Below are 56,157 nucleotides of genomic sequence, written 5' to 3'. Positions count from 1 at the left end.
GCCAGGTTCACGCCCAACAGGTTGTCGGCGCGGCGGTTGGCTGCCAACACCCGGCCGTCCTCGTCGAACACCAGCAACCCGGCCCATTGGCTGTCAAGGTTGTTGGGGCCGGTGTTAAAGGTCAGCTGCCAGTGTTCGTCGTGGAACAGGTCGAGGATCAGGCGGTTTTCCACGCTCTGGCTCATCATCCGCACCATGCCCAGGGTGTGGGAGGGCGGCAGGTAGCTGTCGCTGGACACGTCCAATACGCCAATCACCTGGCGGGCGGCGTCGAAAATCGGCGCCGCCGAGCCGGTCATGAAGCGATTGGCCTTGAGAAAGTGTTCATCGTGCTCGATATGCACCGCTTGGCCGCAGGCCAGCGCGGTGCCAATGGCGTTGGTGCCGGTACTGCATTCGCGCCAACTGGCCCCGGCCTGGAAGCCTCGGGCCAGGGCCGGCTGGATAAAACGCTGGGTGCCCCATGCCGTGAGTACTTGGCCCTGGCGGTCGGCCAGCATCATCAGGCAGTTGGAGTTACTCAGGATGTTTTCGTAATAAGGCAGCACCTCCTGGCGGGTGATGTGGACCAGGGGTTGGTGGCTTTCCAATAGTTGGGCGAGGGCCGGCTCTGCTGGCGGCTCAAAGCACGGTGCGCTCTGATGGCTGAGGCCGAAGGCCCGGCAGCGCGACCAGGAATCGCGCACGATGGCGTCGTGGGGCAGGGGTGGAGCCGGTGCGGCCATGGGAACAGCCTCTGAGTGACGTTCTTATTGTTGTTAGGGCGCCAAGCGTGCAAAAGCGTCCATGGAGTGTTGTTCAGGATTGTTCATTGTCAAACCGCGCACTGTTCAAGTGTTCAGTGGCCACTGTTCATTTGTGTTCAGCCTCGAACAGCGGTGGTCCTTGGGTTGCGGGAAAAACTCGCAGGATCAATGGCTTGCGATTTCTGGCATGAATGTCGCTGTGTGGCTGCGGTCGCTTAACTGCAAGCATAAAAGGCCCAGCCATGTCACTGACCCTGGAGCACGTCTGCCGCACTGTCGAAGGCCAGGTATGGATCGACGATTGTTCGCTGCGGTTTGAACCCGGTTCCTTCAACGTGCTGCTGGGCCGTACCTTGTCCGGCAAGACCAGCCTGATGCGCTTGATGGCCGGCCTGGACCGGCCCGACAGCGGCCGGGTGCTGATGAACGACATCGACGTCACCGGCCAACCGGTGCGCCGGCGCAATGTGTCGATGGTTTACCAGCAGTTCATCAACTACCCGACCCTGACGGTGTTCGAGAACATCGCCTCGCCCCTGCGCCAGGCCGGCGTAGCGGTGGCGGTGATCGAGGAAAAAGTCCTGCAAGCGGCACGCATGCTGCGTATCGAGAAGTTCTTGCCGCGCTATCCACTGGAGCTTTCCGGTGGCCAGCAGCAGCGCACGGCGATGGCTCGGGCCCTGGTCAAGGACGCTGGGTTGATCCTGTTCGACGAACCCCTGGTCAACCTCGACTACAAGTTGCGCGAAGAACTGCGCCAGGAGATGCGCGAGTTGTTCCAGGCGCGCCATACCATTGCCATCTACGCCACCACCGAGCCCAACGAGGCCCTGGCCCTGGGCGGCACGACCACGATTTTGCACGAGGGCCGGGTGGTCCAGAGCGGCCCGACCGCCGAGGTCTATCACCAGCCACGCACGGTGCTGGCTGCCGAACTGTTTTCCGAGCCGCCGATCAACCTGATACCGGGGCGTATCGCGGGCAATGAGGTGAGTTTCGCCAACTTCGTGCATTTCCCCCTTAACCTCGACTTGCGCCCGGTGGGCGAGGGTGAGTTCCGCTTTGGCGTGCGCCCCAGCCATATCTCGCTGCTGCCTGGCAACGATGACGACCTGGAGCTGGCGGTCACCGTGGAAGTGGCGGAAATCAGCGGCTCGGAAACCTTCCTGCACGTGCGCAACGAGCATTTCCTGCTGGTGCTGCACCTGCCCGGCGTGCACGAGTACGACGTCGATGCGCCGATCCGCATCTACATCCCCACCCACAAGCTCTTCGTCTTCGATGCCCAGGGGCGCTTGCTCCAGGCGCCAGGGCGGCGTATCGCGAGGGTCGCCTGATGGCTCAGATCTGCTTGCAGCACCTGGCTCACAGCTACAGCCCTACGCCCAATGGGCCTGAGGACTACGCGATACGGGAAATGAACCATACCTGGGAGCAAGGCGGCGCCTACGCGCTGCTGGGGCCTTCGGGGTGCGGCAAGTCCACCTTGCTCAACATCATTTCCGGGTTGCTCAGCCCCTCCGAGGGCCAGGTGTTGTTCGACGGGCGCATCGTCAATGAGTTGACCCCCGAGCGGCGCAACATCGCCCAGGTTTTCCAGTTTCCGGTGGTGTACGACACCATGACCGTGTTCGACAACCTGGCCTTCCCCCTGCGCAACCAGGGCATGGCCGAGGCGCAGGTGCGCACTAAGGTGCAGGAGATCGCCGAGGTGCTTGACCTCACGCCGTTGCTGGGCAGGAAGGCACGCAACCTCAGCGCCGATGAAAAGCAGAAAGTCTCCATGGGCCGTGGCCTGGTGCGCGACGACGTGTCGGCGATCCTGTTCGACGAGCCACTGACGGTGATCGACCCGCACCTGAAATGGAAGCTGCGGCGCAAGCTCAAGCAGATCCACGAGCAGTTCAACATCACCATGGTCTACGTCACCCACGACCAGTTGGAAGCGTCCACCTTCGCCGACAAGATCGCCGTGATGTATGGCGGGCAGATCGTGCAGTTCGGTACGCCGCGGCAACTGTTCGAGCGCCCTAGCCATACCTTTGTCGGCTATTTCATCGGCAGCCCTGGGATGAATCTGATTGAGGTGCGGGCCGAGCCCGGTGGCGTGGGGTTCGCCGGCACCCATCTGGCGCTGCCCGAGGCATTACAGCGGCGTATTGGCGAAACCGCCTACAAAACCCTGAAAGTCGGCATCCGCCCGGAATTCATTCACCTGTGGGATGAGCCTTGCGACGACGCCTTGCAGGCCGGAGTCCTGCATGTCGAAGACCTGGGCACCTACAAAGTGCTCACCCTTGACCTGGACGGCGCGGTGCTCAAAGTACGCCTGGCCGAGGACAAGCCGTTGCCCGAGGGGCGGGCGTCCATCAGTTTTCCGGCGCAGTGGCTGATGGTCTATGCCGACGACTACCTGCTGCAGGTGCAGCCATGAGCAAGGTGCAGAACAACAAGGCCTGGTGGCTGGTGTTGCCGGTGTTCCTGCTGGTGGCGTTCAGTGCGGTGATCCCGATGATGACGGTGGTCAACTACTCGGTGCAGGACATTTTCGACCAGTCCAGCCGCTATTTTGTCGGCGCCGACTGGTATCGCCAGGTGCTGCTGGACCCGCGCCTGCACGACTCGCTGTTGCGTCAGTTCATCTATTCGGCCTGTGTGTTGCTGATCGAAATCCCCCTGGGCATCGGCATCGCCCTGACCATGCCGGCCAAGGGCCGTTGGTCGTCGCTGGTGCTGATCGTGTTGGCGATTCCGCTGCTGATTCCGTGGAACGTGGTGGGCACTATCTGGCAGATATTCGGCCGCGCCGACATCGGCCTGATGGGGTCGAGCCTCAATGCCCTGGGTATCGACTACAACTACGCGGCCAACACCCTGGACGCCTGGGTCACGGTGCTGGTGATGGACGTGTGGCACTGGACGTCCCTGGTGGCCCTGCTGTGTTATTCGGGGTTGCGGGCCATTCCGGACGTGTACTACCAGGCTGCGCGTATCGACCGGGCGTCGGCCTGGGCGGTGTTTCGCCACATCCAGTTGCCGAAGATGAAAAGCGTGCTGTTGATCGCGGTGATGCTGCGCTTCATGGACAGTTTCATGATCTACACCGAACCGTTCGTGCTGACCGGTGGCGGGCCGGGCAATGCCACCACCTTCCTCAGCCAGACCCTGACCCAGATGGCCGTCGGCCAGTTCGACCTGGGCCCGGCGGCGGCGTTTTCCCTGGTGTACTTCCTGATAATCCTGCTGGTGTCGTGGCTGTTCTACACCGCCATGACCCACGCTGACAGCCAGCGTTGAGGCCCCTGCCATGCCATTGAAAAAAGCCCTGCCGTTGCTGCTCTACATCCTGTTCCTGCTGGTGCCGATCTACTGGCTGCTGAACATGTCCTTCAAGAGCAACACCGAAATCCTCGGCGGCCTGACCCTGTTTCCCCAGGACTTCACCCTGGCCAACTACAAGGTCATCTTCACCGACCCCAGTTGGTACACCGGCTACCTCAACTCGCTGTACTACGTAAGCCTTAACACGGTGATCTCCCTGGGGGTGGCACTGCCGGCGGCCTACGCCTTCTCGCGCTATCGCTTTCTGGGGGACAAGCACTTGTTCTTCTGGCTGCTGACTAACCGCATGGCACCGCCGGCGGTGTTTTTGCTGCCGTTTTTCCAGCTGTACTCCTCCATTGGCCTATTCGATACCCATATTGCCGTGGCCCTGGCCCATTGCCTGTTCAACGTGCCGTTGGCGGTGTGGATCCTCGAAGGCTTCATGTCGGGGGTGCCCAAGGAAATCGACGAAACGGCCTACATCGACGGCTATAGCTTTCCCCGGTTCTTCGTGAAAATTTTCATCCCGCTGATTGGCTCCGGCATCGGCGTGACGGCGTTTTTTTGCTTCATGTTTTCTTGGGTCGAACTGCTGCTGGCGCGCACCCTGACCTCGGTCAACGCCAAGCCTATCGCGGCGGTTATGACCCGCACCGTGTCCGCCTCGGGCATCGACTGGGGCGTGCTGGCGGCGGCCGGGGTGCTGACGATTTTGCCGGGCATGCTGGTGATCTGGTTTGTCCGCAACCATGTGGCCAAGGGCTTTGCCCTGGGCCGGGTGTGAGGAAACGATGATGCAATGGATGGCCTGGACCACCCCCACCGCGCTGTTTTTCACCGCCATTGCCCTGGTGCTGGCGGCCATGACCACCTGGGAGTTGCGCTCGCCCAGCGTGCCCCGGCGTGGTTTTTTGCCGATCAGCACCACCCGTGGTGATCGCCTGTTTATCGGTCTTCTCGGCAGCGCCTACCTGCATTTGCTGGTCATTGGCGTCACCGACTGGAGCATCTGGGGCGCGTGTGCGCTGTCCCTGGTGTGGCTGTTGGCTGTGATGCGATGGGGCTAGTTCGGCGAGCACGCCCTGAAACCCAAACCGGAGGTCTCTATGTTCGACAAAAACAACAAGCTGCGACATAGCATTTCAGTGGCAGCCGCCCTGGCCCTGTGCACCTTGAGCGCGGCGGCCTGGGCCGACGCCTACGAAGAGGCGGCGAAAAAATGGATCGGCAGCGAGTTCAAGCCATCCACCCTCAGCCAGGAGCAGCAACTGCAGGAGTTGCAGTGGTTTATCAAGGCGGCCGAGCCGTTTCGCGGGATGAAGATCAACGTCGTCTCGGAAACCCTGACCACCCATGAATACGAGTCCAAGGTGCTGGCCAAGGCTTTCAGCGAAATCACCGGGATCAAGTTGACCCACGATCTGTTGCAAGAAGGCGACGTGGTGGAAAAGCTGCAAACCCAGATGCAATCGGACAAGAACATCTATGACGGCTGGGTCAATGATTCGGACTTGATCGGTACGCATTTTCGCTACGGCAAGACCCAATCCATCACCGACCTGATGGCCAATGAAGGCAAGGACTACACCTCTCCCACCCTTGATCTGAAGGACTTCATCGGTATTTCCTTCACCACCGCGCCGGACGGCAAGGTCTACCAGCTCCCCGACCAGCAGTTCGCCAACCTGTACTGGTTCCGCGCCGACTGGTTCGAGCGGGCGGACCTGAAGGCTAAGTTCAAGGAAAAGTACGGCTACGAGCTGGGCGTGCCGGTGAACTGGTCGGCCTATGAAGACATCGCCAAGTTCTTCACCGAAGACGTCAAGGAGATCGACGGTAAGCGGGTTTACGGGCACATGGACTACGGCAAGAAAGACCCGTCCCTGGGCTGGCGCTTCACCGATGCCTGGTTTTCCATGGCCGGTGGCGGCGACAAGGGCCTGCCCAACGGCTTGCCGGTCGACGAGTGGGGGATTCGCGTCGAGGACTGCCACCCGGTGGGGTCGAGCGTGACCCGCGGTGGCGATACCAACGGCCCGGCGGCGGTCTACGCCACGCAAAAATACGTGGACTGGATGAAGGCCTACGCGCCACCGGAAGCGGCGGGCATGACCTTCTCCGAATCGGGGCCGGTGCCGTCCCAGGGCAACATCGCCCAGCAGATCTTCTGGTACACGGCCTTCACTGCCGACATGACCAAGCCCGGCCTGGCGGTGATGAACGCCGACGGCACGCCGAAATGGCGCATGGCGCCGTCGCCGCGCGGGCCGTACTGGGAGGAGGGCATGAAGCTGGGGTATCAGGACGTGGGGGCCTGGACCTTCCTCAAATCCACCCCGGAAAAACAGAAGTTGGCGGCGTGGCTGTACGCGCAGTTCGTGACCTCGAAAACCGTGTCGCTGAAGAAAACTATCGTCGGCTTGACGCCGATCCGCGAGTCGGACATCAACTCCCAGGCCATGACCGACCTGGCACCGAAACTCGGCGGGCTGGTGGAGTTCTACCGCAGCCCGGCGCGGGTGCAATGGACGCCGACCGGCACCAACGTGCCGGACTATCCGCGCCTGGCGCAGCTGTGGTGGAGCCATATTTCGGAAGCGGCCAGCGGCGAGAAAACCCCGCAACAAGCCCTCGATGGCCTGGCCAAGGACCAGGACGCGATCATGACCCGGCTTGAGCGCTCCAAGGTGCAACCGACCTGCGGGCCGAAAATGAACCCCGAGCGGGACGCGCAATACTGGTTCGACCAACCCGGTGCGCCCAAGCCGAAACTGGCCAACGAAAAACCCAAGGGTGAAACCGTGGCCTATGGCGAACTGCTCAAATCCTGGGAGGCGGCGCGCAAGTAGCAAGCGAGCTTGCCCGCGCAGGAGGGCCAAGCCCTCCTCATGCGGTGTATCGGCGGGCTGAGTTTTTAGGGCTGCTGCGCACCCCAGCGCGGGCGCGCCTGCTTGCTACGGCAGCAATGGCGGCGGGGCGTCGAGGGCTTGGCGCACCGCCTGCAGCAGGTTGGGCGCCAGGGCGTTGTGCCCGGCGCGCAGCAGGCGTGCAGGCAAGGGGCCGTGCTGGCGCAACCAGCGCAGGCTGGCCATGCCGCAACGGTCGTGGATGCCCTGGATGGCCAGGGTGTCGGCGGACAGCCTGATGGGCTGGCCTTCGTCAAAGAAGTAGCCCTGCTGATGGAAATGCAGTTCCAGGGTCATGGCGTCGATGGCGTGATCGTCGACAAAAGCGTGCAGGGCTTTGGCAGCCAGGGTGCTGGCGTTCGCCTGTGCCCAGTGCAGCGCCGCTCGCCGCCGCACCTGTGGGTTGCCCTGGCGCAGGTCGGCCAGCACCGCTGCCATATCCCATCCTGCCTGCAACTGGCCCAGGCGTTGGTTCATCATCCGTTCGTGCTCGGCGACGTGCTCGGCACAGGGCACAAACAGCGACACCAGCACGCAACGCGCCACATGCTCGGCAAATTGCTGTTGGTATTGCACCGCCAGCCAACTGCCCCAGGACACCCCCAGCAGGTTGATGCGTGCCAGGCCCAGGTGCCGGCGCAGGGCGTCGATATCGGCAACCGAGTGAGCGGTGCTGTTGTTGCGGGTTTCGCCCCGGGGATGGGAGCGCCCGCAGCCGCGCTGATCGAACACAATTACCTGCCACTGTTCAAGGTCGAAAAACCTAAGGTGCTGCGGGCTGCAATAGCCCCCGGGCCCACCGTGGAGGAAAAAAACCGGCGCGGCGTGGCTGGGCCCGTGGCGTTCCCAGTACAGGCAGTGGCCGTCCTCCGTAGCGTAGTAACCCGTGTCTAGCGAGGGCCTCATGGGGCCAAGGCCTCCAGTAGGTAGAACTGGAACAGTTCGGTGCGCCCCGGGCGCGCCGCTACGCAGGAGACCAGGTTCAACCCCAATTGCCGGGCCATCAACGGAATGTCTGGCAGCACCGGGGTATGGCCGAAAACGATGATTCGCGCCCCCGGGTTAAGGCAACCGCACAAATGCACCAGCAGGCGTGTGGCGGTGGCGCGGGTCACCACCTCGGCATTGAGAAACCGCAGGATCAACACATCGCAGGTCAGCCCGGCGACAGCGCCCCGCGTCGCGTCCATCAGGTGGAACTCCAGGCCCGGCGCCCGATGGCGAGCACTGGCGTGCCTAATCATCGAGGCCGAACAGTCGGCCCCCACGCAACGCCGCCCGGGTAGGGCGGTGGCGAGGCTGGCGATGAAGGTGCCCGTGGAGCAGGCCGGGTCGTAAAGGGTGGCGCCGGGGCGGGTCAGGGTCTTGAGGATGCGGATGCAGTGCTGGCGAAAATGCTCTTCCTCCGCGTCCAGACGGCTGGCCAGTGATGGGTTGCATTGCCAGTAATCGGCGGGGCAGGTGAATTCCTGGCCGCTGGTTTCGAGCACCGGGAATGGAAAATACAGCTCGTTGCCCGCCCGGGTCAGGGCGCGGGCGAACACCCGGTGCTTTTCGGTGGCGCTAGCGGTCAGGAAGCTGCACTCCACGCCTTCGTTGCTCCAATGCAGATGTCCCAGCCGACCGAACAGCATGTCGGGTTCGATAATGCTGGAGGACTTCCAGAGCCCCTTGTCGTTTTTTTGCAGCACCTTGCGCCCGATCCAGTCTCGGCCCCCCACCTTGACGATAAAGAACTGATTGAGCCCCGGCCCCAGGGGCTCCATGAAATGGGCCCATTGCCCCGGCAGGGCCGGTGGCTGCAACGCCTGTTCAGCCATGGGCGGCGATTCCTTGTGCCGAGGTGGGGGCCAGGCGTCGGCCACGCTCCTGCGGCACCACCACGTTGCCGCTGGAAACGATATAGAACCGTTCCAGCCCGGGAATGACCACGTTTGCCAGGGTCGTGCCCAACGCGCTGTGGTACAGGGTTGAGACGCCGAGCGTGCGGTGGTGACGGTGTAGGTCTTCGGCCAATAGGTGAATCTGCCGGGCCAGGGTGGGCTGTGGCGCGGCGTTGGGCAGTTCGACCTCGCACTGGCGGGCACGTGCCAGCAGGCTCGGTGCGTCGAATTGCAGGCAGCGCTGCAAGCGCGAAAAGCGGCGCAGCGCCCCTTGGGCGGCGCGCAGTTGCTGCTGCATTTGGGCCTGCGCACTGTTGAGGTGGACCTGGGTCAATTCGCTCAACGCCCGCCAGGCGGCGTGTTGGCCGTCCAGGGACGTGCCCGAGCCGAACACCCGGGGCAGCGGGCTTGGGGCGAGGCTGAACGCCAGGTAAGTTTTGGCGAGGAATTCGCTGCTGATGTCCAGCAGCACCACTGGCGCACCGATCTCCGCTTCCACTTGGGCCCAGCGTTGGCCACAGGGTTCGGTCAGGGGCGGTCGCACCACCCGTTTTAGCGGCACAGGGTTCTGGTAATAGAAGTGGTCGAGCAAAAACAGCGAAACAGCGTCGCGTTCGATGCACTCGTTGATGGCGTGCAGCACGGCTTCATCAGGGGTGGCGCCAATGGCGGTGCCGCTGTTGCTGCCATAGCGGCGCAGGCTGCGGTAGTCCGTGGCGTCGCCCGGCACGGGGTTTTGTGCATAAAGGCTGGAACTAAGTACGAGCGGATAGGAAAAGCGGCGGTTGTCCAGAGGGCTTGTGTAAGTTCGGCAGGCGAAGCCTTGCGCATTGTTTTCGATCAGTGGATTTAGAACGCTGTCGTCATGGAAAAGTGCATTGTTGCGCAAGTAACTGGCATCTTTAAAGTGTATGGCCAGAGTGTCGTACTGTTCGCTTAGATAGTGTTCGAGGGCTTCATATAGTGCGCCGACCCGGGCGTGTTCGAGCAAACCCTTGCCGCCTCCGCGGGCCTGCGGTTGTTGCGGGCAGTGCCCGAGGGTGGCCTGCACCGAGACGATGTGGTTGCCCAGGGTGCGGATGTTGGCCTGCAGTTTCAGGGTGGCGAGCTCTAGGTGCAGGCGCTGATGGGCTTGCGCCAGGCTCAGTTCGCGTTCGGTTACGGTATTGGCGTCCATGGTGGGATCCCTGAAGGCAAGGGGGAAGCGGCGGGCACTTCCCCCCAGAGGGGTTACTCGGCTTCCAGTTCGGACTGTTCTGCTTCAGTCAGTTGCAGTTCGTCTTTTAGTTGCTCTTCGCTTTGCAGTTCTTGTTGTTCGATATCGGCGATGGTATTGGCGTTGAACTGAGACATATAACCCATGATGTAATCCTCTTGTTATTGGGTGGTGCGCTGTTGCAGCCACGAAAATAACTTAAAGGAGGAACTTGCCTTGGTCAAAAATGACAAAAAGTGTCTGGGTGCATTATTAATCCGTGCTCTAAAAAGTACTTTCAATTGCGCAGTTGAAGTGCCTCGGGGTTATGTGATGGGGCTTTTATGCAGGGGAAAAGGGCTGATTACAGGCCTGGACAGGGGGTTAGGGCGGGGGAGCACGCGCAGAAAACCGGCACCGCAGGTAAGCCTTCGTATGAAACTCGACTTTGAACGCAGGGCTTTGCGGGGCGGGCCAGGAGAAGATTCAGCACCGTGTGGTGGCAGTTACCGGGAGAATGCCGCCGCCGAGGTTTTTTACGCCTGGCACCCAGACTATTCCTGCAACATTGCCCAGACGCAAAAACGGCACCCGAAGGTGCCGTTTGTATTGGCGCGGTAGCGGTCAGCCAGCGAGACCGGCCTGCTGCACCAGTTCCAGCAGAGGTTGCGGGTACACGCCGAGGAAGAATGCCAGGGCGGCGATGGCCAGCAGCATCACGCCACCTGCCTTCTGTTCCCAATGCAACTGGGCATCGTGGCGACGCAGGCTCGGCTCGACCAGGAACAGCGTCACCATCACCCGCAGGTAGTAGAAGACGCCGATGGCGCTACCCATGACCAGGGCGCCCAGCAGCCACCATTGGTGGGCTTCGACGCCCGTGGCGATGATGTAGAACTTACCGATGAAACCTGCTGTGAGGGGAATACCGGCCAGGGACAGCATCATCACGGTCAATACGGCGGTCAGGTACGGACGGCGCCAGAACAGGCCGCGGTACTCGTACAGGGCGTCCGCGTCGCGGCCCTTGTATGGCGAGGACATCAGGGTAATCACGCCGAACGCGCCCAGGCTGGTGATGACGTAGGTGACCAGGTAGACGCCGATGGCTTCCAGCGCCAGGCCCTTGCTGGCCACCAGGGCGATCAGCAGGTAACCGAAGTGGGCGATGGAGGAGTAACCCAGCAGACGCTTGAGGTTGCTCTGGGTCAGCGCCAGCAGGTTACCGAACAGGATCGAGGCGATGGCAATGACCGTCAGCACGTTGCTCAGCACGGCGGTGTTGGCTGCCGGGGAAATCTGGAACAGACGCACCATCACCGCGAACACCGCGACTTTCGCCGCTGTGGCCAAGAACGCCGCCACCGGGGCCGGGGCGCCTTCGTAGACGTCCGGGGTCCAGAGGTGGAACGGTACCAGCGACAGCTTGAAGGCCAGGCCGATCAGCATCATCGCCAGGCCTAGCTGGGCGATCGGTGCCGGCACGCCCGTGGCTTCCAGCGCCAAACCGATGCCACTGAAGCTCAGGCTGCCCGCTTCGGCGTAGAGCAGGGCCATGCCGAACAACAGGAACGCGGAACCGGCCGCCGACAGCACCATGTACTTGATGCCGGCTTCCAGGGAGCGCTTGTTGAAGAAGGCGTAGGCCACCAAGCCATAAACCGGTACCGAGAGCAGTTCCAGGCCGATGAACAGGCCGGCCAGGTGTTGCGCGCTGACCAGCACCAGGCCGCCAGCGGCAGACATCAGGATGAGCAGATACAGCTCTTCGCGGTTGCCCGGGTAACCGGTGCCGCCTTCGCCGAGGTAGGCGTGGGCGAGGGTGACGCAGGCCAGGGTGGCGACCAGGATCAGCGCCATGTACAGGCAGGCGAAGTTGTCCACCAACAGCAGGGGCGTCACGGCCAGGGGCGCGACCTTCAATGCCGGGAGGATCGACAGCAACGCCAGGTTGAGACCAGCCACTGAAATCAGGAAGGTCTGTGAGTGGTTGCGACGCCAGGCGATCGCCAGCATCACCACGATGATGGTGAGGCTGGTAATCAGCAGCGGCGCCAGCGCGATAAAGTGTTGACTCGTGAATTCCATAGCGCTCTTACCGGGCCGAAGCGAGTTGAGTGAAGGCGGTACCGAACCATTGCTGCACACCTTGCATGGTGGCGGCGGAGGTATCGAGGAACGGTTGCGGGTAGACACCGATGTAGATCAGCAGTACCGCAAGGCCCAGCACCATAATCAGTTCGCGTGCGTCCAGGCCATGTAGCACCGCATCCGACTTGGACGGGCCGAAATAGGCACGGTGGATCATGATGAGCGAGTAGACCGAACCGAACACCAGGCCGCTGGTGGCAATCGCGGTGATCCACGGGGCGCTGACGAAGGTGCCGATCAGGATCAGGAACTCGCCGACGAAGTTGCCGGTGCCCGGCAGGCCCAGGGAGGCGGCCGCGAAGAACAGGCTGATAGCCGGCAGGTAGGCGATGCGTGACCACAGGCCACCCATCTCGCGCATGTCACGGGTGTGCAGGCGTTCGTACAGTTGGCCGCTGAGGATGAACAGCGCTGCCGCCGAGACACCGTGGGCCAGCATCTGGATCACCGCGCCTTGCAGGGCGATCTGGCTGCCGGAGTAGATGCCGATCAGCACGAAACCCATGTGGGAAACGCTGGAGAAGGCGATCAGGCGCTTGATGTCGGTCTGGGCGAAGGCCAGGAATGCACCGTAGAAGATCCCCACCAGACCCAGGGTCATGGCGATTGGCGCGAACTCGGCCGAGGCATTGGGGAACAGCGGCAGGGCGAAACGCAGCAGACCATAGGCAGCGGTCTTGAGCAGGATGCCGGCCAGGTCCACGGAACCGGCGGTCGGTGCCTGGGCATGAGCGTCAGGCAGCCAGGAGTGGAACGGCACCACCGGCAGCTTCACCGCGAAGGCGATGAAGAAACCGAGCATCAGGATGTATTCGGTGGTTGCCGACATCTGGGTCTTCAACAGGTCGGCGTAGTTGAAGGTAATCACGCCGGTGTTGTTGAAGTTGACCAGCACCAGGCCGAGGATCGCCACCAGCATGATGAGGCCCGAGGCCTGGGTGAAGATGAAGAACTTGGTCGCTGCGTAGATCCGCGTCTTCTTGCCGTCCGAGGAGCTGTGACCCCAGAGCGCGATGAGGAAATACATCGGCACCAGCATCATTTCCCAGAAGAAGAAGAACATGAACAGGTCCAGCGCCAGGAACACGCCGACCACACCGCCCAGGATCCACATCAGGTTCAGGTGGAAGAAGCCCACGTGACGCTGGATTTCCTTCCACGAGCACAGTACCGAGAGGATACCCAGCAGGCCGGTGAGCAGGATCATCAGCAGCGACAGGCCGTCGAGGGCCAGGTGCACGCTGATGCCGAAGCGCTCGATCCAGAGGTGCTTGAACTCAAGCGCCCAGGTCGGGTCGGCGCCAGGCGCCGGGGCCAGTGAATAGTCACCCTGGGTCCACAGCCAGAGGCCGAGAGCGAGTTCCAGGGTCATGGTCAGCAATGCAATCCAGCGTGGCAGGGTGGAGCTGAAACGCTCCGCCATCCAGCACAGGAAGCCGCCGATAAAGGGGATCAGGATTAGCCAAGGCAGAATCATGACGGGCTCAATTCCTTTCGCAATGTCGCAAGGTTCATATCAGACCGCTACCAAAACGATGGCGCCGATCACCAGCACAGCACCGGCCGCCATGGACGCGGCATACCAACGCAGTTGACCGGTTTCGGTGCGGCTCAGGGCGTTGTGGCCCCCTTTGGCGGCACGCGGGATCAGGCCAATGGTCTGGTCCAGTGGGTCTTTGCGCAGCAGGTGGCTGATAGCGAGGTACGGCTTGACGAACAGCTTGTCGTAGATCCAGTCGAAGCCCCAGGCCGCGAACCACCAGGCAGAGAGCACGCGGCCCAGGCTGCTGTTGGCGATGGCGCTGACGAAGCGGCGCTTGCCCAGGAACAGCAGGGCAGCCAGCAGGATACCGGCCAGGGCGATGGCGCCCGAGGCGATTTCCAGGCTGTGCTTGGCGTCGCCGCCGGCATGGCCGACGCTTTGTGGCAGCACACCGGCCAGCGGCGGGGTAATCATGGCGCCGATGAAGGTGGACAGCACGATCAGCACCGACAGCGGCAGCCAGTGGGCAATGCCATGGCCGGCGTGGGCTTGGGTTTTGGCTTCACCGTGGAACGCAATGAAGATCAGGCGGAAGGTGTACAGCGACGTCATGAACGCGCCCACCAGGCCAGCGTAGAGCAGGCCCTGGTTACCACTGGCGAACGCTTCCCAGAGGATTTCGTCCTTGGAGTAGAAGCCTGCGGTGACCAGTGGCAGGGCCGCCAGGGCCGCGCCGCCGACGATGAAGCTGGCGTAGGCCAGCGGCAGCTTCTTCCACAGGCCGCCCATCTTGAAGATGTTCTGCTCATGGTGGCAGGCCACGATCACCGCGCCGGAGGCGAGGAACAGCAGGGCCTTGAAGAACGCGTGAGTCATCAGGTGGAAGATCGCGCCTTCCCACGCGCCGACGCCCAGGGCCAGGAACATATAGCCGATCTGGCTCATGGTCGAGTAGGCGAGGATGCGCTTGATGTCGGTCTGTACCAGTGCAGCAAAACCGGCCAGCACCAGGGTCACGCCACCGACCACGCCCACCAGGTGCAGGATGTCCGGCGCGAGGGTGAACAGACCGTGGGTACGGGCGATCAAGTAGACACCGGCGGTCACCATGGTCGCCGCGTGGATCAGCGCCGACACCGGGGTCGGGCCGGCCATCGCATCCGCCAGCCAGGTTTGCAGTGGCAGTTGCGCCGATTTACCGACCGCACCGCCCAGCAGCATCAGGGTCGCCAGGGTGATCCAGAAGTCGCCGGCCTGGAATTTCTGCGGTGCCAGCACCAGCAGTTCCTGGATATTCAGGGTGCCCAGTTGCTGGAACAGAATGAACAGGCCGACGGCCATGAACACGTCGCCGATGCGGGTGACGATAAAGGCCTTGAGCGCTGCGTTACCGTTGTTGCGGTTGCTGTAGTAGAAACCGATCAACAGGTACGAGCACAGGCCCACGCCTTCCCAGCCGAAGTACAGGAACAACAGGTTATCGCCCAGGATCAGGAACAGCATGCTGGCGATGAACAGGTTGGTGTAGGCGAAGAAGCGCGAGTAACCGGCTTCACCGCGCATGTACCAGGATGCGAACAGGTGGATCAGGAAGCCCACGCCCACCACCACGCCGAGCATGGTGACCGACAGGCCATCCAGGTACAGAGCGAAGTTGGGGGTGAAGCCTTCGACCGCCATCCACTGCCACAGCACCTGGGTGTAGTGGCCGCCGGGTGGCGGTGCGACGTTGAACTGCCAGATCACGTAGGCGGTGACGATGGCAGACAGGCCAATGGAACCGACGCCAATCAGCGCGGCGAGGTTTTCCGAAATGCGGCCGCGAGAGAACGACAGCAGCAGAAAACCGATCAGGGGAAATACGAAAGTCAGAAAGAGAAGGTTCATCCGCGCATCTCACTGGCAGCATCGATATCAAGCGTGTGGAAGCGGCGATACAGCTGAAGCAGGATTGCCAGGCCAATACTGGCCTCGGCGGCTGCCAGGCTGATGACCAGGATGAACATGATCTGTCCATCCGGCTGCGCCCAACGGGCCCCCGCTACGATGAAGGCCAATGCCGCGGCGTTCATCATGATTTCCAGGCTCATTAGCACGAACAGGATGTTGCGCCGTACCATCAGGCCGACCAGGCCAAGGCAGAACAGGATACCGGCGACGGCCAGGCCGTGTTCCAAGGGAATAGCAGGCATGTTATTGCTCCTTCGCCTCATTGCGGCCCAAGTGGAACGCCGTGACGGCTGCGGCGAGCAGCAGCATCGAGGCGAGTTCGACCACCAGCAGGTACGGACCGAACAGGCTGATGCCCACGGCCTTGGCGTCCACGGTGGTTTGACCGATGCTGGCACCGCTCGGGTTGGCGAACAGCACATACAGCAGTTCGGCCAGCAGCAGGGTGCCGAGAATTACCGGCCCGATCCAGATGCCAGGCTTGAGCCAGACGCGTTCTTGCTGAACCGAGGCCGGGCCCAGGTTCAGCATCATCACCACGAACACGAACAGCACCATGATGGCACCGGCGTAGGCGATCACTTCCAGGACCCCGGCAAATGGCGCGCCGAGGCTGAAAAAGGTCATCGCCACGGCGATCAGCGAAATAATCAGGTAGAGCAGGGCGTGCACGGGGTTGGTGTTGGTAATCACGCGAAGCGTGGAAACTACAGCGATACCCGACGCGAAATAGAAAGCGAATTCCATCTTTCTTCCTTAAGGCAGCAAGCTCTTCACGTTGATCGGTTCGGCTTCATTCTGCGCGGCGCCCTTAGGCTTACCGGCGATGGCCATACCGGCAACGCGATAGAAGTTGTAGTCAGGGTTTTTGCCGGGGCCGGAGATCAGCAGATCTTCTTTCTCGTAAACCAGGTCCTGACGCTTGAACTCGGCCATTTCGAAATCCGGTGTGAGCTGGATTGCGGTGGTCGGGCAGGCTTCCTCGCAGAGGCCGCAGAAAATGCAGCGCGAGAAGTTGATGCGGAAAAACTCTGGGTACCAGCGCCCGTCCTCGGTCTCGGCCTTTTGCAGCGAGATGCAGCCCACCGGGCACGCCACGGCGCACAGGTTGCAGGCTACGCAGCGCTCTTCGCCGTCGGGGTCGCGGGTCAGGACAATGCGGCCGCGATAGCGCGGCGGCAGGTACACCGCTTCTTCCGGGTATTGCAGGGTGTCGCGTTTGCGAAAGCCGTGGCCGAACACCATCGCCAGGCTTCGCAACTGGGTACCGGTACCCTTAACGATGTCGCCAATATATTTGAACATGGGTCAAATCCTCACTGAACCGCGCCCGCTGGCGTGTTCCACAACACAACCGCAGCAGTCACCAGCAAATTAATCAGGGTCAGCGGCAGGCAGAATCTCCAGCTGAAATCCATCACCTGGTCATAGCGCGGGCGCGGGATAGAAGCGCGCAGCAGGATGAACAGCATGATGAAAAACGCGGTCTTCAAGGCGAACCAGACGAAGGCCAGTTGCGGCAGGATGCCGAACGGACCGTGCCAGCCACCGAAGAACAGGGTCACCAACAGCGCCGAGATCAGGATGATGCCGATGTATTCACCGACGAAGAACATGCCCCATTTCATGCCGGCGTATTCGATGTGGTAGCCGTCGGCCAGTTCCTGTTCCGCTTCCGGTTGGTCGAAGGGGTGACGGTGAGTCACGGCCACGCCAGCGATGAAGAAGGTACAGAAGCCGAAGAACTGCGGAATGATGAACCACAGGTTTTGCGCCTGGTATTCCACGATGTCGCGCATGTTGAACGAGCCGACCTGCACCACAATGCCCATCAGCGCCAGGCCCATGAACACTTCGTAGGACACGGTCTGGGCCGAGGCCCGCAAGCTGCCTAGCAGGGCAAACTTGTTGTTGCTCGACCAACCGGCGAACAGCACCGCGTAGACCGAAAGCCCCGCCATGGCGAAGAAGAACAGCAGGCCGATGTTCAGATCCGCCACGCCCCAGGTCGGGGTGATCGGGATGATCGCGAAAGCGATCAGCAAGGCACTCATGGCCACCACTGGCGCCAGGGTGAAGATCACCTTGTCGGCGAACGGCGGCGTCCAGTCTTCCTTGAAGAACATCTTTATCATGTCGGCGGCGATCTGGAACATGCCGAACGGGCCTACGCGGTTCGGACCGTAGCGGTCCTGCCACCAGCCCAGCAAACGCCGCTCGATGAAGCTGAGCAGGGCGCCGGCGACAACCACGGCCAGCAGCACCACGATCGCCTTGATGACCGCAATGATCGTGTCGATCACTTCAGGGGTGAACCAACTCATTGCGCTGCCTCCTGCAGACCGTCAACGGGCTTGCCGAAAATCGCCGGTGGAATGCCTGCGATACCGGCAGGCAGGCCCACCAGGCCCGCGCCCAGTTCTTCGTTGATGCGCAGTGGCAGGCGCAGGGTCGTGCCCGCCACGTTCAAGCTCAGCAGGGCACCGTCATTCACGCCCAGGCGATCTGCCTCGGATTTGGCCAGGGCCACGTAGGCTGCCGGGATGCGTTCCTGCACCGGGGCGGCTTTGGAGGAGTTCTCCTCGCTGCCGAACAGGTGGAAGAACGGCACGGCTTGCCAGGTGCCCGGGGCCGGGTTGAAGGCGCGGGGCACATTGGCGAACCAGCCCAGTGCATCGCCACGGCTTTCGATCAGGCGGGTGCCCGGGTCGCCGGCGCGCAGGTGGCCGCCGACTTCGTCCTGGAACTTGTTCCAGGCCTGTGGCGAGTTCCAGCCCGGCGACCAGGCGAACGGCACCTGCTGACGGGGTTCGGCGGAGCCCGAGTAGCCTTCCATGGAGAAGGCGAACGCGGTGTCCTTGTCCTGCGGGGTGCGCGGTTCGTGCACGCTGATGTCAGCGCGCATGGCCGTGCGACCGCTGTAGCGCAGCGGTTCGCGGGCCAGTTTCAGGCCCTTGATGCGGAACGCCGCGGACGGTGCTGCATCGACGATGCGCGCCAGTTGCGGTGTGCTGGCGGCACAGGCCGCGGTGACGTGGTCCAGTTGGGTCCAGTCGATCGGCTGGTTCAGCAGGGTGGCGCGCAGGGCATGCAGCCAGCGCCAGCCTTCGTGCACCAGGATGCTGGCGTCCATGTATTGCGGGTCGAAGACCTGGAAGAAGCGCTGGGCGCGGCCTTCCTGGCTGACGAGGGTGCCGTCGCCTTCGGCGAAGCTCGCCGCTGGCAGGACCAGATGGGCGCGCTCGCTGGTGGCGGTTTTCTGGTGGTCGGCGACGATCAGCACTTTGGCCGCGTCCAGGGCCGCGTTGACCTTGGCTGCGTCGGTGCGGGTGAACAGGTCGTTTTCCAGGACCACGATGGCGTCGGCTTGGCCGCCGATCACTGCGTCCAGGGCTGCATCCAGGGAGTCGCCACCGAGCATGGCCAGGCCGAGGCTGTTGGCTTCCGGCACGATCAGGCTGATGGAGCCGTTCTTCTCGCGCAGCTTGAGGGCCTTGGCGATGTTGGCGGCCGCTTCGATCAGGGCTTTGGAGCCCAGGGACGTACCGGCGATCACCAGTGGGCGCTTGGCGGCAAGGAGGGCGTCAGCGATGCGTTGGGCCAGAGCCTGCGCTTCGCTGTCCAGGCCTTCGACGGCCGGGGCGCTGGCGTCCAGGGCGTGAGCCACGGCGAAACCGATGCGTGCCAGGTCGTCGGGAGCGGCGTGGACGCATTCTTCGGCGATGTCGTCGAGCTTGGTTTCAGCCAGGCTGGCGATAAACAGCGGGTTGAGCGCGTGCTGGCCGATGTTTTTCACCGCGGCGTCGAGCCAGGGCTGGACGCGCATGGCGTCGGCCATTTCCTCGGCCTTGCCTTTGACCGACTGGCGCAGCGACAGAGCGATACGGGCGGCGGTTTGGGTCAGGTCTTCACCGAGCACGAAGATCGCGTCGTGGTCTTCGATGTCGCGCATGTTCGGCACGGGCAGCGGGCTGTCGTTCAGTACCTGCAGGACGAGGCGGATGCGCTCCAGTTCAGCGGCTTCGATACCGCTGTAGAAGTGCTCGGCACCGACCAGCTCACGCAAGGCGTAGTTGCTTTCCAGGCTGGCGCGGGGTGAGCCGATGCCGACAATATTGCGGCCGCGCAGCAGGTCGGCGGCCTTGTCCAGCGCTTCGTCCAGGCTCAGCTTGGCGCCACCGGCCAACAACGGCTGGCGCGGGCGGTCTTCGCGGTTGACGTAGCCATAGCCGAAACGGCCACGGTCGCACAGGAAATACTGGTTCACCGAGCCGTTGAAGCGGTTCTCGATGCGGCGCAGTTCACCGTAGCGCTCGCCTGGGGAGATGTTGCAACCGCTGGAGCAGCCATGGCAGATGCTTGGGGCGAATTGCATGTCCCACTTGCGGTTGTAGCGCTCGGAGTGAGTCTTGTCGGTGAACACACCGGTCGGGCAGACCTCGGTGAGGTTGCCGGAGAACTCGCTTTCCAGCACGCCGTCTTCAACGCGACCGAAGTACACGTTGTCGTGGGCGCCAAACACGCCCAGGTCGGTGCCGCCGGCGTAGTCCTTGTAGAAGCGCACGCAGCGGTAGCAGGCGATGCAGCGGTTCATCTCGTGGGAAATGAACGGGCCTAGTTGCTGGTTCTGGTGGGTACGCTTGGTGAAGCGGTAACGGCGCTCGTTGTGGCCGGTCATTACCGTCATGTCTTGCAGGTGGCAGTGACCGCCTTCCTCACAGACCGGGCAGTCGTGGGGGTGGTTGGTCATCAGCCATTCGACAACGCTGGCGCGAAAGGCCTTGGATTCATCATCGTCGATGGAGATCCAGGTGTTGTCGGTGGCAGGGGTCATGCAGGACATAACGATCCGACCACGGGTGTCGTTTTCGTCGGTGTACTGCTTGACCGCGCACTGGCGGCAAGCGCCAACGCTGCCCAGGGCAGGGTGCCAGCAGAAGTATGGGATATCGAGGCCTAGCGACAGACATGCCTGTAACAGGTTGTCCGCCCCGTCGACTTCGAGCGCTTTGCCGTCTACGTGGATAGTGGCCATGGTTCAAAGTTCTTCGTTGGCCCGGTGTCAGCGGGCGTGGCTAATGGAATCTTGTTGTGCGTGCGAATCAACACAGCCGCTAGCGGCGTCATCGCACGAAAGGCGAGGGGCACGGACCCTTCGCCTGTTTAAGCGTTACGCGCCGACTACGATCGGCCTTGCCAGGGGCGGGACGGCGGCGCTGGTGGGCGCGATGCCGGCTTCGAACTCTGGACGGAAGTATTTGATCGCGCTGCCTAATGGCTCCACGGCGCCCGGTGCGTGAGCACAGAAGGTCTTGCCGGGGCCGAGGAAACCGACCAGACCCAGCAGGGTCTCGATGTCGCCGGGCTGGCCTTCGCCTTTCTCGATGGCCATCAGCAGCTTGACGCTCCAGGGCAGGCCATCGCGGCAAGGGGTGCAGAAGCCGCAGGATTCACGGGCGAAGAACTGCTCCATGTTGCGCAGCAGCGAAACCATGTTGACGCTGTCGTCTACCGCCATCGCCAGGCCGGTACCCATGCGGGTGCCCACTTTGGCGATGCCGCCGGCGTACATTTGCGCGTCCAGGTGTTCCGGCAGCAGGAACCCGGTACCGGCACCACCGGGCTGCCAGGCCTTGAGCTTGAAGCCGTCGCGCATGCCGCCGGCGTAGTCCTCGAACAGCTCGCGGCCGGTGATGCCGAACGGCAGTTCCCACAGGCCCGGATTCTTGACCTTGCCGGAGAAGCCCATGAGCTTGGTGCCCATGTCTTCGCTGCCTTCGCGGGCCAGGGATTTGTACCAGTCCACGCCGTCGGCAATGATCGCCGGCACGTTGCACAGGGTTTCGACGTTGTTTACGCACGTGGGCTTGCCCCACACGCCCACGGCGGCGGGGAAGGGCGGCTTGGAGCGCGGGTTGGCGCGGCGGCCTTCGAGGGAGTTGATGAGGGCGGTTTCTTCACCGCAGATGTAGCGCCCGGCACCGGTGTGCACGAACAGCTCGAAATCAAAACCCGAGCCGAGGATGTTCTTGCCCAGCAGGCCGGCGGCCTTGGCTTCCTGTACGGCACGGTTGAGGTGCTTGGCGGCGGTGGTGTATTCGCCGCGCAGGAAGATGTAGCCGCGGTAGGTTTTCAGCGCGCGGGCGCTGATGAGCATGCCTTCGATCAGCAGATGGGGCAGTTGCTCCATCAGCATGCGGTCTTTCCAGGTGTTGGGTTCCATTTCATCCGCGTTGCACAGCAGGTAGCGGATATCGATGGACTCGTCCTTGGGCATCAGGCCCCACTTCACACCCGTAGGGAAGCCGGCGCCGCCGCGGCCCTTGAGGCCGGCGTCCTTCACGGTCTGGACGATATCGTCCTGGGCCATGTCGGCAAACGCCTTGCGGGCGGCCGCATAACCGTTCTTGGCCTGGTACTCGTCCAGCCATACGGCTTCGCCGTCGTCACGCAGGCGCCAGGTCAGCGGGTGGGTTTCGGCCGAGCGCTGGATGCGGTTGGCCGGGCCGAAGGAAGTCAGGGTCATACGTAGCCCTCCAACAGTTTGGCGACGCCAGTAGGCTGGACATCACCGAAAGTGTCGTCGTCAATCATCAACGCCGGTGCCTTGTCGCAGTTGCCGAGGCAGCAGACAGGCAGCAGGGTGAAACGACCGTCGGCGGTGGTCTGGCCCAGGCCAATCCCGAGAGTGTTCTGGATTTCGCTGACCACGGACTCATGGCCGCCGATGTAGCAGACCATGCTGTCGCAGACGCGAATGATGTGGCGGCCCACCGGTTGGCGGAAGATCTGGCTATAGAAGGTGGCCACGCCTTCGACGTCACTGGCGGGGATGCCAAGGATCTCGCCGATGGCGTAGAGCGCGCCGTCAGGCACCCAGCCACGTTCCTTCTGGACGATTTTCAGCGCTTCGATTGACGCCGCGCGCGGGTCTTCGTAGTGATGCAGCTCGTGCTCGATGGCCGAGCGCTCGGTTTCGCTCAAGGCGAAACGGTCTGTCTGGATAAGCGTGCTGTTCATGCTTAGCGGTCCACGTCGGCCATAACGAAATCGATACTACCCAGGTACGCGATCAAGTCCGCGACCATGCTGCCTTTAATCACCGAAGGGATCTGCTGCAGGTGCGGGAAGCTTGGGGTGCGAATCCGGGTGCGGTAGCTCATGGTGCCGCCATCGCTCGTCAGGTAATAACTGTTGATGCCCTTGGTCGCTTCGATCATCTGGAAGGACTCGTTGGCCGGCATGACCGGGCCCCACGAAACCTGCAGGAAGTGCGTGATAAGGGTCTCGATGTGCTGCAGGGTGCGCTCTTTGGGCGGCGGCGTGGTCAGCGGGTGATCCGCCTTGTACGCGCCGGCCGGCATGTTGCGCATGCACTGCTCGATGATCTTGAGGCTCTGGCGCATTTCTTCGACGCGCACGATGCAACGGTCATAGGCGTCGCCATTGGCTGCCAGCGGCACTTCGAACTCGAAGTTCTCGTAGCCGGAGTATGGGCGTGCCTTGCGCAGGTCGAAATCGCAACCGGTGGAGCGCAGCCCCGCACCAGTGACGCCCCACTCCAGGGCCTCTTTGGTGTTGTAGGCGGCGACACCGATGGTGCGGCCTCGCAGGATGCTGTTGTCCAGCGCGGCTTTCTGGTACTCGTCCAGGCGCTTGGGCATCCATTCGATGAAGTCCTTGACCAGTTTCTCCCAGCCGCGCGGCAGGTCGTGGGCGACGCCACCGATGCGGTACCAGGCCGGGTGCAGGCGGAAACCGGTGATGGCTTCGATCACGGTGTAGGCTTTCTGCCGGTCGGTAAAGGTGAAGAACACCGGCGTCATCGCGCCCACGTCCTGGATATAGGTGCCCAGGAACAGCAGGTGGCTGGTGATGCGGAAGAACTCGGCCATCATGATGCGGATGGTGTCGACCTTCTCCGGCACCTTGATACCGGCCAGTTTTTCTACCGAGAGTACGTACGGCAGGTTGTTCATCACGCCGCCGAGGTAGTCGATACGGTCGGTGTACGGGATGAAACTGTGCCAGGACTGGCGTTCGGCCATTTTTTCGGCGCCACGGTGGTGGTAGCCGATGTCCGGGACGCAATCGACGATTTCTTCGCCGTCCAGCTGCAGGATGATGCGGAAGGCACCGTGGGCCGAAGGGTGGTTGGGGCCCAGGTTGAGGAACATGTAGTCCTCGTTAGCGCCGGAGCGTTTCATGCCCCAGTCTTCGGGCTTGAAGCGTGCGGCTTCTTCTTCAAGCTGCAGCTTGGCCAGGTTCAGGCTGTAGGGGTCGAATTCGGTGGCCCGCGCCGGGAAGTCCTTGCGCAGCGGGTGACCTTCCCAGGTCGGCGGCATCATGATGCGCGTCAGGTGCGGGTGGCCGGCGAAATCGATGCCGTACATGTCCCACACTTCCCGCTCGTACCAGTTGGCGTTCGGCCAGATGCTGGTGATGGTCGGCAGGCTGAGGTCACCCTCGGACAAGGCGACTTTAATCATCACGTCGCTGTTACGTTCGATCGACAGCAGGTGATAGAACACGGTGAAGTCGGCGCCGCTGGGCAGCCCTTGACGCTTGGTGCGCAGGCGCTCGTCCACGCCATGCAGGTCATAGAGCATGACGTACGGCTTGGGCAGGTTGCGCAGGAAGGTCAGGACTTCGACGAGTTTGGCGCGGGCAACCCACAGCACCGGCATGCCGGTGCGGGTCGCCTGGGCGGTGAACGCCTCGGGGCCAAAACGGTTATTGAGTTCGACGACCACATCCTGGTCGTCTGCCTTATAAGGCGGGATGTACAGAGCACTGCCTGTAGTCATGGTTTTTTATCGCTTTGGGTCAACGTAAAGAATGAAGCCAGGTTCTCGTTTCTATTAGAGAAGCTAGAGCTGGATCAGACTTCGTCTGGGCTGCGCAGGTTGGTCACCTGAATACGCTGTTCGCGGCGCTGTTCCTTCTGGGACGGCATCTCGGCGCGGTATACGCCTTGATCCCCGACCACCCAGGAAAGTGGGCGACGCTCCTGTCCGATCGACTCCTGCAACAGCATCAAACCTTGCAGGAACGCTTCTGGGCGAGGCGGGCAGCCAGGCACGTAGACGTCCACGGGCAGGAACTTGTCCACTCCTTGAACCACGGAGTAGATGTCGTACATGCCGCCGGAGTTGGCGCACGAACCCATGGAGATAACCCACTTCGGTTCGAGCATTTGCTCGTAGAGACGCTGAATGATCGGCGCCATCTTGATGAAGCAGGTGCCGGCAATGACCATGAAGTCAGCCTGGCGCGGTGACGCCCGGATCACTTCGGCGCCAAAGCGTGCGATATCGTGGGGTGCCGTGAAGGCGGTGGTCATTTCCACGTAGCAGCACGAGAGGCCGAAGTTATACGGCCACAGGGAGTTCTTGCGGCCCCAGTTGACGGTGCCGTTGAGCACGTCCTCGAGCTTGCCCATGAAGATGTTTTTGTGGACTTGATCTTCTAACGGATCGGAAACGGTTTCCCGTTCGCCGATCGGGTACTGCTCGTTAGGAGCATCCGGGTCGATCCTGGTGAGATTGTATTGCATCGCCAAAGCCTCATTGTTTCAGCTTCGCTTGCCGCTTACGACGAGCTTCCGGAGCCCAGTCAAGGGCGCCCACTCGGAATAGGTAGACAAGGCCTGCCAACAGAATTGCTATGAAAACGAGGGCTTCGACGAATCCGGTCCAGCCGCTTTCGCGGACGGACACAGACCAGGCAAAGAGAAAGAGGGCTTCGATATCGAAGATCACGAACAACATCGCGACCAGATAGAATTTGGCTGAGAGCCGCAAGCGGGCGCCACCTGTAGGTAGCATGCCGGACTCGAACGGTTCGTTTTTGCTGCGACCCCAGGCTTTTGACCCCAGGAGGCTGGATACGCCGAGCATGAAGGCACAGAGGCCGATAACCCCAAGAAGGAAAATGGCAAAGCCCCAGTTGTGGGCCATGAGTCCTGTCGCTTCGGGCATGCTGGTAATCCTTAACAGAGAGCAAAGGTCTCTGAGCTTGATAAAGAAATAAAGCAGTGACGATATGTCGCAGCGCAATCAATCGCGGTGATTTTATGGCTAAACACCGAGCAAGTAAAATTCCTATAGCGAAATTATTCATTGGAATAAGGACATAGCTCACCTCAGAGGTCCGCAAAGCCATGTGTGGCGGGCATTACAACGGATTTCGTTAATTATGTTTTGTAGAGGTTGTAATGAATGGATTTGCCGCTAAATGATAATCAATACTATTTGTGATGGTTTTTAAACTGTTAATCGGGGAAGTAGCCGGGAAGTTGTCTTTATATGCCCGCAACAGCAAGTTGCGGGCACGCTCGTTTTAGCCTGTTTTGCGCTGGCAAATACTGCGTTGGATCAATTCTGGATGGCGATTTTTGCGTATTGCTTGCCAGGTCAGCGTTCCTGCATGGTCGCTTGGACCAATCTGTAGGCAAAAAAACGCCCCGAACCAGTCGGGGCGTCAGAGATGCAGCAGGGCAGTTAGCTTTCTATACGTTATGCCCTGGACGTTTGCTCAGGTGAAACCAATCAGTGGAACTGTTCTTCTTCGGTGGAGCCGGTCAGTGCGGTAACCGAAGAGGTGCCACCCTGGATCACGGTGGTCATGTCGTCGAAGTAGCCAGTGCCCACTTCCTGCTGGTGAGCCACGAAGGTGTAACCCTTGGCGGCGTCAGCGAATTCCTGCTCTTGCAGCTTCACGTAGGCGGTCATGTCGTTGCGGGCGTAGTCGTGCGCCAGGTTGAACATGCTGTGCCACATATTGTGAATGCCGGCCAGGGTGATGAACTGGTGCTTGTAGCCCATGGCGGACAGTTCGCGCTGGAATTTGGCGATGGTCGCGTCGTCCAGGTTTTTCTTCCAGTTGAAGGAAGGCGAGCAGTTGTACGACAGCAGTTGGTCTGGGTATTCCTTTTTGATCGCTTCGGCGAAGCGACGAGCCTCTTCCAGGTCTGGCTTGGCGGTTTCGCACCAGATCAGGTCAGCGTAAGGCGCGTAGGCCAGGCCGCGAGCGATCGCCTGGTCGAGACCGGCGCGTACTTTGTAGAAGCCTTCCTGGGTGCGTTCGCCAGTCACGAATGGCTGGTCGTACGGGTCGCAGTCGGAAGTCAGCAGGTCAGCCGCGTTCGCGTCGGTACGTGCCAGGATGATAGTCGGGGTGCCGGCAACGTCGGCCGCCAGGCGGGCAGCGGTCAGCTTCTGCACGGCTTCCTGGGTTGGAACCAGTACCTTGCCGCCCATGTGGCCGCATTTTTTCACGGAGGCCAGTTGGTCTTCGAAGTGAACGCCAGCGGCGCCTGCTTCGATCATGCTCTTCATCAGCTCGTAAGCGTTCAAAACGCCGCCGAAACCGGCTTCAGCGTCGGCAACGATCGGCGCGAAGTAGTCGATGTAGCCAGCGTCGCCTGGGTTCTTGCCGGCTTTCCACTGGATCTGGTCGGCGCGACGGAACGAGTTGTTGATGCGCTTGACCACGGTTGGAACCGAGTCAACCGGGTACAGCGATTGGTCCGGGTACATCGACTCGGCGGAGTTGTTGTCTGCGGCTACTTGCCAGCCCGACAGGTAGATCGCCTGGATGCCGGCCTTGACTTGTTGCACAGCCTGGCCACCAGTCAGGGCGCCCATGCAGTTGACGAAATCTTTCTCAGGGCGGAAGGAAGGCTTGGCGCCCTGGGTAACCAGGTTCCACAGCTTTTCGGCGCCCATGCGTGCCAGGGTGTGCTCAGGCTGAACCGAGCCACGCAGACGCACGACGTCAGCAGCGGAGTAAGCGCGTGTCACGCCTTTCCAGCGTGGGTTTTCAGCCCAATCTTTTTCGAGGGCTGCAATTTGCTGTTCGCGTGTCAGTGCCATGGAGATAAACCTCGTCGCGTCTTTGTTGAAAGTCGTTCTTGGGTGGAAAATTCATGCTGCTCGCTGACCAGAAGCTTAGGTAGTCAAGTCGGGTCTGGCGGGGAAGGCGACGGGATGAACGATGGGCTCGAGGAGGAAGTGAGCAGGTAAAGGCGTTCTGGCGAGCGCATTCGGGCGTCGTGGGCCTTTATACGTTTGTCAGTGTGATGCCGGGTTACCTAGTTACGCTTCCGTCCCTCGGGACAACTTCGTTCCAGTCGCAACCTCGTCAAACACACCTTGTGGGCGGTACAGACACGAATCGGCTCAGGTCGGTAAGGTGTGAGCATCGATCCGAAGGCCCTTGCCAGGGCCTCTGATTAGCGGGAGCGAGGCCATCATGCCTTTGGTTTTTTGCCTCGTCAAACATTTTGTAGTGCTTTTTTTGCGGCACTACATCTTTGGTCTAATACGACTAATCAGTCAGTTTTCGATGTTCTAGTCCAAAGTCTCGACTTTAACCCGCAGGCTCATGTCATCCCGGCCTTGGGTCCCGTAGTTGCGGGTCTGGCCTTGAATATCGGCTTGAGTCTGGCGGTTGATTCCGGCCAGGGTGATCCATTCGCCCAGGCGCCCACTGACGGTTGTGTCGGTGCTCTGCACGTTCACTACATCCGGGCGCTCCTGGCTCATACGGTCGCGGTTGGTGCTGATGGCCAGGTGCACGGTGTCGCCGCTGACACTGGCAGTGACGTAGAAGCCCTGGGTGACGTTGCGGTACTCGGTCTGGCTTTGCAGGCGGCCATAGGCATCGGTCTGGGTGCTGGTCAGCGGCACGCTTTGGCCAGTCTGGATCAAGGCCGGGACGCCTTCGCTGGCCTGGATTTGCTGCACGCCGCCGTCACGGCTGGCGGTGCTGCGGGTGATGATGCGGGTCTGGCTGGTGCTGGTCTGTTGGCTGTTTTCGCTGGTGTCGACGGTAATCAGCAGGCGCTTGGCCGGTGTGTCCAACTGCTCGAGCAGGGTGCGCAGGCCTTGGATTTTTTCTGGCTCGGCATTGACGATCAGTTGATTGCCGTAGGCGCTGACGGTGCCCTCCTTGCCAAGGAAGTTCTGCGCCACCGGTAGCAGGTCGGCGCTGGTGCGATTGTTCAATGGCAGGACTTCGGTGGCGGCCATTACCGAAAAGCTAGCGGCCAGGAGCGCGGCGGTGAATAGGGTGCGTAGGGACATGTCCGTTATCTCTGCGATTCAAAGGCTGATTCTGCCAGTTTGTCGGCCTGCGAGGGGGCAAGTTGAATCGTAGAGCGCAAAACACCCTGGCATCGGTGGATAGCAGGGTGTTTTTGGGCGGGCGTGGGAAGGCTATCGCGTGGCGGGTCAGGCTTCGCGCACCATATCGACGTGAGGAATGCCTACTTCTAGGAATTCTTCGCTGACGATGTTGAAGCCCAGGCGCTCATAAAACGGCGCAGCGTGCACCTGTGCGCTGAGGGTCTGCTTGGTCTGCCCGCGTTTCTCGGCTTCGCCGATTACCGCTTCCATCAGGGCATCGCCCACCTTCAGCCCGCGCCAGTCCTTGAGCACCGATACACGGCCAATCTCGCCGCTGGGCAGCAAGCGGGCGGTGCCGATGGGGAAGTCGCCCTCGTAGGCCAGGAAATGCACCGCGCCACTGTCATCAGCGTCCCATTCCAGTTCTGGTGGGACGGATTGCTCGGCGATGAACACCGCTTCACGAATGCGCCGGATCTCAGCGTTGTCCTTTTGCCAGTCTGCGACACGTACGTGAATCTTATTCATCGGCAAACCCCAGGCTTCCTTGCTTGACCAGTTCACACAGCAGGCCGCGGCTATCTTCGTCGCTCAGCCATGGGCCGAGGTTGTCGGCGTGCAGGGCATCGGCGGCGCAGATCATTTTCAACAGTTCGCGCAATTTACCTGGCAGGTAACGGCTCTGACCGCTGGCGAACAGTAGCAGATCGTCGTCGACTTCCGACCAGGCCAGGCGTGCGCTTGGATTGCGTATCAGGATGGCGCCTTGTTCCAGGGCGCTGAGCACCTCTTCCTCCTCCAGATCCTCGGGGCCAGCCACCAGTTCCGGGTAGCGTGGCTCGGTCATGAACTGGCCGAACCAGGTCAGCAGCAAGCGTTCGTCGCTCATGTGCTCGGCCAGCAGGCCCTTGAGGCGGTCGAGGGCGTCGTGCTGGATCTGGTGCGGGTCGCTGACCGGTTGCGCGTCGGCGTCGGTGTAGCGATCTTCGTCAGGCAGGAATTGGCTGAGGAAGTCGGTGAAATGGGTCAGCACTTCGGCGGCGCTTGGCGCGCGGAAACCCACGGAGTAGGTCATGCAGTCATCCACGGCCACGCCGCAATGAGCCAGGCGCGGCGGCAAGTAGAGCATGTCGCCTGGTTCCAGGACCCATTCGTCGGTTTCTTCAAATTCGGCCAGGATGCGCAGATCGGCGTGTTGCAGCATCGGGCTTTCTGAGGTGCACATCTGGCCAATTTTCCAGTTGCGCTTGCCGTGGCCTTGCAGCAGGAACACGTCGTAGTTGTCGAAATGCGGGCCGACGCTGCCGCCCGGCGCGGCGAAGCTAATCATCACGTCGTCCACGCGCCAGCTCGGCAGGAAGCGGAAGTGTTCCAGCAGTTCACTGACTTCCGGTACGAATTGGTCGACTGCTTGCACCAGCAGGGTCCAGTCGCGCTCCGGCAGTTTGCTGAATTCGTCTTCGGCGAAAGGGCCGCGGCGCAATTCCCAGGGGCGTTCGCCATTCTCGATGATGAGGCGCGATTCGACCTCTTCTTCCAGGGCCAGGCCGGCCAGTTCGTCGGCGTCGATCGGGCTTTCGAAATCGGGGATGGCTTGGCGGATCAGCAGGGGCTTCTTCTGCCAGTAGTCGCGCAGGAATTCCCGTGCCGTGATGCCGCCCAGAAGTTGAAGAGGAATATCAGGATTCATGTGTAACCTATTGAAAAAAAGCACTTTTCAGACGGGAATAAAAACGCCCGGCGCTGCCGGGCGTCTCAAGGGGTCAAGCGGCGATCAGATGCGTTTGGCTTGGGCCACGGCGTTGCCGATGTAGTTGGCCGGCGTCAGCAGCTTGAGTTCGGCTTTCGCAGCGGCCGGCATTTGCAGGCCATCGATGAAAGTTTGCAGCGCTTGTGGGCTGATGCCTTTGCCGCGCGTCAACTCTTTGAGTTTTTCATACGGGTTTTCGATGTTGTAGCGACGCATGACCGTTTGGATCGGCTCGGCCAGGACTTCCCAGCAGGCGTCCAGGTCAGCGGCGATTTTCTGCTCGTTGAGTTCCAGCTTGCTGATGCCTTTGAGGCTCGCTTCGTACGCGATCACGCTGTGGGCAAAGCCTACGCCCAGGTTACGCAGTACGGTGGAGTCAGTCAGGTCGCGCTGCCAGCGGGAAATCGGCAGCTTGCTCGCCAGGTGCTGGAACAGCGCGTTGGCGATGCCCAGGTTGCCTTCGGAGTTCTCGAAGTCGATCGGGTTGACCTTGTGGGGCATGGTCGAGGAGCCAATTTCGCCGGCGATGGTGCGCTGCTTGAAGTAGCCCAGGGAGATGTAGCCCCAGATATCGCGATCGAAGTCGATCAGGATGGTGTTGAAGCGGGCGATGGCATCGAACAGTTCGGCGATGTAGTCGTGAGGTTCGATCTGGGTGGTGTAGGGGTTGAAGCCCAGGCCCAGTTCGTCTTCGATGAAGGCGCGAGCGTTGGCTTCCCAGTCGATCTCGGGGTAGGCCGACAGGTGGGCGTTGTAGTTGCCCACGGCGCCGTTGATCTTGCCCAGCAGCGGCACGGCGGCAACCTGGGCGATCTGGCGCTCCAGGCGATACACGACGTTGGCCAGCTCTTTGCCCAGGGTGGTCGGCGAAGCCGGTTGGCCGTGGGTGCGCGACAGCATCGGCACGTCGGCGAAGCGGATCGCCAGTTCGCGGATGGCATTGGCGGTCTGGCGCATCAGGGGCAGCATCACGTCATCACGGCCTTCGCGCAGCATCAGGGCGTGGGACAGGTTGTTGATGTCCTCACTGGTGCAGGCAAAGTGGATGAACTCGCTGACCTGGGCCAGTTCCGGCAGCTTGGCCGCTTGCTCTTTGAGCAGGTATTCGATGGCTTTAACGTCGTGGTTGGTGGTGCGCTCGATCTCTTTCACACGCTCGGCGTGTTCCAGGGAGAAATTTTCCGCCAGGGTGTTCAACACGGCGTTGGCTTGCGCGGAGAACGCCGGCACTTCGCTGATGGCGGGATGGGCGGCCAGGCGCTGGAGCCAGCGCACTTCAACCAGGACGCGGGCACGGATCAGGCCGTACTCGCTGAAAATAGGGCGCAGGGCCTGAGTTTTGCCGGCGTAGCGGCCGTCAACAGGGGAAACCGCAGTGAGCGAAGAGAGCTGCATGGGGTGTTCTCGGACAGTCGGGCAACGAAATGGGGCGCGTATCATACATGAAAAAAATCGTCGGTCCGTTGCCAACTGACCGACGTATTACGCGTCAAGGGCTACAAATACAGGTTCAGCTACTGCGCATCAGCGGGTAGAGCTCTTTGAGCAGCTTGCGTCGGCTGATGACCAGTTGCCAGCGATGCCCACCCAGTTGCCGCCACAGGCGCGCCGAGCGAATGCCGGCCAGGAGCAGGGCGCGGATCTTCGAGGCGTTGCTGGGCTGCTGCAGGTTGCGCATGTCGCCGTGCACCTGGATGCGCTGGCGCAGGGTGCTCAGGGTGTCCTGGTACAGCGCGCCGCACGCAGCGATGACATTTTCATGGGCGGGGCCGAAATGCTCTACCTGCGCCTGGATCTGCGGCAGGCGTTTGCCGATGGTTTCCAGCAGGTCGTCGCGCTTGGCCAGTTGCCGCTCCAGACCCAGCATGGACAGGGCGTAGCGCAGTGGCTCGCGCTGCAAGGTGTTAGGGTCGCGCTCAAGGGCGCCGATGAGGGCGCGGTAACCTTCGCGCAGGTTCAGGTCATCGCCGCCGTAGACTTCCAGGGTGTCCTTGGGGTCGCGGATCAGCAGGCTGCCGAGCATGCAGCTCAGGCCCGCCTCGGTGACCTGCCCGGTCTTGGCAATCTTGTCCACCAGTACCGCGGCAAGGAACACGCCGCCCAGGGCTGTCAGTTGCTCCTGAGTCGGGCTCATGCCGGGTTGCTCCAGGGTTCGGCGACTTCGATCACGCCGCCACCCAGGCAGATTTCACCGTCATAGAACACCACGGATTGCCCCGGTGTGACCGCCCGTTGCGGTTCATCAAAGGTAGCGCGATAGCCATCGGCGGTTTTTTCCAGGGTGCAGGGCTGATCGCTCTGGCGATAGCGCACTTTGGCGGTGAGCCGGCGCGGTGCGCTCAGATCGATCGGGTTGACCCAATAGATGTCGGAGGCGAGCAGGGCGCCTGAAAACAGCCAGGGGTGATTGTTGCCCTGGCCGACGATCAGTTCGTTGTGCTCCAGGTCCTTGATCAGTACGTACCAGGGCTCATCGCCTGCATCTTTTAGGCCGCCGATGCCCAGGCCCTGGCGCTGGCCGATGGTGTGGTACATCAGGCCATGGTGGCGGCCGATGACCTCGCCTTCGGTGGTTTTGATCTCGCCCGGTTGTGCGGGCAGGTACTGCTTGAGGAAGTCGCTGAAGCGGCGTTCGCCGATAAAGCAGATCCCGGTGGAGTCCTTTTTCTTGGCGGTGGCCAACTCGTGCTTTTCAGCGATAGCGCGCACCGCGGGTTTTTCCAGCTCGCCGACCGGGAACAGGGTCTTGGCGATCTGCTCGCCACCCACGGCGTGGAGGAAGTAGCTCTGGTCTTTGTTCGGGTCCAGGCCCTTGAGCAGCTCGGTACGGCCATCGATATCGCGGCGGCGCACGTAGTGGCCTGTAGCAATCAGGTCGGCACCCAGCATCAAGGCGTAGTCGAGGAACGCCTTGAACTTGATTTCGCGGTTGCACAGGATGTCCGGGTTAGGCGTGCGCCCGGCCTTGTATTCGGCCAGGAAGTGCTCGAACACGTTGTCCCAGTATTCGGCGGCGAAGTTGGCGGTGTGCAGCTTGATGCCGATCTTGTCGCAAACGGCCTGGGCGTCGGCCAGGTCGTCCATGGCGGTGCAGTAGTCCGTTCCATCGTCTTCTTCCCAGTTCTTCATGAACAGGCCTTCCACCTCATAGCCCTGCTCGATCAGCAGGAGGGCGGAAACGGAAGAATCCACGCCGCCGGACATGCCGACGATGACGCGCTTCTTTTGTGTGTCAGAAGGGGCTGGCTCACGCATAGGAATTCAACGGGTGTCTTGAAAAAGGACGCGATTCTAGCAGGCCGCAGCCCGCAAGGCTAAAGAGAAGGGCGGATCAGCGCCAGGCTGTGGCGCGAGCCGGCCAGATAATCGTCGATGCAGCGGATAATCAGCTCGCTGCGCCAGTGCTCGCGTCGGGCTATCAATTCGTCGCGGGTCAGCCAGCGGGCACCGATGATGCCGTCGTCGAGTTGATAATCGGGGTGGTGTTTGAGGGGCTTGGCGGCGAAGCACACACGTTGGTAGGTCACGCCGTTGCTGGGGGCGGTGTAGAGGTAGAGGCCAACCACCGCGGTGGGTTCGACGTCCCAGCCGGTTTCTTCCAGGGTTTCGCGAACGGCGGCCTCAATCAGGGTTTCGTTCGGGTCCAGATGGCCGGCGGGTTGGTTGAGCACGGCGCGGCCGCCCTTGGATTCTTCGACCATCAGGAAGCGGCCGTTGTCTTTGACGATGGTGGCGACGGTGATGTGGGGCTGCCAATCCATAGAACTTCCTCGATTTCAGGTTTATGCAGGGGATGTTAGGTGGACTTTTTGTGGGGTGAACCTGCAGGCGATAGCAATGTGCCGGCCGATACCGCTGCGGGATGATAAACCGTTATCGCGCGCAAACTCGTTCATGTAGGGCAATCAAGGTCCGCAAAGCACAAACCCCGGCACGGGGCCGGGGTTTGTGGTGGCGGCGCGGGGGGCAATCAGGCAGCCAGGCTGTCCGATACCAGGGCCGCGATGGCGTCGTTGAAGGTCTTGCTTGGACGCATTGCCTTGCGCAACAGCGCCGGGGTGGCGTGGTAGTAGCCGCCGATATCCACTGGCTTGCCCTGGACCGCGTTGAGCTCGGCAACGATGGTTGCCTTGTTCTCGGCCAGGGTCTGGGCCAGGGTGGCGAATTGCGCTTGCAGGGCGCTGTCTTCGGTCTGGGCGGCCAGGGCCTGGGCCCAGTACAGCGCCAGGTAGAAGTGGCTGCCGCGGTTGTCGATGTTGCCGACTTTGCGCGAAGGCGACTTGTTGTTGTCCAGGAACTTACCGGTGGCTTGGTCCAGGGTTTTGGCCAGCACCTGCGCCTTGGGATTGTCGTAGGTGGTGCCCAGGTGCTCCAAGGAAGCGGCCAGGGCGAGGAACTCACCCAGGGAGTCCCAGCGTAGGAAGTTCTCTTCCAGCAGTTGCTGCACATGTTTGGGCGCGGAGCCGCCAGCGCCGGTCTCGAACAGGCCGCCACCGTTCATCAGCGGCACGATCGACAGCATCTTGGCGCTGGTGCCCAGTTCCATGATCGGGAACAGGTCGGTCAGGTAGTCGCGCAGTACGTTGCCGGTGACCGAGATGGTGTCCTGCCCCGCGCGGATACGCTTGAGGGTGAACGCCATCGCCTCGACCGGCGACATGATGCGGATGTCCAGGCCCGAGGTGTCGTGATCCTTCAGGTAGGCCTGAACTTTCTCGACCACGACGCCATCATGGGCGCGCATCGGGTCCAGCCAGAAAATCGCCGGGGTTGCACTGGCGCGGGCACGGTTGACCGCCAGTTTGACCCAGTCCTGGATCGGTGCGTCCTTGGTCTGGCACATGCGAAAGATGTCACCGGCCTCGACCGCTTGCTCCAGCAGCAGGTTGCCTTTGCTGTCGGTGACGCGAACCACGCCGTCAGCCTTGATCTGGAAAGTCTTGTCGTGGGAGCCGTACTCTTCGGCCTTTTTCGCCATCAGGCCGACGTTCGGCACGCTGCCCATGGTGGTCGGGTCGAAGGCGCCGTGTTGCTTGCAGTCTTCGATTACCGCTTGGTAGATGGTGGCGTAGCAGCGATCCGGGATCACGGCCTTGGTGTCGTGCAACTGGCCGTCGGTGCCCCACATCTTGCCGGAGTCACGGATCATGGCGGGCATCGAGGCGTCGACGATCACGTCGCTCGGTACGTGCAGGTTGGTGATGCCTTTGTCGGAGTTGACCATCGCCAGTGCCGGGCGGACTGCGTACACAGCCTGGATGTCGGCTTCGATCTGGGTTTGTTGCTCCACCGGCAGGGCCTTGATGCGCGCGTAAAGGTCACCGATGCCGTTGTTCAGGTTGAAGCCGATTTCGCGCAGCACATCAGCGTGCTTGCTCAGGGCGTCCTGATAGAACTCGGCAACGATCTGGCCGAACATGATCGGGTCGGAGACTTTCATCATGGTGGCTTTCAAGTGCACCGACAGCAGTACGCCTTGTTTTTTGGCGTCTTCAATTTGCGCGGCGATGAAGGCGCGCAGGGCCTTTTTGCTCATGATGGCGCAATCGATGATCTCGCCGGCTTGCACGGCGGTCTTTTCCTTCAGGACGCTGACGCTGCCGTCCTGGGCGATCAGTTCGATTTTGACGCTGTCCTTGGTTTCGATCAGTGCGGCTTTTTCGCTGCCGTAGAAGTCGCCGTTGCTCATGTGGGCCACGTGGGACTTGGAGTCCGCAGCCCAGGCGCCCATTTTGTGCGGATGCTTGCGGGCGTAGTTCTTGACCGACAGCGGGGCGCGGCGGTCGGAGTTGCCTTCGCGCAGCACCGGGTTCACGGCGCTGCCCTTGATCTTGTCGTAGCGGGCGCGGGTTTCTTTGTCGGCGTCGTTGGCCGGCGCTTCCGGGTAGTCCGGCAGCTCGAAGCCCTTGGCCTGGAGCTCCTTGATCGCAGCCTTGAGCTGGGGGACCGAAGCACTGATGTTGGGCAGCTTGATGATGTTGGCTTCTGGCGTGATGGCCAGGTCGCCCAGTTCTGCCAGGTCGTCCGACACCGCTTTGTCCGTGCTCAGTTGCTCGGTGAAGCTGGCGAGGATGCGTGCTGCAAGAGAGATGTCACGGGTTTCCACGGCGATATCGGCCGAAGCGGTGAAGGCTTCGATGATCGGGAGCAGGGAGTAAGTGGCGAGGGCGGGAGCTTCGTCGGTGAAGGTGTAGATGATCTTCGAGCGGGTGGGCATATTCGGATTAACTCTCTTCTGGCTAAGCGTGCTCGGAAACTCGAGATGCGCGTGATAGGCGCTTTCGTTCAAAGTCATCCATGAGCCGAAAGTCGAGGTTTCTTCGCGATGATGTTGGGTGCATCAATCAAACGTCGGACGGCCGGTTTGCGGTAGCAGCGCGGCCTCTTCAGGGCTGAAAGTCTCATTCCTGACAGGGTTGTGTTCTGTGACCCAGTGGTCACCGGCGCATTATACATAGGTCTTTAGTACTACGCTGGCGGCGAATGCGGGCGGGGGGTTGTCCTTTGGTCTAAAGGCTCGTGCCCGGTGGGGGCCTTACACTGCGCGCCCTGGTGCTGCACTTTGTCGGTTCCCTCGTTGCTTTGCAGCTTGTAGGGCGCCAAAAGTACAGGTTCGGTCCCAGATGAGTGGAACATAAGGTTCCCGTCCAGATTCAACTGGGTTACGCTCCTGCGCAGCCAGATGTTCAATCCACACAACGGAGTCCAGCATGGGATACAAGAAGATTCAGGTTCCAGCAGTCGGCGACAAAATCACCGTCAATGCAGACCATTCTCTCAATGTTCCTAACAACCCGATCATCCCTTTTATCGAAGGTGATGGCATTGGCGTCGATATCAGCCCGGTCATGATTAAGGTTGTCGATGCGGCTGTTAAGAAAGCTTACGGTGGCGAGCGCAAAATCTCCTGGATGGAAGTGTACGCCGGTGAGAAGGCCACTCAGGTCTACGATCAGGACACCTGGCTGCCTCAGGAAACCCTGGACGCCGTCAAAGACTACGTTGTCTCCATCAAGGGCCCGTTGACCACGCCAGTCGGCGGCGGTATCCGTTCCCTGAACGTGGCCCTGCGCCAGCAACTGGACCTGTACGTTTGCCTGCGCCCTGTGCGTTGGTTTGAAGGCGTGCCTAGCCCGGTCAAGAAGCCTGGCGACGTCGACATGACGATCTTCCGCGAAAACTCCGAAGACATTTATGCCGGTATCGAGTGGAAGGCGGGTTCGCCGGAAGCGACCAAGGTCATCAAGTTCCTGAAAGACGAAATGGGCGTGACCAAGATCCGTTTCGACGAAAACTGCGGCATCGGTATCAAGCCGGTTTCCCTGCAGGGCACCAAGCGTCTGGCTCGCAAGGCACTGCAGTATGTAGTCGATAACGACCGTGACTCGCTGACCATCGTGCACAAAGGCAACATCATGAAGTTCACCGAAGGTGCCTTCAAGGAATGGGCCTACGAAGTGGCGGCCGAAGAGTTCGGCGCGACCCTGCTTGATGGTGGTCCTTGGATGCAGTTCAAGAACCCAAAAACCGGCAAGAACGTCATCGTCAAGGATGCCATTGCCGACGCCATGCTTCAGCAGATCCTGCTGCGCCCGGCCGAGTACGATGTGATCGCCACCCTGAACCTCAACGGTGACTACCTGTCCGACGCCCTGGCGGCGGAAGTGGGCGGTATCGGTATCGCTCCGGGCGCCAACCTGTCTGACACCATCGCAATGTTCGAAGCCACCCACGGTACGGCCCCGAAGTACGCAGGCAAAGACCAGGTGAACCCGGGTTCGCTGATCCTGTCGGCGGAAATGATGCTGCGTCACATGGGCTGGACCGAAGCGGCCGACCTCATCATCAAGGGCACCAATGGCGCCATCTCGGCCAAGACTGTGACCTATGACTTCGAACGCCTGATGGACGGTGCCAAACTGCTGTCGTCTTCTGCGTTCGGCGATGCCCTGATCTCTCATATGTGAGCTGATCTGCGCTAAGCAAAAACCGGCCATTTCATTTGATTGATATGGCCGGTTTTTTATATCTGAATGTTTGGTTGTTCTTAGGTTGCAGCGGCTTCTTTTCTTGGTGTCGGGCTGCTTGTGCCGGCGTTGGGGGTATCGATATTGGCGCTGATTTTGATGGCATGCAGTCCCTTGGGGCCCTGGATGATTTCGAACTTCACTGGCTGACCCGCTTTCAGGGTCTTGTATCCATCCATCTCGATAGCTGAATAATGGGCAAACAGGTCTTCTGTCTTGCCTTCTTCGTTGATAAATCCATACCCCTTGGCATTGTTAAACCATTTGACCTTGCCGCTTGCCATACTCATATCCCTCTGCAACAGACTCCATCACTGGAGTATCATCCAGTTAATCTGCACTCAAAACGGAAAATCCGGTTGACGGTGCGGACCTTTATTACCCAATGTGGGCTCCTATTGGTTGTAACACCGTTTTGCTGATAGTCAAGGTGACTGGGCGGATGGAGTTGAAATCCTCCCGGGGAGCCCCCACCACTGTATTTGCACAACTGACGAACCTTTCTTTCCATGCATGCAATCAGCCAGATTCGACTAACATTCAATCAGGATCGCCCGGACCTACACGACGACGATTCCGCAGGCATTGCTGTACAGGAGGCTAAGCCTGCCCTACAGGCGCCACCGATGTACAAGGTGGTTTTGTTCAATGATGACTACACACCGATGGATTTCGTCGTCGAAGTGCTCGAGGTGTTTTTTAACCTGAATCGCGAGCTGGCGACCAAGGTCATGCTGGCCGTTCATACAGAAGGACGGGCAGTATGTGGAGTGTTTACCCGCGACATCGCCGAGACCAAGGCCATGCAGGTCAACCAGTACGCCAGGGAAAGCCAGCATCCGCTACTCTGTGAAATCGAGAAGGACGGTTAACTCCGACCACTTGGGTATGAGGTGAAGCTATGTTAAACCGCGAGCTCGAAGTCACTCTCAATCTCGCCTTCAAGGAGGCTCGCTCAAAGCGTCATGAGTTCATGACGGTCGAGCACCTTTTGTTGGCCCTTTTGGATAACGAGGCCGCCGCCACTGTGTTACGTGCGTGCGGCGCCAACCTCGACAAACTCAAGCACGATCTGCAGGAGTTCATCGACTCCACCACTCCGTTGATCCCTGTCCATGACGAGGATCGCGAAACCCAGCCAACCCTGGGGTTTCAGCGGGTTCTGCAGCGTGCTGTCTTCCATGTACAGAGCTCGGGCAAGCGGGAAGTGACTGGCGCCAACGTGCTAGTTGCCATCTTTAGTGAGCAAGAGAGTCAGGCCGTGTTTCTGCTCAAGCAGCAGAGCGTTGCGCGCATTGATGTCGTCAACTACATCGCCCATGGCATTTCAAAAGTGCCGGGGCATGGCGATCACTCTGAAGGTGAGCAAGATATGCAGGACGATGAGGGCGGTGAGTCTTCCTCTTCAGGCAATCCTCTGGATGCGTACGCCAGCAACCTCAATGAACTCGCGCGTCAGGGTCGTATCGACCCGCTGGTAGGGCGTGAGCTGGAAGTGGAGCGCGTCGCCCAGATACTGGCGCGTCGACGCAAGAACAATCCTCTGTTGGTCGGCGAGGCGGGTGTGGGTAAAACCGCGATCGCTGAAGGCTTGGCCAAGCGCATTGTCGATAATCAGGTGCCAGACCTGCTGGCTAACAGCGTTGTCTACTCCCTGGACCTGGGGGCGCTGCTCGCCGGGACCAAATACCGCGGCGATTTCGAGAAGCGTTTCAAAGCGTTGTTGGGTGAGCTGAAAAAACGTCCGCAGGCCATCCTTTTTATTGATGAGATCCACACCATCATTGGTGCTGGTGCGGCCTCTGGTGGCGTGATGGATGCCTCGAATCTGCTCAAGCCGTTGTTGTCTTCGGGCGACATTCGTTGCATCGGTTCCACTACGTTCCAGGAGTTTCGCGGTATTTTCGAGAAGGATCGCGCCTTGGCGCGGCGCTTCCAGAAGGTTGACGTGTCAGAGCCTTCGGTAGAAGACACCATTGGAATTTTGCGCGGCCTTAAAGGGCGTTTTGAGCAGCATCACAATATCGAGTACAGCGATGAGGCATTGCGCGCGGCTGCCGAGCTGGCATCGCGCTACATCAATGATCGGCATATGCCCGACAAAGCCATCGACGTTATCGACGAGGCGGGCGCCTATCAGCGCCTGCAACCGGTCGAGAAGCGCGTGAAGCGTATTGAGGTGCCGCAGGTTGAAGATATTGTGGCCAAAATCGCTCGTATTCCGCCTAAGCATGTCACCAGTTCTGATAAGGAACTGCTGCGCAATCTTGAACGGGATCTGAAACTCACCGTGTTCGGCCAGGATGCCGCTATCGATTCATTGTCGACCGCGATCAAGTTGTCTCGCGCAGGGCTCAAATCGCCCGACAAGCCCGTAGGCTCCTTCCTGTTCGCGGGGCCGACCGGTGTTGGCAAGACCGAAGCTGCCAGGCAGTTGGCCAAGGCCATGGGTATCGAGTTGGTGCGCTTCGACATGTCCGAGTACATGGAGCGGCATACCGTGTCCCGCTTGATCGGCGCACCTCCCGGGTATGTCGGTTTCGACCAGGGCGGTTTGTTGACCGAGGCTATCACCAAGCAACCGCATTGCGTGTTGTTGCTCGATGAGATCGAGAAGGCGCACCCGGAAGTCTTCAACCTGTTGTTGCAGGTCATGGACCACGGGACGCTGACGGACAACAACGGGCGCAAGGCAGATTTCCGTAATGTGATCCTTATCATGACAACCAATGCGGGTGCGGAAACGGCAGCGCGCGCGTCTATTGGCTTCACTTTCCAGGATCACTCTTCTGACGCCATGGAAGCGATCAAGAAGAGTTTCACGCCGGAGTTCCGCAACCGCCTGGATACCATTATCCAGTTCGGTCGCCTCAGCCACGAAGTCATCAAAAGTGTGGTGGACAAATTCCTTACCGAGCTTCAGGCGCAGTTGGAGGACAAGCGTGTGCTGTTGGAGGTGACGGATGCGGCGCGGGGGTGGCTGGCCGAGGGTGGCTACGATGTGCAAATGGGTGCCCGCCCGATGGCTCGTTTGATCCAGGACAAGATCAAGCGCCCCCTGGCCGAAGAGATTCTCTTTGGCGAGTTGGCCGAGCATGGCGGCGTGGTACATATCGATCTGAAGGATGGCGAGCTGACCTTCGAGTTCGAAACCACGGCTGAAATGGCTTGATAGTGAGCTGGCAGTAAAACAAAAAGGCGCTTGAATGCGCCTTTTTGTTGTCTGTTAATTTGCGCAAACAAAAACGCCCGGTATGAACCGGGCGTCTTGTATTGACTTGCTTAGCGAGCGCGGTAAGTGATGCGACCTTTGCTCAAGTCATAGGGCGTCAGCTCGACGCGCACTTTGTCACCGGTAAGAATACGAATGTAATTCTTGCGCATCTTGCCGGAGATATGCGCGGTTACGACGTGCCCATTTTCCAACTCCACGCGAAACATGGTGTTGGGCAGGGTGTCGACGACAGTGCCTTCCATTTCGAAGCTGTCTTCTTTCGACATGCAGTAAAGCCCTCGGTATCCAATGAATGGCCCGGTGCAACTGCGCCAGGCAAAAGCGGCGTGCATTGTGCCCGAAAAATGGGGTTTAAGCCAAGGGCTTCTAACTCATGGTCACCCAACGTTGATTAATGAGCAGCTCGATGGGGCGATATTGGGTCTTGTAGTTCATCTTTTTGCAGTTCTTGATCCAGTAGCCGAGGTACACCGCATCCAGCTCCAGGCGCCGGGCCTCGGCGATTTGCCAGAGGATGGCATAGCGCCCGAGGCTGCGCCGCTCTTCCTTGGGCTCATAAAAGGTGTACACCGCCGAGAGCCCGTTGGGCAGTAGGTCGCTGACCGCTACCGCGAGTAGGCGACCGTCAAGACGGAACTCATAGAATCTGGAGAAGGGCAGTTCGCGGACCAGAAAGGTTGAAAACTGTTCGCGGCTGGGTGGGTACATGTCGCCGTCGGCGTGACGTTGCTCGATGTAGCGTTGGTAAAGGTCGAAGTATTCTTCGCTGAACGTGGGCTTGGCCGGTTGCACATGCAAATCCGCATTGCGCTTGAAGATGCGTTTCTGCTGGCGGTTGGGCAAAAATTGCGCTGCGGGGATGCGTGCGGGGACGCAGGCGTTGCAGTTCTGGCAGTGGGGCCGGTAGAGGTGGTCGCCGCTGCGGCGAAAGCCCATCTCCGACAGGTCGGCATACACATGCACATCCATGGGCTGGCTAGGGTCGAGAAAAAGCGTAGTCGCCTGCTCTTCGGGCAGGTAGCTGCAAGAGTGAGGCTGAGTGGCATAGAACTTCAGGCGCGCCAACTCGGTCATGGTCAACCCTCGGAATAAGCTTTGGGTAAGTGTAAGCCAGCTTGGTAAAAGGCGCCTAGGGAACCCAGGTGGCGCTGTTGGGCTGGTCGAGATGGCGGGCCAGGTAGCCTGCGAACTCGCGGCGGGCGAGGGCGCGGGCGCCGAGGCTGTGCAGGTGTTCGGTGGGCATCTGACAGTCGATGAGGACAAAGCCTGACCGCTCAAGGTGCTTGACCAGGGTGGCGAAGCCGAACTTGGAGGCGTTGTCGGCGCGGCTGAACATAGACTCGCCAAAAAACAGTTGCCCCATCGCCAGCCCATAGACCCCGCCGACGAGCACGCCCTGGTCCCAGACCTCGACCGAATGGGCATACCCGCGCTTGTGCAGCTCCACGTAGGCGTTCTGCATCGCCTCGGTGATCCAGGTGCCGTCGGCATATTTCCGGGGCGCTGCGCAGGCCTGGATGACGGCAGCGAAGTCCTGGTCGAACGTTACCTGGTAGCGTTGCTGGCGCAGCAGCTTGGCCAAGCTGCGGGAAATATGTAGTTCGCTCGGAAATAGGACGGTGCGCGGGTCTGGCGACCACCAGAGGATGGGCTGGCCTTCGGAAAACCATGGGAAGCAGCCATGGCGGTAAGCCTGGATCAGGCGATCGGCGCTCAGGTCGCCGCCGGCGGCCAGCAGCCCGTTGGGCTCGCGCATGGCTTTTTCCAGCGGCGGGAAGGCGAGGGAGTTGCGTTGTAACCAGGTCAGCATGGCATTCAGGCTTATAGCAGGGCCGATACAGACAGTAGGGGCTGTGTCGGCGAAGACGAGGGTTGTTGGGTATCTGCAACTCTACACGGCCATCAGGGTCGAACTCGGGGTGGCTTCGAGGCGGTAGTACGGTACTGGCACTTCAGGGCCCGGGATCCGGCGCAAATGCTCTGCCCCGTTCATAAACCTCTCATAAGCCTTTGTCACAAAAGACAATGCGTGCTCAAATTGGCCCGCATCTGCCGGCCTGCTGGCTATGCTACACCCAAGCCGTCGCGACGTGGCATCGCCCGTGCAAACCCGTACAATGGCCATTCGGCGCGCACTTTGCTTCAAGAATGAAGAGCACAGTGTTAAAAATAGTTTCAGTTATGCTTGTTAACTTGTTGCCTGCCCGGATTGGGCAGTTTTTATAGTCAATCAACAGTTGGTCGCGCTACGGCGCAGGAAAAGACGCGTTTTGAAGAAATCCACGGCAGCACCTAAAGCAGTAGTTCCTCTCTGGCGCCAGCAATTGCACTACCGGTTAAAGGAAGGTGCACTGATTGCCATTGGCGCATTGTGCCTGTTTCTGATGATGGCATTGCTGACTTACGGCAAGGACGATCCGGGCTGGAGCCATAACAGCAAGATTGATGACGTGCAGAACTTCGGCGGCCCCGCCGGTTCTTATAGCGCCGATATCCTGTTCATGATCCTGGGTTACTTCGCCTATATCTTCCCGTTGTTATTGGCCATCAAGACCTACCAAATATTTCGCCAGCGCCACGAACCCTGGCTGTGGAGCGGTTGGCTGTTTTCCTGGCGCCTGATCGGCCTGGTGTTCCTTGTGCTGTCGGGCGCAGCCCTGGCCCACATCCACTTTCACGCGCCCACCGGCTTGCCGGCTGGGGCCGGCGGTGCGTTGGGCGAGAGCCTGGGCGACCTCGCGAAGAACGCGCTGAACATCCAGGGCAGTACGCTGATGTTCATCGCGTTGTTCCTATTCGGCCTGACAGTATTTACCGACCTTTCGTGGTTCAAGGTCATGGACGTGACCGGCAAGATCACCCTGGACCTCTTCGAGTTGTTCCAGGGCGCGGCCAACCGTTGGTGGGCGGCCCGTGTCGAACGCAAACAACTGGTTGCGCAGTTGCGCGAGGTCGATACCCGGGTCAACGAAGTGGTGGCGCCTACGGTCACCGATAAGCGCGAACAAGCCAAGGTCAAAGAGCGTTTGATCGAGCGTGAACAAGCCTTGAGTAAGCATATGTCCGAGCGGGAAAAACAAGTTCCGCCGGTTATTGCACCGGCTCCGGCCAAAACGCCGGAACCGAGTAAGCGTGTTCAAAAAGAGAAACAGGCACCGTTGTTTGTCGACAGTGCAGTTGAAGGCACTTTGCCACCAATCTCTATCCTGGACCCGGCTGAAAAGAAGCAACTCAATTATTCCCCCGAGTCTTTGGCCGCCGTCGGTCATTTGCTGGAAATCAAACTCAAGGAGTTTGGTGTTGAAGTTTCTGTGGATTCGATTCACCCAGGCCCGGTGATTACCCGCTACGAAATCCAGCCCGCCGCAGGTGTCAAGGTCAGCCGCATCTCCAACCTGGCCAAGGACCTGGCCCGTTCCCTGGCCGTGACCAGTGTGCGGGTGGTGGAAGTGATTCCCGGCAAGACCACCGTCGGCATCGAGATCCCCAACGAAGACCGCCAGATCGTGCGCTTCTCCGAGGTGCTGTCGACACCGGAGTACGACGACGCGAAATCCCCGGTCACCCTGGCCCTGGGCCATGACATCGGCGGCAAACCGGTTATCACCGACCTGGCGAAGATGCCCCACCTGCTGGTGGCCGGTACGACAGGCTCCGGTAAGTCGGTGGGCGTCAACGCGATGATTCTGTCGATCCTGTTCAAGTCCGGCCCTGAAGACGCCAAGCTCATCATGATCGACCCGAAAATGCTCGAGTTGTCGATCTACGAAGGCATCCCGCACCTGCTGTGCCCGGTGGTCACCGACATGAAGGACGCCGCCAACGCCCTGCGCTGGAGCGTGGCCGAGATGGAGCGGCGCTACAAACTGATGGCGAAGATGGGGGTGCGCAACCTGTCGGGCTTCAACCATAAGGTCAAGGAAGCTCAGGACGCAGGCACGCCGCTGACCGACCCGTTGTACAACCGCCAGAGCATCCACGACGAAGCGCCGTTGCTGACCAAGCTGCCGACCATCGTGGTCGTGGTCGATGAATTCGCCGACATGATGATGATCGTCGGCAAAAAGGTCGAAGAGCTGATCGCCCGTATCGCCCAAAAGGCCCGTGCCGCCGGTATCCACCTGATCCTCGCCACCCAGCGCCCTTCGGTGGACGTGATTACCGGCCTCATCAAGGCCAACATCCCCACGCGCATGGCGTTCCAGGTATCGAGCAAGATCGACTCGCGCACCATCATCGACCAGGGTGGCGCCGAGCAACTGCTGGGCCACGGCGACATGCTCTACATGCCGCCCGGCACCAGTCTGCCGATCCGCGTGCACGGCGCTTTCGTCTCCGATGACGAGGTGCACCGCGTGGTAGAGGCCTGGAAACTGCGCGGCGCACCGGAATACAACGATGACATTCTCAATGGCATCGAAGAGGCCGGCAGCGGTTTTGATGGCGGCAGTGGTGGCGGGGAAGAAGATGCCGAAACCGACGCCTTGTACGACGAAGCGGTACAGTTCGTGCTCGAAAGCCGTCGCGCCTCCATCTCTGCCGTGCAGCGTAAGCTGAAAATAGGCTACAACCGTGCCGCGCGTATGATCGAGGCCATGGAAATGGCCGGGGTCGTGACCTCCATGAACACCAACGGCTCGCGTGAAGTATTGGCCCCGGGCCCTTCGCGCGACTAAGCACTGATTTGCCACAGGGCGGCGTGCCAGCACGCCGTTCGCCTTCCCACGAATTCTATGAGGACTCCCATGCGTCTGATCCGCATGCTGTTGCTGCCGGTACTGGCCCTGACCACGCTGACCGCCCACGCCGATGACAAGGACGTGGCACGCTTGACCCAATTGCTGGAAAAGTCCCAGACCCTGACGGCGCGGTTCTCCCAACTGACCCTCGATGGCAGCGGCACCCAGTTGCAGGAAACCGCCGGCCAGATGGCATTGCAGCGCCCGGGGCTGTTCTACTGGCACACCGATGCGCCGCAAGAACAACTGATGGTCTCCGATGGCCAGAAGGTCTCGCTGTGGGACCCGGACCTAGAGCAGGTGACCATCAAGAAACTCGACCAGCGCCTGACCCAGACCCCGGCCCTGTTGCTCTCCGGCGACGTGTCCAAGATCAGCGAAAGCTTCGAGATCAGCGCCAAGGAACAAAGCGGGGTGATCGACTTCACCCTCAAGCCCAAGACCAAGGACACCCTGTTCGACAGCCTGCGCCTGTCGTTTCGCAATGGGTTGGTCAACGACATGCAGCTGATCGACAGCGTCGGCCAGCGCACCAACATCCTGTTTACCGCGGTCAAGGCCAATGAACCGATCCCCGCGTCCAAGTTCAAGTTCGACATCCCCAAGGGTGCCGATGTGATCCAGGAGTAAGGCGCAGGCCCTGTGGGCACCTGCCACCCGTACCCAGCGAGGTTTGCTAAGTAGTGATGGACCTGTTTCGAAGTGACCCGATCGCCCAGCCACTGGCCGCGCGGCTGCGCGCGACCAACCTGGACGAGTACGTCGGCCAGGAGCACTTGCTGGCGCGCGGCAAACCCCTGCGCGAGGCGCTGGAGCAGGGCGCGCTGCACTCGATGATCTTCTGGGGGCCGCCTGGGGTCGGCAAAACCACCCTTGCGCGGCTGCTGGCGCAGGTCTCTGACGCCCACTTCGAAACCGTCTCGGCGGTGCTGGCCGGGGTCAAGGAAATCCGCCAGGCGGTGGACGTGGCCAAGCAGCAGGCCGGGCAATACGGCAAGCGCACCATCCTGTTTGTCGACGAAGTGCACCGCTTCAACAAGTCCCAACAGGACGCGTTCCTGCCCTATGTCGAAGACGGCACGCTGATTTTCATCGGTGCTACCACCGAAAACCCCTCGTTCGAGCTCAACAATGCCTTGCTCTCCCGCGCCCGGGTCTATGTGCTTAAAAGCCTGGACGAGGCCGCCATGCACAAACTGGTGCAGCGTGCCCTCAGCGAGGACAAAGGCCTGGGCCAGCGTCGGCTGAGCCTGAGCGACGAAGGCTTCAAGATGCTCCTGGCCGCCGCCGACGGTGACGGCCGGCGCCTGCTCAACCTGCTGGAAAACGCCTCCGACCTGGCCGAAGACGGCACGCAGATCGGCGAAGACTTGCTGCAAAGCCTGCTGGGCGACACACGGCGGCGCTTCGACAAGGGCGGCGAGGCCTTCTACGACCAGATCTCGGCGCTGCACAAATCCGTGCGCGGCTCCAACCCGGACGGCGCCCTGTACTGGTTCGCCCGCATGCTCGACGGTGGCTGCGACCCGCTGTACCTGGCGCGCCGCGTGGTGCGCATGGCCAGCGAAGACATCGGTAACGCCGACCCCCGTGCCCTGAGCCTATGCCTGGCGGCCTGGGACGTGCAGGAGCGCCTGGGTAGCCCGGAAGGCGAGTTGGCGGTGGCCCAGGCCATCACTTACCTGGCCTGCGCGCCGAAAAGCAACGCGGTGTACATGGGCTTCAAGGCAGCGATGCGCAGCGCCGCCGAGCATGGCTCCCTGGAAGTGCCACTGCACCTGCGCAATGCCCCGACCAAGCTGATGAAGCAACTGGGCTATGGCGACGAGTACCGCTACGCCCACGACGAGCCGGACGCTTACGCCGCCGGCGAAGACTACTTTCCCGATGAACTGGCGCCGCAACCCTTCTACCAACCCGTGCCCCGGGGCCTGGAACTGAAGATCGGCGAGAAGCTGCGCCACCTCGCGGCCCAGGACCAGGCCAGCCCCCGGCAACGGAGAAAACCGTGATCCCCCTGGTCCTTGCCGTCTCGGCGGGCGGCGTGGCCGGCACCTTATTGCGCTTTGCCGCCGGCAATTGGGTCAGCGCCAATTGGCCGCGGCACTTCTATACGGCGACGCTGGCCGTTAATATCGTCGGCTGTCTGCTGATCGGCGTCCTATACGGTCTGTTTTTGATTCGCCCGGAGGTGCCCGTCGAGGTACGTGCCGGGTTGATGGTCGGCTTTCTGGGCGGCCTCACAACGTTTTCATCCTTTTCACTGGATACGGTGCGCTTGCTGGAAACCGGGCAAGCGCCGCTGGCCCTGGGCTACGCGGCAATCAGCGTATTCGGCGGGCTGCTCGCGACCTGGGCTGGCCTGTCCCTGACCAAACTTTGATAGACGAGAGACCGACATGCTCGATTCCAAACTGTTACGTAGCAACCTGCAGGACGTAGCGGATCGCCTGGCTTCCCGGGGCTTTGTCCTGGACGTGGCCCGCATCGAAGCGCTGGAAGAACAGCGCAAGACCGTCCAGACCCTGACCGAAAAACTCCAGGCCGAGCGCAACGCAGTCTCCAAGGGCATCGGCCAGGCCAAGCAGCGCGGCGAAGACATCGCGCCGCTGATGGCCAACGTCGAGAACATGGGCAACCAGTTGAGCGCCAGCAAGGTCGAACTGGATGAAATCCAGAACGCCCTGGACGCCATGTTGCTGAACATCCCCAACCTGCCCCATGAGTCGGTACCGGTTGGCGCCGACGAAGACCACAACGTCGAAGTGCGCCGCTGGGGCACGCCGACGGTCTTCGACTTCCCGGTCAAAGACCACGTGGCCCTGGGCGAGCAGTTCGGCTGGCTCGACTTCGAGACCGCCGCCAAGCTCTCCGGCGCCCGTTTCGCCTTGCTGCGCGGGCCGATTGCGCGCCTGCACCGCGCCCTGGCGCAGTTCATGATTAACCTGCACATCAACGAACACGGCTACGAAGAGGCCTACACGCCTTACCTGGTCCAGGCCCCGGCCCTGCAAGGCACCGGTCAGTTGCCCAAGTTCGAGGAAGACCTGTTCAAGATCAGCCGCGAAGGCGAAGCCGACCTGTACCTGATCCCCACCGCCGAAGTGTCGCTGACCAACATCGTCGCCGGCGAGATCATCGACGCCAAGCAGCTGCCGTTGAAGTTCGTCGCCCACACGCCGTGTTTCCGCAGTGAAGCGGGCGCTTCGGGGCGTGACACCCGCGGCATGATCCGCCAGCACCAGTTCGACAAGGTCGAAATGGTGCAGATCGTCGAGCCGTCCACCTCCATGCAGGCCCTCGAAGGCCTCACCGCCAACGCCGAGAAAGTCCTGCAACTGCTGGAGCTGCCTTACCGCACCCTGGCCCTGTGCACCGGCGACATGGGCTTTAGCGCGGTCAAGACCTACGACCTCGAAGTGTGGATCCCGAGCCAGGACAAGTACCGCGAAATCTCCTCGTGCTCCAACTGCGGCGATTTCCAGGCCCGGCGCATGCAGGCGCGTTTTCGCAACCCGGAAACCGGCAAGCCTGAGTTGGTGCACACCCTCAACGGCTCCGGCCTGGCGGTGGGCCGCACCCTGGTGGCGGTGCTGGAAAACTACCAACAGGCCGACGGCTCGATCCGTGTGCCAGCAGTACTCAAGCCCTACATGGGCGGCATCGAGGTCATCGGCTAAATGAACTATCTGCCACTGTTCCATAACCTGCGTGGCAGGCGTGTGCTGGTGGTCGGCGGCGGGGAGATTGCCTTGCGCAAGTCCCGCCTGCTGGCCGAGGCCGGCGCGGTGCTGCGGGTGGTTGCTCCCCAGGTCGAAACCCAGTTGCGTGAACTGGTGCAGGGCAGTGGCGGTGAAGTGCTGTTGCGTGGTTACCAGGAGGCCGACCTCGATGGCTGCGTGCTGGTGATCGCCGCCACCGACGACGAACCACTCAACGCCCAGGTGTCCAGCGACGCTACAGGGCGCTGCGTGCCGGTCAACGTGGTGGACGCGCCCGCCTTGTGCAGCGTGATCTTCCCGGCCATCGTCGACCGTTCGCCCTTGGTCATCGCCGTCTCCAGTGGCGGCGATGCTCCAGTGCTGGCGCGGTTGATCCGGGCCAAGCTGGAAACCTGGATTCCTTCCACCTACGGCCACTTGGCGGGGCTGGCGGCGCGTTTTCGCCACCAGGTCAAAGGCTTGTTCCCCGACGTGCAGCAACGCCGGGCCTTCTGGGAAGACGTGTTCCAGGGCCCGATTGCCGACCGCCAACTGGCCGGGCAGGGGGCCGAGGCCGAACGCCTGCTGTTGGCAAAAATCAACGGTGAGGCGCCGCGTGCCGGTGGCGAAGTCTATCTGGTGGGCGCAGGGCCGGGCGATCCGGACCTGCTGACCTTTCGTGCCTTGCGCCTGATGCAACAGGCCGATGTGGTGCTTTACGACCGCCTCGTCGCCCCGGCGATCCTTGACCTGTGCCGCCGCGACGCGGAACGGGTCTACGTCGGCAAGCGCCGCGCCGAACACGCGGTGCCCCAGGAGCAGATCAACCAGCAACTGGTGGACCTGGCCCTGCAAGGCAAACGCGTGGTGCGGCTCAAGGGCGGCGACCCGTTCATCTTCGGCCGTGGCGGCGAAGAGATCGAAGAGCTGGCGGCCCACGGCATTCCCTTCCAAGTGGTGCCGGGGATCACGGCGGCCAGCGGTTGCGCGGCCTATGCCGGCATTCCCCTGACCCACCGCGACTACGCACAGTCGGTGCGTTTCGTTACCGGCCACCTCAAGGACGGCAGCACCGACCTGCCCTGGGGCGACCTCGTGGCGCCGGGGCAAACCCTGGTGTTCTACATGGGCCTGGTGGGCTTGCCGATCATCTGCGAACAACTGATTGGCCACGGCCGCTCGGCCGACACCCCGGCGGCGTTGATCCAGCAGGGCACCACGGTCAATCAGCGGGTGTTCACCGGCACCTTGGGCAATTTGCCGGAACTGGTGGCGGAGCATGAAGTGCATGCGCCGACCTTGGTGATCGTCGGCGAAGTGGTGCAACTGCGCGAGAAACTGGCGTGGTTTGAAGGGGCACAGGCGCAGGTGCTGTAGCCAGCGGGCTTGCTACGCCTGCCAAACCCCTTTGCCCTCCAGCCGCTGCCGATCATGGGCCGCATCAAGCCCCAGGGCCGGGCCCTTGGGCACGATGCCCGTGGGGTTGATGGTGCGGTGGCTGGCGTAGTAATGGCGCTTGATGTGGTCCAAATGCACCGTCTCGCCAATCCCCGGCCATTGGTACAACTCCCGTAGCCAGTTCGATAGGTTCGGATAGTCGGCCAGGCGCCGCAGGTTGCACTTGAAGTGGCCGTGGTACACCGCGTCGAAACGGATCAGCGTGGTGAACAGGCGAATGTCCGCTTCCGTCAGGTAGTGCCCCGCCAAGTAGCGTTTTTCCCCCAGTAACTGCTCCAGATGCCCAAGCTCGGCGAACACCTCGTCGAAGGCCTGTTCATAGGCCTGCTGTGATGTGGCGAACCCGGCGCGGTACACGCCGTTGTTGATCGCCGGGTAGATGCGCTCGTTGAGGGCGTCGATGCTGTTGCGCAGCGGCGCGGGGTAGAAGTCCAGGGTATTGCCGGTGATGCCATCGAAGGCACTGTTGAACATGCGGATGATGTCTGCCGATTCGTTGTTGACGATACACCCCTGGCGGGTGTCCCACAGCACCGGCACCGTGACCCGGCCGCTGTAGTCGGCGGTATCGGCGGTGTAGCGCTGGTGCAGGAAGTCGAAGCCGTCGAGTGCGTCGCCGGTGCTGCCCAGGGTTTTGTCGAAGGTCCAGCCGTTTTCTAGCATCAGCCAACTGACCACGGACACCTCGATCAGGCTTTCCAGGCCCTTGAGCTTGCGCAAGATCAGCGTGCGGTGGGCCCAGGGGCAGGCCAGGGACACATACAGGTGATAGCGCCCGGCTTCGGCGGCAAAGCCGCCTTCACCGCTGGGGCCGGGCCGGCCATCGGCGGTCAGCCAGTGGCGGCGCTGCGCCTGTTCGCGCTGGAAGGCGCCGTCCTGGCTGCTTTTGTACCACTGGTCGCGCCATTGCCCTTCGATCAACAAGCCCATTGCACTGTCCTCGGCCTAAATAGAGTGGGCCCAGTCTATGCCGATGGGTTCGAACAAAAAGCGCAAAGGGTGGGCGGTAATGATCGATTAAATGGATCGATCCCGTGCGTCCCAATACTGCTGCGCGGTGATGAACGCCTGCTCGCGGTCCTGGCCCAGGCCACGCAAGGCCAGGGCCATGGTGGCGATCAGCGCCAGTTGCGGGTAGCTGTCCTCGACGTCGCCGCGCCATAGCGCCTTGAGGTGCTGCGGGTCGAGGGACGCCGGTTTGACGTGGCGCTGGGCCGACAGCTGTGGCCATTGCTCATCCCAGCTCAGGCCGCCACAGGTGCCGTACAGATGGCTGTCGGCGTCGGGGTTGATCTCGATCTCGCCGCCGTCGCCCTTGATGACCAGGCTGGTGTCCCCCAGCAAACCGCTGGCGTCGCGGTGCACGCCTTGGTAGCCGGGGTGGAAGATGCTTTGCAGGCCGCAGCGCGCGCCGAGGGGGTTAAGGATGCGCGCCAGGGAATGGATCGGCGAACGCAAGCCCAGGGTGTTGCGCAAGTCGATCATCCGTTGCAACTGCGGCGCCCAGTCCACCAGGGGGAAGAACGCCAGGTTGCCGTGCTCCAGGGCTGCGCCCACTTGCTGCCAGTCGCGGCACAGGGGGATGTGTAGGAAGTCGAGCAATTGCTCGCTGTACAGGCGCCCGGCGGTGTGGGCGCCGCCGCCGTGCATCAGGATGCGCACGCCGTTTTGCGCCAGGCACTTGGCCGCCAGCAAATACCAGGGCAGGTGGCGCTTTTTGCCGGCGTAGGTCGGCCAGTCAAGGTCCACGCTCAGCGCCGGGGCGTTGAGGCGTGCGCGCAGGGCTTCGGTGAAACCGGCCAGCTCCTCGGGGCTTTCTTCCTTGTGGCGCAACAGCATCAAGAAGGCGCCGAGTTGGGTGTCCTCGACCTTGCCGTCGAGCAGCAGGCCCATGGCCTCGCGGGCCTCCTCGCGGGTGAGGTTGCGCGCACCGCGCTTTCCTTTGCCGAGGATACGTACGAATTCGGCGAAGGGATGCTCGGCCGGGGTTTCAAGGGTCAGGGCGGGGAAATCGTTCATAGGCAATTGGTCGGCTTGGGCAGGCCCGCCAGCTTGGCGGCGAGTTTGGCGGGAGTGCCATTGAACAGGCGGTTGAGGTGCAGGCTGTTGCCCTTGGCCGGGCCCAGTTTCAGGGCCGCGTACTTGATGAGCGGGCGGGTAGCGGGCGAGAGCTGGAACTGGCTATAGAAATCGCGCAGCAGGTCGAGGATTTCCCAATGCTCAGCCGTCAGCTCGATGCCCTCGGCGGTGGCCAGGGCGCTGGCCACTGATGGCGACCAGTCGTTGCGGTCGGCGAGGTAGCCGTCCTTGTCCAGGGCGATGGGGCGGGCGTCGACAATCAGGTCAGTCATAGCCAAGTGCTGACCTTGTCGTGGGCGATCGACAACTGCACGAACCCTGGGTAATCCACGCCAGTGATCCACGCCGGCAACTCCACGGCGCGGGCCTGAGCGTCTTCGAGCAGAACGAAGCGCGGGCTGTTCAGCGCCTGCAAGGCGTTGCACGGCGCGGTGCCCGGTTGCAGGGCGTGCACCGCGTCACCGCACAGCAGCACGCCATCGGCGGCGCCCAGCAGGCGCAGGCAACTGCTGAAGCGGCCATCGGTAAAGGGCGAATGGGACAACACATGCAAAGTCGACATCAGAGGGTTATCACCTGGTCGTAGGAATCGAAGAGGCCGCGGATCTGCTCGGCGTTCAGCGCTTGCAGGCCTTCCAGGCTCCAGTTGTGCAGGCCGCGTTCGGCGGCGCTGGTGCGGCACAGGTAAACCTCTTCCACGCCGAACAGCTCCAGGGCTTGCAGGTTGGCGCTGAGGTCTTTTTGTTCGAGGGCGCGGGCCTCTTGCCTGGTGGCGACCTGGAACACGCCGTCATCGAGAAACAGCAGGCCGATGGGTAGGCCAAAGGCGCCACCGGCAAGGACGATATCCAGGGCTTCACGGGCACCGGGGCCGGACCACGGCGCCTGGCGGCTGACAATCAACAGGGATTTGGCCACGGTTCAGGCGCCTCCAAAACAGATCAGGCGATCGGCGCTCTGCGCCGCGTCATGCAACTGGCCCAGGCCCGACAGCACCCAGGGCGCCTCCACCGTGGCCGTGCGGTTGTAGCGCAGGGCTTCTTCTGCATTGAGCGCACCACGGCGCAGGGCGGCGGCGATGCACACCACGGCGTCGAGCTGGTGTTCTTCGACCAACTCGCGCCATTGCCGCGCCAGGTCCGGTTCGTCCTGGGGCGTGACCAGGCTGCTGGCGGCGTTGTACACGCCGTCCTGGTAGAAAAACAGGCGGGTGATCTGGTGCCCGCCCTCGATCACGGCCCGGGCAAACAGCAGGGCGCGGCGCGAAGAAGGCGCGTGGGCGGCGCTAAACACAGCAATGGCGAATTTCATGACGGACTCGATGGCAAAACTGCGGCCATGATAATGCTTTCTCGACGGCCTCGCGAAAGCGCGTTCAGCGCGGCATATAGCCCAGTTGCCAGCGCCGCGGAATTTTCAGGCACACCAGCCCCAGCGCCGCGGCCAGCAAGCCGCTGACATACAGGGCCTGGAACCCCAGGCGATGCTCCAGCATCGCGCCCAGCACCGCACCGACAAACATCCCGGCCCACGGGATCAACTGCACGCGCCAGCCGTTGCGCTGCTCGCCCAGCATCCAGCGCCCCAGGCCACGGCCAAAGCGCGACAGGGCGCCGGTAACGTAGGTCAGGCCTACCGGCAGGCCGTTGACCTGCTCCACGGCGGCATTGAGCATGCCCATGGCGATGATCGCCGCCAGCAACGCTGGCAATTGCGTGGCAAACGGCCAAGCCGCCGCGCCGCACAGCAAGGTGGCGATGCACAACAGCAACGGCAGCGCCCGGCGCCCGCCGAGCCGGCCGACCACGATGCCCAGGGCATTGCCGGCGACGAAGGCCGCGACCACGATCATCAGGCGTAGGGTCAGGCCCAGGTCGCCTTCGCTGATGGCCACCGCCAGGCGCGTGGTGTTGCCGCTCATGAACGACACGAAATCGCCGGTGGCCATGAAACCAATGGCATCGGTCATGCCCGCCAACACGCTCAGGGCCGCCACCAGGCTCAGGCCAATGCGCCCGCGCAGCTTTTGCAGGCGCAGCAGGCCGGGGTGGGTGCGTAGTGGGGTGGGTGAAGGCAGCATTAGCACGCGCTCGAAAGGGCAGAAAGGCTCATTGTTCCAGACCGTACAAGCGCCGGTACTGATCCCACTCAATGCCGGCCATCTGCGCCGACTCGCGGTGCACCTCCAGGCGTTGCGCAAGGTACTGCGCGGGGCTGGCGGCGGTGAGCTTGAGGGTCAATTCCCAGGCAAACAGGCCCTGGGCCTGGGCTTCGGCCTCGAATGCAGCGTGCAGGTGCTCCTGGCGAAACTGCTCCAGGCTTTCCCGGCGCGCCTGGGCCGCCAAGGGGTTGAGCTGGGCCAACTCCAGGCCCAGGGCCGGGCGCTCGGCGAGAAAACGC

54 protein-coding genes (2 of these 54 running past the window's edge) are annotated in these 56,157 nt (G+C 61.5%); 15 read left to right on the top strand and 39 right to left on the bottom strand.

The features are described 5' to 3' along the window. On the bottom strand, nt 1–725 hold the 5' portion of the coding sequence (locus CKW13_RS18130) for a sigma-54-dependent Fis family transcriptional regulator (RefSeq protein ID WP_095109970.1). 1,093 nt of this gene lie to the left of the window's left edge; the window shows 725 of its 1,818 coding nt (coding positions 1–725); the start codon lies at nt 723–725; its stop codon lies off the left edge, out of view. Nucleotides 726–988: 263 nt separating this feature from the next. On the opposite strand from CKW13_RS18130, the gene CKW13_RS18125 reads away from it, so the two are divergent. The 6 genes from CKW13_RS18125 to CKW13_RS18100 are packed head-to-tail and all read left to right on the top strand — an operon-like array spanning nt 989 to nt 6,919. Then, nucleotides 989–2,083: an ABC transporter ATP-binding protein gene (locus tag CKW13_RS18125; RefSeq protein WP_095109969.1), complete on the top strand. Its 1,095-nt coding sequence runs from the start codon at nt 989–991 to the stop codon at nt 2,081–2,083. After that, on the top strand, nt 2,083–3,180 hold the full coding sequence (locus tag CKW13_RS18120) for an ABC transporter ATP-binding protein (protein ID WP_095109968.1): 1,098 nt from the start codon (nt 2,083–2,085) through the stop codon (nt 3,178–3,180). The genes CKW13_RS18125 and CKW13_RS18120 overlap by 1 nt, the downstream gene beginning before the upstream one ends. Then, nucleotides 3,177–4,043, top strand: a complete 867-nt coding sequence (locus tag CKW13_RS18115) for a carbohydrate ABC transporter permease (RefSeq protein WP_095109967.1) — start codon at nt 3,177–3,179, stop codon at nt 4,041–4,043. Before CKW13_RS18120 ends, CKW13_RS18115 begins: the two co-directional genes overlap by 4 nt. 10 nt (nt 4,044–4,053) lie before the next feature. Beyond that, nucleotides 4,054–4,854 (top strand): carbohydrate ABC transporter permease, encoded by an 801-nt coding sequence (locus CKW13_RS18110; protein ID WP_095109966.1) that lies wholly within the window; start codon nt 4,054–4,056, stop codon nt 4,852–4,854. A 10-nt stretch (nt 4,855–4,864) separates the two neighbouring features. Next, nucleotides 4,865–5,137, top strand: coding sequence for a DUF2160 domain-containing protein (locus tag CKW13_RS18105; RefSeq protein ID WP_095109965.1), 273 nt, complete (start codon nt 4,865–4,867; stop codon nt 5,135–5,137). Between the two features lie 39 nt (nt 5,138–5,176). Next, a complete protein-coding gene (locus CKW13_RS18100; RefSeq protein ID WP_095109964.1) occupies nt 5,177–6,919 on the top strand; it encodes an ABC transporter substrate-binding protein in 1,743 nt (580 codons plus the stop codon). Nucleotides 6,920–7,024: 105 nt separating this feature from the next. Here the strand turns inward: CKW13_RS18100 and CKW13_RS18095 are convergent, their stop codons facing one another. The 26 genes from CKW13_RS18095 to CKW13_RS17975 all read right to left on the bottom strand — a co-directional run bounded on the left by CKW13_RS18095 (nt 7,025) and on the right by CKW13_RS17975 (nt 36,735). Further along, nucleotides 7,025–7,882, bottom strand: a complete 858-nt coding sequence (locus CKW13_RS18095; protein ID WP_095109963.1) for an alpha/beta fold hydrolase — start codon at nt 7,880–7,882, stop codon at nt 7,025–7,027. Then, the gene (locus tag CKW13_RS18090; RefSeq protein WP_095109962.1) at nt 7,879–8,796 is read right to left on the bottom strand and encodes a trans-aconitate 2-methyltransferase; all 918 of its coding nucleotides are present in this window, start codon (nt 8,794–8,796) and stop codon (nt 7,879–7,881) included. Before CKW13_RS18090 ends, CKW13_RS18095 begins: the two co-directional genes overlap by 4 nt. Next, entirely contained in the window at nt 8,789–10,036 is a 1,248-nt protein-coding gene (locus CKW13_RS18085; RefSeq protein WP_095109961.1) for a YcaO-like family protein, read from the bottom strand. The genes CKW13_RS18090 and CKW13_RS18085 overlap by 8 nt, the downstream gene beginning before the upstream one ends. Nucleotides 10,037–10,089: 53 nt before the next feature. Then, on the bottom strand, nt 10,090–10,221 hold the full coding sequence (locus tag CKW13_RS24810) for a hypothetical protein (RefSeq protein WP_256576621.1): 132 nt from the start codon (nt 10,219–10,221) through the stop codon (nt 10,090–10,092). A 457-nt stretch (nt 10,222–10,678) separates the two neighbouring features. Beyond that, on the bottom strand, nt 10,679–12,142 hold the full coding sequence (gene nuoN / locus CKW13_RS18080; RefSeq protein WP_095109960.1) for an NADH-quinone oxidoreductase subunit NuoN: 1,464 nt from the start codon (nt 12,140–12,142) through the stop codon (nt 10,679–10,681). Between the two features lie 7 nt (nt 12,143–12,149). Continuing rightward, nucleotides 12,150–13,682 carry an NADH-quinone oxidoreductase subunit M gene (gene nuoM / locus CKW13_RS18075; protein ID WP_095109959.1) on the bottom strand — a complete coding sequence of 511 codons (1,533 nt, stop codon included), beginning with the start codon at nt 13,680–13,682 and terminating at the stop codon, nt 12,150–12,152. Between the two features lie 39 nt (nt 13,683–13,721). Continuing rightward, nucleotides 13,722–15,575, bottom strand: coding sequence for an NADH-quinone oxidoreductase subunit L (nuoL, locus tag CKW13_RS18070; protein WP_095109958.1), 1,854 nt, complete (start codon nt 15,573–15,575; stop codon nt 13,722–13,724). Further along, nucleotides 15,572–15,880: an NADH-quinone oxidoreductase subunit NuoK gene (gene nuoK / locus CKW13_RS18065; RefSeq protein WP_038612823.1), complete on the bottom strand. Its 309-nt coding sequence runs from the start codon at nt 15,878–15,880 to the stop codon at nt 15,572–15,574. Before nuoK ends, nuoL begins: the two co-directional genes overlap by 4 nt. A 1-nt stretch (nt 15,881) precedes the next feature. Then, entirely contained in the window at nt 15,882–16,385 is a 504-nt protein-coding gene (gene nuoJ, locus CKW13_RS18060; RefSeq protein ID WP_095109957.1) for an NADH-quinone oxidoreductase subunit J, read from the bottom strand. Between the two features lie 9 nt (nt 16,386–16,394). Then, nucleotides 16,395–16,943: an NADH-quinone oxidoreductase subunit NuoI gene (gene nuoI / locus CKW13_RS18055; RefSeq protein WP_095109956.1), complete on the bottom strand. Its 549-nt coding sequence runs from the start codon at nt 16,941–16,943 to the stop codon at nt 16,395–16,397. A gap of 11 nt (nt 16,944–16,954) precedes the next feature. Then, nucleotides 16,955–17,962 carry an NADH-quinone oxidoreductase subunit NuoH gene (gene nuoH / locus CKW13_RS18050; protein WP_095109955.1) on the bottom strand — a complete coding sequence of 336 codons (1,008 nt, stop codon included), beginning with the start codon at nt 17,960–17,962 and terminating at the stop codon, nt 16,955–16,957. Continuing rightward, entirely contained in the window at nt 17,959–20,673 is a 2,715-nt protein-coding gene (gene nuoG / locus CKW13_RS18045; RefSeq protein WP_095109954.1) for an NADH-quinone oxidoreductase subunit NuoG, read from the bottom strand. The genes nuoH and nuoG overlap by 4 nt, the downstream gene beginning before the upstream one ends. 135 nt (nt 20,674–20,808) lie before the next feature. Continuing rightward, nucleotides 20,809–22,164 carry an NADH-quinone oxidoreductase subunit NuoF gene (gene nuoF / locus CKW13_RS18040; RefSeq protein ID WP_095109953.1) on the bottom strand — a complete coding sequence of 452 codons (1,356 nt, stop codon included), beginning with the start codon at nt 22,162–22,164 and terminating at the stop codon, nt 20,809–20,811. Continuing rightward, complete coding sequence (gene nuoE / locus CKW13_RS18035; RefSeq protein ID WP_095109952.1) at nt 22,161–22,658, bottom strand: NADH-quinone oxidoreductase subunit NuoE; 498 nt, start codon at nt 22,656–22,658, stop codon at nt 22,161–22,163. The genes nuoF and nuoE overlap by 4 nt, the downstream gene beginning before the upstream one ends. 2 nt (nt 22,659–22,660) lie before the next feature. Further along, entirely contained in the window at nt 22,661–24,445 is a 1,785-nt protein-coding gene (gene nuoC / locus CKW13_RS18030) for an NADH-quinone oxidoreductase subunit C/D (RefSeq protein ID WP_095109951.1), read from the bottom strand. Between the two features lie 74 nt (nt 24,446–24,519). Then, nucleotides 24,520–25,194, bottom strand: a complete 675-nt coding sequence (locus tag CKW13_RS18025; protein WP_095109950.1) for an NADH-quinone oxidoreductase subunit B family protein — start codon at nt 25,192–25,194, stop codon at nt 24,520–24,522. Between the two features lie 10 nt (nt 25,195–25,204). Next, entirely contained in the window at nt 25,205–25,618 is a 414-nt protein-coding gene (locus tag CKW13_RS18020) for an NADH-quinone oxidoreductase subunit A (RefSeq protein WP_077045930.1), read from the bottom strand. Between the two features lie 570 nt (nt 25,619–26,188). Next, complete coding sequence (gene aceA, locus CKW13_RS18015; protein ID WP_095109949.1) at nt 26,189–27,514, bottom strand: isocitrate lyase; 1,326 nt, start codon at nt 27,512–27,514, stop codon at nt 26,189–26,191. A gap of 477 nt (nt 27,515–27,991) precedes the next feature. After that, nucleotides 27,992–28,726, bottom strand: coding sequence for a secretin N-terminal domain-containing protein (locus tag CKW13_RS18010; protein WP_095109948.1), 735 nt, complete (start codon nt 28,724–28,726; stop codon nt 27,992–27,994). A gap of 147 nt (nt 28,727–28,873) precedes the next feature. Further along, entirely contained in the window at nt 28,874–29,296 is a 423-nt protein-coding gene (locus tag CKW13_RS18005; protein ID WP_095109947.1) for a GNAT family N-acetyltransferase, read from the bottom strand. Then, nucleotides 29,289–30,458: a cupin domain-containing protein gene (locus CKW13_RS18000; RefSeq protein WP_095109946.1), complete on the bottom strand. Its 1,170-nt coding sequence runs from the start codon at nt 30,456–30,458 to the stop codon at nt 29,289–29,291. The genes CKW13_RS18005 and CKW13_RS18000 overlap by 8 nt, the downstream gene beginning before the upstream one ends. Before the next feature lie 84 nt (nt 30,459–30,542). Next, entirely contained in the window at nt 30,543–31,913 is a 1,371-nt protein-coding gene (gene purB, locus CKW13_RS17995) for an adenylosuccinate lyase (RefSeq protein ID WP_095109945.1), read from the bottom strand. A 115-nt stretch (nt 31,914–32,028) separates the two neighbouring features. After that, the gene (gene hflD / locus CKW13_RS17990) at nt 32,029–32,652 is read right to left on the bottom strand and encodes a high frequency lysogenization protein HflD (RefSeq protein ID WP_095109944.1); all 624 of its coding nucleotides are present in this window, start codon (nt 32,650–32,652) and stop codon (nt 32,029–32,031) included. Further along, entirely contained in the window at nt 32,649–33,773 is a 1,125-nt protein-coding gene (mnmA, locus tag CKW13_RS17985) for a tRNA 2-thiouridine(34) synthase MnmA (RefSeq protein ID WP_095109943.1), read from the bottom strand. Before mnmA ends, hflD begins: the two co-directional genes overlap by 4 nt. Nucleotides 33,774–33,832: 59 nt before the next feature. Beyond that, nucleotides 33,833–34,279, bottom strand: coding sequence for an NUDIX hydrolase (locus tag CKW13_RS17980; RefSeq protein WP_095109942.1), 447 nt, complete (start codon nt 34,277–34,279; stop codon nt 33,833–33,835). A 209-nt stretch (nt 34,280–34,488) separates the two neighbouring features. Then, on the bottom strand, nt 34,489–36,735 hold the full coding sequence (locus CKW13_RS17975) for an NADP-dependent isocitrate dehydrogenase (protein ID WP_095109941.1): 2,247 nt from the start codon (nt 36,733–36,735) through the stop codon (nt 34,489–34,491). A gap of 493 nt (nt 36,736–37,228) precedes the next feature. Here CKW13_RS17975 and icd point away from each other — a divergent pair, with 493 nt between their 5' ends. Continuing rightward, nucleotides 37,229–38,485 (top strand): NADP-dependent isocitrate dehydrogenase, encoded by a 1,257-nt coding sequence (gene icd, locus CKW13_RS17970; RefSeq protein ID WP_095109940.1) that lies wholly within the window; start codon nt 37,229–37,231, stop codon nt 38,483–38,485. An 80-nt stretch (nt 38,486–38,565) separates the two neighbouring features. On the opposite strand, the gene cspD is transcribed toward icd, so the two are convergent. Then, complete coding sequence (gene cspD / locus CKW13_RS17965; RefSeq protein WP_176465138.1) at nt 38,566–38,829, bottom strand: cold shock domain-containing protein CspD; 264 nt, start codon at nt 38,827–38,829, stop codon at nt 38,566–38,568. A 225-nt stretch (nt 38,830–39,054) separates the two neighbouring features. Here cspD and clpS point away from each other — a divergent pair, with 225 nt between their 5' ends. Both clpS and clpA read left to right on the top strand, forming a co-directional pair. Next, on the top strand, nt 39,055–39,417 hold the full coding sequence (gene clpS, locus CKW13_RS17960) for an ATP-dependent Clp protease adapter ClpS (protein WP_015094394.1): 363 nt from the start codon (nt 39,055–39,057) through the stop codon (nt 39,415–39,417). Nucleotides 39,418–39,446: 29 nt separating this feature from the next. Next, nucleotides 39,447–41,717, top strand: a complete 2,271-nt coding sequence (gene clpA, locus CKW13_RS17955; protein ID WP_095109938.1) for an ATP-dependent Clp protease ATP-binding subunit ClpA — start codon at nt 39,447–39,449, stop codon at nt 41,715–41,717. Between the two features lie 110 nt (nt 41,718–41,827). Here the strand turns inward: clpA and infA are convergent, their stop codons facing one another. The 3 genes from infA to aat form a co-directional block, all read right to left on the bottom strand. Beyond that, nucleotides 41,828–42,046 carry a translation initiation factor IF-1 gene (gene infA, locus CKW13_RS17950; protein ID WP_002553999.1) on the bottom strand — a complete coding sequence of 73 codons (219 nt, stop codon included), beginning with the start codon at nt 42,044–42,046 and terminating at the stop codon, nt 41,828–41,830. 100 nt (nt 42,047–42,146) lie between these two features. Next, nucleotides 42,147–42,854 (bottom strand): arginyltransferase, encoded by a 708-nt coding sequence (locus CKW13_RS17945; protein WP_095109937.1) that lies wholly within the window; start codon nt 42,852–42,854, stop codon nt 42,147–42,149. A 55-nt stretch (nt 42,855–42,909) separates the two neighbouring features. Continuing rightward, nucleotides 42,910–43,590, bottom strand: a complete 681-nt coding sequence (aat, locus tag CKW13_RS17940; protein ID WP_095109936.1) for a leucyl/phenylalanyl-tRNA--protein transferase — start codon at nt 43,588–43,590, stop codon at nt 42,910–42,912. Nucleotides 43,591–44,017: 427 nt separating this feature from the next. Between aat and ftsK the strand changes: the two genes are divergently transcribed. The 6 genes from ftsK to cysG all read left to right on the top strand — a co-directional run bounded on the left by ftsK (nt 44,018) and on the right by cysG (nt 51,597). Then, a complete protein-coding gene (gene ftsK, locus CKW13_RS17935; RefSeq protein WP_371856241.1) occupies nt 44,018–46,456 on the top strand; it encodes a DNA translocase FtsK in 2,439 nt (812 codons plus the stop codon). Nucleotides 46,457–46,525: 69 nt separating this feature from the next. Next, a complete protein-coding gene (gene lolA / locus CKW13_RS17930; protein ID WP_095109934.1) occupies nt 46,526–47,149 on the top strand; it encodes an outer membrane lipoprotein chaperone LolA in 624 nt (207 codons plus the stop codon). A gap of 56 nt (nt 47,150–47,205) precedes the next feature. Continuing rightward, a complete protein-coding gene (locus CKW13_RS17925) occupies nt 47,206–48,531 on the top strand; it encodes a replication-associated recombination protein A (protein WP_095109933.1) in 1,326 nt (441 codons plus the stop codon). Beyond that, complete coding sequence (crcB, locus tag CKW13_RS17920; protein WP_095109932.1) at nt 48,528–48,902, top strand: fluoride efflux transporter CrcB; 375 nt, start codon at nt 48,528–48,530, stop codon at nt 48,900–48,902. Before CKW13_RS17925 ends, crcB begins: the two co-directional genes overlap by 4 nt. Nucleotides 48,903–48,918: 16 nt before the next feature. After that, entirely contained in the window at nt 48,919–50,199 is a 1,281-nt protein-coding gene (serS, locus tag CKW13_RS17915; RefSeq protein ID WP_095109931.1) for a serine--tRNA ligase, read from the top strand. Next, a complete protein-coding gene (gene cysG, locus CKW13_RS17910) occupies nt 50,200–51,597 on the top strand; it encodes a siroheme synthase CysG (protein ID WP_095109930.1) in 1,398 nt (465 codons plus the stop codon). 12 nt (nt 51,598–51,609) lie between these two features. Here cysG and CKW13_RS17905 read toward each other — a convergent pair whose 3' ends face one another. The 8 genes from CKW13_RS17905 to CKW13_RS17870 form a co-directional block, all read right to left on the bottom strand. Continuing rightward, nucleotides 51,610–52,608: a glutathione S-transferase family protein gene (locus CKW13_RS17905; RefSeq protein ID WP_095109929.1), complete on the bottom strand. Its 999-nt coding sequence runs from the start codon at nt 52,606–52,608 to the stop codon at nt 51,610–51,612. Nucleotides 52,609–52,695: 87 nt separating this feature from the next. Next, entirely contained in the window at nt 52,696–53,697 is a 1,002-nt protein-coding gene (locus CKW13_RS17900) for a glycosyl transferase family protein (RefSeq protein ID WP_095109928.1), read from the bottom strand. Beyond that, the gene (locus CKW13_RS17895; RefSeq protein ID WP_095109927.1) at nt 53,694–54,029 is read right to left on the bottom strand and encodes a TusE/DsrC/DsvC family sulfur relay protein; all 336 of its coding nucleotides are present in this window, start codon (nt 54,027–54,029) and stop codon (nt 53,694–53,696) included. Before CKW13_RS17895 ends, CKW13_RS17900 begins: the two co-directional genes overlap by 4 nt. Beyond that, nucleotides 54,026–54,319: a sulfurtransferase complex subunit TusB gene (tusB, locus tag CKW13_RS17890; RefSeq protein ID WP_095109926.1), complete on the bottom strand. Its 294-nt coding sequence runs from the start codon at nt 54,317–54,319 to the stop codon at nt 54,026–54,028. The genes CKW13_RS17895 and tusB overlap by 4 nt, the downstream gene beginning before the upstream one ends. Continuing rightward, entirely contained in the window at nt 54,319–54,675 is a 357-nt protein-coding gene (gene tusC, locus CKW13_RS17885) for a sulfurtransferase complex subunit TusC (RefSeq protein ID WP_095109925.1), read from the bottom strand. Before tusC ends, tusB begins: the two co-directional genes overlap by 1 nt. 3 nt (nt 54,676–54,678) lie before the next feature. Then, entirely contained in the window at nt 54,679–55,068 is a 390-nt protein-coding gene (gene tusD, locus CKW13_RS17880; RefSeq protein ID WP_095109924.1) for a sulfurtransferase complex subunit TusD, read from the bottom strand. A 64-nt stretch (nt 55,069–55,132) separates the two neighbouring features. Then, the gene (locus CKW13_RS17875) at nt 55,133–55,837 is read right to left on the bottom strand and encodes a YoaK family protein (RefSeq protein ID WP_095109923.1); all 705 of its coding nucleotides are present in this window, start codon (nt 55,835–55,837) and stop codon (nt 55,133–55,135) included. Nucleotides 55,838–55,865: 28 nt separating this feature from the next. Further along, a protein-coding gene (locus CKW13_RS17870; protein ID WP_095109922.1) for a DUF6388 family protein crosses the window boundary here: on the bottom strand, nt 55,866–56,157 show its 3' portion. Its footprint extends 38 nt past the window's final position; only the last 292 of its 330 coding nucleotides appear in the window; its start codon lies off the right edge, out of view; it ends in the stop codon at nt 55,866–55,868.

The organism is Pseudomonas sp. Irchel 3E20, from assembly GCF_900187645.1.
Lineage (GTDB): Bacteria > Pseudomonadota > Gammaproteobacteria > Pseudomonadales > Pseudomonadaceae > Aquipseudomonas.
Note: the sequence above shows the minus strand (reverse complement) of the source record. Positions and strands in the feature narration are given on the sequence as shown.

What these genes read in the sequence shown, in the direction of transcription:
- CKW13_RS18125 (WP_095109969.1), top strand. Translation starts at nt 989, where the DNA reads ATGTCACTGACCCTGGAGCACGTCTGCCGCACTGTCGAAGGCCAGGTA.
- CKW13_RS18120 (WP_095109968.1), top strand. Translation starts at nt 2,083, where the DNA reads ATGGCTCAGATCTGCTTGCAGCACCTGGCTCACAGCTACAGCCCTACG.
- CKW13_RS18115 (WP_095109967.1), top strand. Translation starts at nt 3,177, where the DNA reads ATGAGCAAGGTGCAGAACAACAAGGCCTGGTGGCTGGTGTTGCCGGTG.
- CKW13_RS18110 (WP_095109966.1), top strand. Translation starts at nt 4,054, where the DNA reads ATGCCATTGAAAAAAGCCCTGCCGTTGCTGCTCTACATCCTGTTCCTG.
- CKW13_RS18105 (WP_095109965.1), top strand. Translation starts at nt 4,865, where the DNA reads ATGCAATGGATGGCCTGGACCACCCCCACCGCGCTGTTTTTCACCGCC.
- CKW13_RS18100 (WP_095109964.1), top strand. Translation starts at nt 5,177, where the DNA reads ATGTTCGACAAAAACAACAAGCTGCGACATAGCATTTCAGTGGCAGCC.
- CKW13_RS18095 (WP_095109963.1), bottom strand. Translation starts at nt 7,882, where the DNA reads ATGAGGCCCTCGCTAGACACGGGTTACTACGCTACGGAGGACGGCCAC.
- CKW13_RS18090 (WP_095109962.1), bottom strand. Translation starts at nt 8,796, where the DNA reads ATGGCTGAACAGGCGTTGCAGCCACCGGCCCTGCCGGGGCAATGGGCC.
- CKW13_RS18085 (WP_095109961.1), bottom strand. Translation starts at nt 10,036, where the DNA reads ATGGACGCCAATACCGTAACCGAACGCGAACTGAGCCTGGCGCAAGCC.
- CKW13_RS24810 (WP_256576621.1), bottom strand. Translation starts at nt 10,221, where the DNA reads ATGGGTTATATGTCTCAGTTCAACGCCAATACCATCGCCGATATCGAA.
- nuoN (WP_095109960.1), bottom strand. Translation starts at nt 12,142, where the DNA reads ATGGAATTCACGAGTCAACACTTTATCGCGCTGGCGCCGCTGCTGATT.
- nuoM (WP_095109959.1), bottom strand. Translation starts at nt 13,682, where the DNA reads ATGATTCTGCCTTGGCTAATCCTGATCCCCTTTATCGGCGGCTTCCTG.
- nuoL (WP_095109958.1), bottom strand. Translation starts at nt 15,575, where the DNA reads ATGAACCTTCTCTTTCTGACTTTCGTATTTCCCCTGATCGGTTTTCTG.
- nuoK (WP_038612823.1), bottom strand. Translation starts at nt 15,880, where the DNA reads ATGCCTGCTATTCCCTTGGAACACGGCCTGGCCGTCGCCGGTATCCTG.
- nuoJ (WP_095109957.1), bottom strand. Translation starts at nt 16,385, where the DNA reads ATGGAATTCGCTTTCTATTTCGCGTCGGGTATCGCTGTAGTTTCCACG.
- nuoI (WP_095109956.1), bottom strand. Translation starts at nt 16,943, where the DNA reads ATGTTCAAATATATTGGCGACATCGTTAAGGGTACCGGTACCCAGTTG.
- nuoH (WP_095109955.1), bottom strand. Translation starts at nt 17,962, where the DNA reads ATGAGTTGGTTCACCCCTGAAGTGATCGACACGATCATTGCGGTCATC.
- nuoG (WP_095109954.1), bottom strand. Translation starts at nt 20,673, where the DNA reads ATGGCCACTATCCACGTAGACGGCAAAGCGCTCGAAGTCGACGGGGCG.
- nuoF (WP_095109953.1), bottom strand. Translation starts at nt 22,164, where the DNA reads ATGACCCTGACTTCCTTCGGCCCGGCCAACCGCATCCAGCGCTCGGCC.
- nuoE (WP_095109952.1), bottom strand. Translation starts at nt 22,658, where the DNA reads ATGAACAGCACGCTTATCCAGACAGACCGTTTCGCCTTGAGCGAAACC.
- nuoC (WP_095109951.1), bottom strand. Translation starts at nt 24,445, where the DNA reads ATGACTACAGGCAGTGCTCTGTACATCCCGCCTTATAAGGCAGACGAC.
- CKW13_RS18025 (WP_095109950.1), bottom strand. Translation starts at nt 25,194, where the DNA reads ATGCAATACAATCTCACCAGGATCGACCCGGATGCTCCTAACGAGCAG.
- CKW13_RS18020 (WP_077045930.1), bottom strand. Translation starts at nt 25,618, where the DNA reads ATGCCCGAAGCGACAGGACTCATGGCCCACAACTGGGGCTTTGCCATT.
- aceA (WP_095109949.1), bottom strand. Translation starts at nt 27,514, where the DNA reads ATGGCACTGACACGCGAACAGCAAATTGCAGCCCTCGAAAAAGATTGG.
- CKW13_RS18010 (WP_095109948.1), bottom strand. Translation starts at nt 28,726, where the DNA reads ATGTCCCTACGCACCCTATTCACCGCCGCGCTCCTGGCCGCTAGCTTT.
- CKW13_RS18005 (WP_095109947.1), bottom strand. Translation starts at nt 29,296, where the DNA reads ATGAATAAGATTCACGTACGTGTCGCAGACTGGCAAAAGGACAACGCT.
- CKW13_RS18000 (WP_095109946.1), bottom strand. Translation starts at nt 30,458, where the DNA reads ATGAATCCTGATATTCCTCTTCAACTTCTGGGCGGCATCACGGCACGG.
- purB (WP_095109945.1), bottom strand. Translation starts at nt 31,913, where the DNA reads ATGCAGCTCTCTTCGCTCACTGCGGTTTCCCCTGTTGACGGCCGCTAC.
- hflD (WP_095109944.1), bottom strand. Translation starts at nt 32,652, where the DNA reads ATGAGCCCGACTCAGGAGCAACTGACAGCCCTGGGCGGCGTGTTCCTT.
- mnmA (WP_095109943.1), bottom strand. Translation starts at nt 33,773, where the DNA reads ATGCGTGAGCCAGCCCCTTCTGACACACAAAAGAAGCGCGTCATCGTC.
- CKW13_RS17980 (WP_095109942.1), bottom strand. Translation starts at nt 34,279, where the DNA reads ATGGATTGGCAGCCCCACATCACCGTCGCCACCATCGTCAAAGACAAC.
- CKW13_RS17975 (WP_095109941.1), bottom strand. Translation starts at nt 36,735, where the DNA reads ATGCCCACCCGCTCGAAGATCATCTACACCTTCACCGACGAAGCTCCC.
- icd (WP_095109940.1), top strand. Translation starts at nt 37,229, where the DNA reads ATGGGATACAAGAAGATTCAGGTTCCAGCAGTCGGCGACAAAATCACC.
- cspD (WP_176465138.1), bottom strand. Translation starts at nt 38,829, where the DNA reads ATGGCAAGCGGCAAGGTCAAATGGTTTAACAATGCCAAGGGGTATGGA.
- clpS (WP_015094394.1), top strand. Translation starts at nt 39,055, where the DNA reads ATGCATGCAATCAGCCAGATTCGACTAACATTCAATCAGGATCGCCCG.
- clpA (WP_095109938.1), top strand. Translation starts at nt 39,447, where the DNA reads ATGTTAAACCGCGAGCTCGAAGTCACTCTCAATCTCGCCTTCAAGGAG.
- infA (WP_002553999.1), bottom strand. Translation starts at nt 42,046, where the DNA reads ATGTCGAAAGAAGACAGCTTCGAAATGGAAGGCACTGTCGTCGACACC.
- CKW13_RS17945 (WP_095109937.1), bottom strand. Translation starts at nt 42,854, where the DNA reads ATGACCGAGTTGGCGCGCCTGAAGTTCTATGCCACTCAGCCTCACTCT.
- aat (WP_095109936.1), bottom strand. Translation starts at nt 43,590, where the DNA reads ATGCTGACCTGGTTACAACGCAACTCCCTCGCCTTCCCGCCGCTGGAA.
- lolA (WP_095109934.1), top strand. Translation starts at nt 46,526, where the DNA reads ATGCGTCTGATCCGCATGCTGTTGCTGCCGGTACTGGCCCTGACCACG.
- CKW13_RS17925 (WP_095109933.1), top strand. Translation starts at nt 47,206, where the DNA reads ATGGACCTGTTTCGAAGTGACCCGATCGCCCAGCCACTGGCCGCGCGG.
- serS (WP_095109931.1), top strand. Translation starts at nt 48,919, where the DNA reads ATGCTCGATTCCAAACTGTTACGTAGCAACCTGCAGGACGTAGCGGAT.
- cysG (WP_095109930.1), top strand. Translation starts at nt 50,200, where the DNA reads ATGAACTATCTGCCACTGTTCCATAACCTGCGTGGCAGGCGTGTGCTG.
- CKW13_RS17905 (WP_095109929.1), bottom strand. Translation starts at nt 52,608, where the DNA reads ATGGGCTTGTTGATCGAAGGGCAATGGCGCGACCAGTGGTACAAAAGC.
- CKW13_RS17900 (WP_095109928.1), bottom strand. Translation starts at nt 53,697, where the DNA reads ATGAACGATTTCCCCGCCCTGACCCTTGAAACCCCGGCCGAGCATCCC.
- CKW13_RS17895 (WP_095109927.1), bottom strand. Translation starts at nt 54,029, where the DNA reads ATGACTGACCTGATTGTCGACGCCCGCCCCATCGCCCTGGACAAGGAC.
- tusB (WP_095109926.1), bottom strand. Translation starts at nt 54,319, where the DNA reads ATGTCGACTTTGCATGTGTTGTCCCATTCGCCCTTTACCGATGGCCGC.
- tusD (WP_095109924.1), bottom strand. Translation starts at nt 55,068, where the DNA reads ATGAAATTCGCCATTGCTGTGTTTAGCGCCGCCCACGCGCCTTCTTCG.
- CKW13_RS17875 (WP_095109923.1), bottom strand. Translation starts at nt 55,837, where the DNA reads ATGCTGCCTTCACCCACCCCACTACGCACCCACCCCGGCCTGCTGCGC.